59 protein-coding genes and 2 tRNA genes (1 of these 61 running past the window's edge) are annotated in these 57,671 nt (G+C 37.1%); 10 read left to right on the top strand and 51 right to left on the bottom strand.

Annotated features, from left to right (window positions below; genetic code table 11):
• The 7 genes from spoVID to hemA form a co-directional block, all read right to left on the bottom strand.
• Positions 1–180, bottom strand: the start of a protein-coding gene (gene spoVID / locus KGF86_RS04365; protein ID WP_211741241.1) for a stage VI sporulation protein D. 843 nt of this gene lie to the left of the window's left edge; 180 of the gene's 1,023 nt are visible here — the first part of the coding sequence; the start codon lies at positions 178–180; its stop codon lies off the left edge, out of view.
• A gap of 248 nt (positions 181–428) precedes the next feature.
• Entirely contained in the window at positions 429–1,715 is a 1,287-nt protein-coding gene (hemL, locus tag KGF86_RS04360; RefSeq protein ID WP_211741240.1) for a glutamate-1-semialdehyde 2,1-aminomutase, read from the bottom strand.
• Positions 1,716–1,729: 14 nt separating this feature from the next.
• Positions 1,730–2,716 carry a porphobilinogen synthase gene (gene hemB / locus KGF86_RS04355; RefSeq protein WP_211741239.1) on the bottom strand — a complete coding sequence of 329 codons (987 nt, stop codon included), beginning with the start codon at positions 2,714–2,716 and terminating at the stop codon, positions 1,730–1,732.
• A gap of 5 nt (positions 2,717–2,721) precedes the next feature.
• Positions 2,722–3,477 carry a uroporphyrinogen-III synthase gene (locus KGF86_RS04350; RefSeq protein WP_211741238.1) on the bottom strand — a complete coding sequence of 252 codons (756 nt, stop codon included), beginning with the start codon at positions 3,475–3,477 and terminating at the stop codon, positions 2,722–2,724.
• Positions 3,477–4,406, bottom strand: coding sequence for a hydroxymethylbilane synthase (gene hemC, locus KGF86_RS04345; RefSeq protein WP_186870274.1), 930 nt, complete (start codon positions 4,404–4,406; stop codon positions 3,477–3,479). The genes KGF86_RS04350 and hemC overlap by 1 nt, the downstream gene beginning before the upstream one ends.
• Before the next feature lie 14 nt (positions 4,407–4,420).
• Complete coding sequence (locus tag KGF86_RS04340; RefSeq protein WP_211741237.1) at positions 4,421–5,239, bottom strand: cytochrome C assembly family protein; 819 nt, start codon at positions 5,237–5,239, stop codon at positions 4,421–4,423.
• A 12-nt stretch (positions 5,240–5,251) separates the two neighbouring features.
• A complete protein-coding gene (gene hemA, locus KGF86_RS04335) occupies positions 5,252–6,622 on the bottom strand; it encodes a glutamyl-tRNA reductase (RefSeq protein ID WP_186870272.1) in 1,371 nt (456 codons plus the stop codon).
• Positions 6,623–6,850: 228 nt separating this feature from the next.
• Here hemA and KGF86_RS04330 point away from each other — a divergent pair, with 228 nt between their 5' ends.
• On the top strand, positions 6,851–7,330 hold the full coding sequence (locus tag KGF86_RS04330) for a LiaI-LiaF-like domain-containing protein (RefSeq protein WP_186870271.1): 480 nt from the start codon (positions 6,851–6,853) through the stop codon (positions 7,328–7,330).
• Positions 7,331–7,372: 42 nt separating this feature from the next.
• On the opposite strand, the gene KGF86_RS04325 is transcribed toward KGF86_RS04330, so the two are convergent.
• From KGF86_RS04325 to KGF86_RS04265, 13 genes are all read right to left on the bottom strand, one after another.
• A complete protein-coding gene (locus KGF86_RS04325; RefSeq protein ID WP_186870342.1) occupies positions 7,373–8,095 on the bottom strand; it encodes an amino acid ABC transporter ATP-binding protein in 723 nt (240 codons plus the stop codon).
• A 29-nt stretch (positions 8,096–8,124) separates the two neighbouring features.
• A complete protein-coding gene (locus KGF86_RS04320) occupies positions 8,125–8,787 on the bottom strand; it encodes an amino acid ABC transporter permease (RefSeq protein ID WP_186870270.1) in 663 nt (220 codons plus the stop codon).
• Between the two features lie 26 nt (positions 8,788–8,813).
• Positions 8,814–9,641, bottom strand: a complete 828-nt coding sequence (locus KGF86_RS04315; RefSeq protein WP_211741236.1) for a transporter substrate-binding domain-containing protein — start codon at positions 9,639–9,641, stop codon at positions 8,814–8,816.
• A 413-nt stretch (positions 9,642–10,054) separates the two neighbouring features.
• Positions 10,055–10,636 (bottom strand): ribosome biogenesis GTP-binding protein YihA/YsxC, encoded by a 582-nt coding sequence (gene yihA, locus KGF86_RS04310; protein ID WP_186870268.1) that lies wholly within the window; start codon positions 10,634–10,636, stop codon positions 10,055–10,057.
• Entirely contained in the window at positions 10,617–12,953 is a 2,337-nt protein-coding gene (gene lon, locus KGF86_RS04305; RefSeq protein ID WP_211741235.1) for an endopeptidase La, read from the bottom strand. Before lon ends, yihA begins: the two co-directional genes overlap by 20 nt.
• Before the next feature lie 251 nt (positions 12,954–13,204).
• Positions 13,205–14,482, bottom strand: a complete 1,278-nt coding sequence (clpX, locus tag KGF86_RS04300) for an ATP-dependent protease ATP-binding subunit ClpX (protein WP_186870266.1) — start codon at positions 14,480–14,482, stop codon at positions 13,205–13,207.
• Positions 14,483–14,942: 460 nt separating this feature from the next.
• Entirely contained in the window at positions 14,943–16,232 is a 1,290-nt protein-coding gene (tig, locus tag KGF86_RS04295) for a trigger factor (protein WP_186870265.1), read from the bottom strand.
• Between the two features lie 155 nt (positions 16,233–16,387).
• A complete protein-coding gene (locus KGF86_RS04290; protein ID WP_186870264.1) occupies positions 16,388–17,371 on the bottom strand; it encodes a tetratricopeptide repeat protein in 984 nt (327 codons plus the stop codon).
• Between the two features lie 246 nt (positions 17,372–17,617).
• Positions 17,618–17,899 (bottom strand): hypothetical protein, encoded by a 282-nt coding sequence (locus KGF86_RS04285; RefSeq protein ID WP_246521323.1) that lies wholly within the window; start codon positions 17,897–17,899, stop codon positions 17,618–17,620.
• Between the two features lie 486 nt (positions 17,900–18,385).
• Complete coding sequence (gene panD, locus KGF86_RS04280) at positions 18,386–18,775, bottom strand: aspartate 1-decarboxylase (RefSeq protein WP_211741234.1); 390 nt, start codon at positions 18,773–18,775, stop codon at positions 18,386–18,388.
• Between the two features lie 3 nt (positions 18,776–18,778).
• Positions 18,779–19,627 (bottom strand): pantoate--beta-alanine ligase, encoded by an 849-nt coding sequence (gene panC, locus KGF86_RS04275; RefSeq protein WP_211741233.1) that lies wholly within the window; start codon positions 19,625–19,627, stop codon positions 18,779–18,781.
• Positions 19,614–20,474, bottom strand: coding sequence for a 3-methyl-2-oxobutanoate hydroxymethyltransferase (panB, locus tag KGF86_RS04270; protein WP_186870260.1), 861 nt, complete (start codon positions 20,472–20,474; stop codon positions 19,614–19,616). Before panB ends, panC begins: the two co-directional genes overlap by 14 nt.
• The gene (locus KGF86_RS04265; protein ID WP_186870259.1) at positions 20,471–21,316 is read right to left on the bottom strand and encodes a Rossmann-like and DUF2520 domain-containing protein; all 846 of its coding nucleotides are present in this window, start codon (positions 21,314–21,316) and stop codon (positions 20,471–20,473) included. Before KGF86_RS04265 ends, panB begins: the two co-directional genes overlap by 4 nt.
• Before the next feature lie 112 nt (positions 21,317–21,428).
• On the opposite strand from KGF86_RS04265, the gene KGF86_RS04260 reads away from it, so the two are divergent.
• Positions 21,429–22,028 carry a TetR/AcrR family transcriptional regulator gene (locus tag KGF86_RS04260; RefSeq protein WP_186870258.1) on the top strand — a complete coding sequence of 200 codons (600 nt, stop codon included), beginning with the start codon at positions 21,429–21,431 and terminating at the stop codon, positions 22,026–22,028.
• 126 nt (positions 22,029–22,154) lie between these two features.
• The gene (locus KGF86_RS04255) at positions 22,155–22,637 is read left to right on the top strand and encodes a CBO0543 family protein (RefSeq protein ID WP_186870257.1); all 483 of its coding nucleotides are present in this window, start codon (positions 22,155–22,157) and stop codon (positions 22,635–22,637) included.
• Positions 22,638–22,785: 148 nt separating this feature from the next.
• On the opposite strand, the gene KGF86_RS04250 is transcribed toward KGF86_RS04255, so the two are convergent.
• Entirely contained in the window at positions 22,786–23,295 is a 510-nt protein-coding gene (locus KGF86_RS04250) for a type 1 glutamine amidotransferase domain-containing protein (protein ID WP_222619048.1), read from the bottom strand.
• A 179-nt stretch (positions 23,296–23,474) separates the two neighbouring features.
• On the opposite strand from KGF86_RS04250, the gene KGF86_RS04245 reads away from it, so the two are divergent.
• Positions 23,475–24,479, top strand: a complete 1,005-nt coding sequence (locus tag KGF86_RS04245) for an LLM class flavin-dependent oxidoreductase (protein ID WP_211741232.1) — start codon at positions 23,475–23,477, stop codon at positions 24,477–24,479.
• Between the two features lie 208 nt (positions 24,480–24,687).
• On the opposite strand, the gene KGF86_RS04240 is transcribed toward KGF86_RS04245, so the two are convergent.
• The 8 genes from KGF86_RS04240 to KGF86_RS04205 form a co-directional block, all read right to left on the bottom strand.
• Positions 24,688–24,764 (bottom strand) — tRNA-Arg (locus tag KGF86_RS04240).
• A gap of 7 nt (positions 24,765–24,771) precedes the next feature.
• A tRNA-Gly gene (locus tag KGF86_RS04235) sits at positions 24,772–24,845 on the bottom strand.
• A gap of 292 nt (positions 24,846–25,137) precedes the next feature.
• Entirely contained in the window at positions 25,138–25,650 is a 513-nt protein-coding gene (locus KGF86_RS04230; protein WP_186870255.1) for a metallophosphoesterase, read from the bottom strand.
• Positions 25,651–25,663: 13 nt separating this feature from the next.
• Positions 25,664–26,260, bottom strand: coding sequence for an XTP/dITP diphosphatase (locus KGF86_RS04225; protein WP_211741231.1), 597 nt, complete (start codon positions 26,258–26,260; stop codon positions 25,664–25,666).
• An 11-nt stretch (positions 26,261–26,271) separates the two neighbouring features.
• Positions 26,272–27,021, bottom strand: coding sequence for a ribonuclease PH (gene rph / locus KGF86_RS04220; RefSeq protein WP_211741230.1), 750 nt, complete (start codon positions 27,019–27,021; stop codon positions 26,272–26,274).
• 211 nt (positions 27,022–27,232) lie between these two features.
• A complete protein-coding gene (locus tag KGF86_RS04215; RefSeq protein ID WP_186870252.1) occupies positions 27,233–28,300 on the bottom strand; it encodes a GerMN domain-containing protein in 1,068 nt (355 codons plus the stop codon).
• A 467-nt stretch (positions 28,301–28,767) separates the two neighbouring features.
• Positions 28,768–29,580 carry a glutamate racemase gene (gene racE / locus KGF86_RS04210; protein WP_211741229.1) on the bottom strand — a complete coding sequence of 271 codons (813 nt, stop codon included), beginning with the start codon at positions 29,578–29,580 and terminating at the stop codon, positions 28,768–28,770.
• 32 nt (positions 29,581–29,612) lie between these two features.
• Entirely contained in the window at positions 29,613–30,065 is a 453-nt protein-coding gene (locus KGF86_RS04205; RefSeq protein WP_246521321.1) for a MarR family winged helix-turn-helix transcriptional regulator, read from the bottom strand.
• Between the two features lie 233 nt (positions 30,066–30,298).
• Here KGF86_RS04205 and KGF86_RS04200 point away from each other — a divergent pair, with 233 nt between their 5' ends.
• Entirely contained in the window at positions 30,299–30,523 is a 225-nt protein-coding gene (locus KGF86_RS04200) for a helix-turn-helix domain-containing protein (RefSeq protein ID WP_010099041.1), read from the top strand.
• A 19-nt stretch (positions 30,524–30,542) separates the two neighbouring features.
• On the opposite strand, the gene KGF86_RS04195 is transcribed toward KGF86_RS04200, so the two are convergent.
• The 4 genes from KGF86_RS04195 to KGF86_RS04180 form a co-directional block, all read right to left on the bottom strand.
• The gene (locus KGF86_RS04195) at positions 30,543–31,013 is read right to left on the bottom strand and encodes an acyl-CoA thioesterase (RefSeq protein ID WP_211741228.1); all 471 of its coding nucleotides are present in this window, start codon (positions 31,011–31,013) and stop codon (positions 30,543–30,545) included.
• A 73-nt stretch (positions 31,014–31,086) separates the two neighbouring features.
• Complete coding sequence (gene sdhB / locus KGF86_RS04190; RefSeq protein ID WP_186870248.1) at positions 31,087–31,851, bottom strand: succinate dehydrogenase iron-sulfur subunit; 765 nt, start codon at positions 31,849–31,851, stop codon at positions 31,087–31,089.
• A 36-nt stretch (positions 31,852–31,887) separates the two neighbouring features.
• Positions 31,888–33,639: a succinate dehydrogenase flavoprotein subunit gene (sdhA, locus tag KGF86_RS04185; RefSeq protein WP_186870247.1), complete on the bottom strand. Its 1,752-nt coding sequence runs from the start codon at positions 33,637–33,639 to the stop codon at positions 31,888–31,890.
• Between the two features lie 28 nt (positions 33,640–33,667).
• Positions 33,668–34,285 carry a succinate dehydrogenase cytochrome b558 subunit gene (locus KGF86_RS04180; RefSeq protein WP_186870246.1) on the bottom strand — a complete coding sequence of 206 codons (618 nt, stop codon included), beginning with the start codon at positions 34,283–34,285 and terminating at the stop codon, positions 33,668–33,670.
• Positions 34,286–34,565: 280 nt separating this feature from the next.
• Here KGF86_RS04180 and KGF86_RS04175 point away from each other — a divergent pair, with 280 nt between their 5' ends.
• Positions 34,566–35,003 (top strand): YslB family protein, encoded by a 438-nt coding sequence (locus tag KGF86_RS04175; protein WP_186870245.1) that lies wholly within the window; start codon positions 34,566–34,568, stop codon positions 35,001–35,003.
• 79 nt (positions 35,004–35,082) lie between these two features.
• On the opposite strand, the gene uvrC is transcribed toward KGF86_RS04175, so the two are convergent.
• The 12 genes from uvrC to zapA form a co-directional block, all read right to left on the bottom strand.
• Positions 35,083–36,888, bottom strand: coding sequence for an excinuclease ABC subunit UvrC (gene uvrC / locus KGF86_RS04170; RefSeq protein ID WP_211741227.1), 1,806 nt, complete (start codon positions 36,886–36,888; stop codon positions 35,083–35,085).
• A 96-nt stretch (positions 36,889–36,984) separates the two neighbouring features.
• Positions 36,985–37,299, bottom strand: coding sequence for a thioredoxin (gene trxA, locus KGF86_RS04165; RefSeq protein ID WP_186870244.1), 315 nt, complete (start codon positions 37,297–37,299; stop codon positions 36,985–36,987).
• A 337-nt stretch (positions 37,300–37,636) separates the two neighbouring features.
• On the bottom strand, positions 37,637–38,611 hold the full coding sequence (locus KGF86_RS04160) for an electron transfer flavoprotein subunit alpha/FixB family protein (RefSeq protein WP_186870243.1): 975 nt from the start codon (positions 38,609–38,611) through the stop codon (positions 37,637–37,639).
• Between the two features lie 21 nt (positions 38,612–38,632).
• A complete protein-coding gene (locus tag KGF86_RS04155) occupies positions 38,633–39,406 on the bottom strand; it encodes an electron transfer flavoprotein subunit beta/FixA family protein (RefSeq protein ID WP_186870242.1) in 774 nt (257 codons plus the stop codon).
• Between the two features lie 21 nt (positions 39,407–39,427).
• Entirely contained in the window at positions 39,428–40,201 is a 774-nt protein-coding gene (locus KGF86_RS04150; RefSeq protein WP_186870241.1) for an enoyl-CoA hydratase, read from the bottom strand.
• 144 nt (positions 40,202–40,345) lie between these two features.
• Positions 40,346–40,930 carry a fatty acid metabolism transcriptional regulator FadR gene (gene fadR / locus KGF86_RS04145; RefSeq protein WP_186870240.1) on the bottom strand — a complete coding sequence of 195 codons (585 nt, stop codon included), beginning with the start codon at positions 40,928–40,930 and terminating at the stop codon, positions 40,346–40,348.
• 133 nt (positions 40,931–41,063) lie between these two features.
• On the bottom strand, positions 41,064–42,761 hold the full coding sequence (locus tag KGF86_RS04140) for a long-chain-fatty-acid--CoA ligase (RefSeq protein ID WP_211741226.1): 1,698 nt from the start codon (positions 42,759–42,761) through the stop codon (positions 41,064–41,066).
• Positions 42,762–42,983: 222 nt separating this feature from the next.
• Positions 42,984–43,397 carry a DUF350 domain-containing protein gene (locus tag KGF86_RS04135; protein WP_186870238.1) on the bottom strand — a complete coding sequence of 138 codons (414 nt, stop codon included), beginning with the start codon at positions 43,395–43,397 and terminating at the stop codon, positions 42,984–42,986.
• A gap of 21 nt (positions 43,398–43,418) precedes the next feature.
• Positions 43,419–45,761, bottom strand: a complete 2,343-nt coding sequence (locus KGF86_RS04130) for an endonuclease MutS2 (RefSeq protein WP_211741225.1) — start codon at positions 45,759–45,761, stop codon at positions 43,419–43,421.
• Between the two features lie 35 nt (positions 45,762–45,796).
• Positions 45,797–47,515, bottom strand: coding sequence for a DNA polymerase/3'-5' exonuclease PolX (gene polX, locus KGF86_RS04125; RefSeq protein WP_211741224.1), 1,719 nt, complete (start codon positions 47,513–47,515; stop codon positions 45,797–45,799).
• Positions 47,516–47,674: 159 nt separating this feature from the next.
• Entirely contained in the window at positions 47,675–48,226 is a 552-nt protein-coding gene (locus KGF86_RS04120) for a CvpA family protein (RefSeq protein WP_211741223.1), read from the bottom strand.
• Between the two features lie 7 nt (positions 48,227–48,233).
• Positions 48,234–48,497 carry a cell division protein ZapA gene (gene zapA / locus KGF86_RS04115; protein ID WP_211741222.1) on the bottom strand — a complete coding sequence of 88 codons (264 nt, stop codon included), beginning with the start codon at positions 48,495–48,497 and terminating at the stop codon, positions 48,234–48,236.
• A gap of 159 nt (positions 48,498–48,656) precedes the next feature.
• Here zapA and rnhC point away from each other — a divergent pair, with 159 nt between their 5' ends.
• Complete coding sequence (rnhC, locus tag KGF86_RS04110) at positions 48,657–49,598, top strand: ribonuclease HIII (RefSeq protein ID WP_211741221.1); 942 nt, start codon at positions 48,657–48,659, stop codon at positions 49,596–49,598.
• 351 nt (positions 49,599–49,949) lie between these two features.
• Here rnhC and KGF86_RS04105 read toward each other — a convergent pair whose 3' ends face one another.
• From KGF86_RS04105 to KGF86_RS04085, 5 genes are all read right to left on the bottom strand, one after another.
• Positions 49,950–50,843, bottom strand: a complete 894-nt coding sequence (locus KGF86_RS04105; protein ID WP_246521319.1) for a GNAT family N-acetyltransferase — start codon at positions 50,841–50,843, stop codon at positions 49,950–49,952.
• The gene (locus tag KGF86_RS04100) at positions 50,840–51,694 is read right to left on the bottom strand and encodes a GNAT family N-acetyltransferase (RefSeq protein WP_343221420.1); all 855 of its coding nucleotides are present in this window, start codon (positions 51,692–51,694) and stop codon (positions 50,840–50,842) included. The genes KGF86_RS04105 and KGF86_RS04100 overlap by 4 nt, the downstream gene beginning before the upstream one ends.
• Positions 51,695–51,736: 42 nt before the next feature.
• Complete coding sequence (locus KGF86_RS04095; RefSeq protein WP_211741220.1) at positions 51,737–52,186, bottom strand: NUDIX hydrolase; 450 nt, start codon at positions 52,184–52,186, stop codon at positions 51,737–51,739.
• Between the two features lie 261 nt (positions 52,187–52,447).
• Positions 52,448–52,612, bottom strand: a complete 165-nt coding sequence (locus KGF86_RS04090; RefSeq protein ID WP_211741219.1) for a hypothetical protein — start codon at positions 52,610–52,612, stop codon at positions 52,448–52,450.
• A gap of 144 nt (positions 52,613–52,756) precedes the next feature.
• The gene (locus KGF86_RS04085) at positions 52,757–53,560 is read right to left on the bottom strand and encodes a hypothetical protein (RefSeq protein ID WP_211741218.1); all 804 of its coding nucleotides are present in this window, start codon (positions 53,558–53,560) and stop codon (positions 52,757–52,759) included.
• A gap of 318 nt (positions 53,561–53,878) precedes the next feature.
• Here KGF86_RS04085 and KGF86_RS04080 point away from each other — a divergent pair, with 318 nt between their 5' ends.
• Positions 53,879–54,532 carry a hypothetical protein gene (locus KGF86_RS04080; protein ID WP_211741217.1) on the top strand — a complete coding sequence of 218 codons (654 nt, stop codon included), beginning with the start codon at positions 53,879–53,881 and terminating at the stop codon, positions 54,530–54,532.
• Positions 54,533–54,691: 159 nt separating this feature from the next.
• Here the strand turns inward: KGF86_RS04080 and KGF86_RS04075 are convergent, their stop codons facing one another.
• Positions 54,692–54,943, bottom strand: coding sequence for a hypothetical protein (locus tag KGF86_RS04075; protein WP_211741216.1), 252 nt, complete (start codon positions 54,941–54,943; stop codon positions 54,692–54,694).
• Positions 54,944–55,740: 797 nt separating this feature from the next.
• Here KGF86_RS04075 and KGF86_RS04065 point away from each other — a divergent pair.
• Together KGF86_RS04065 and KGF86_RS04060 are read left to right on the top strand one after the other, a co-directional pair.
• Complete coding sequence (locus KGF86_RS04065; RefSeq protein ID WP_136381506.1) at positions 55,741–55,971, top strand: hypothetical protein; 231 nt, start codon at positions 55,741–55,743, stop codon at positions 55,969–55,971.
• A 428-nt stretch (positions 55,972–56,399) separates the two neighbouring features.
• Positions 56,400–57,494, top strand: coding sequence for a glycerol dehydrogenase (locus KGF86_RS04060; protein ID WP_136381505.1), 1,095 nt, complete (start codon positions 56,400–56,402; stop codon positions 57,492–57,494).
• The last annotated feature ends 177 nt before the right edge of the window (positions 57,495–57,671 follow it).

Raw genomic sequence — 57,671 nt, 5'->3', positions numbered from 1 at the left:
AGCTTTCTGATAAGAACCTTGTAATTCAATTACACCTCTAATGGAAATAAAATCAGCAAATTCTTGTATAGAAATTTCCGGTTCCAAGGAAATCCCCATAATTTCAGCAACTTCCTGACCCTTTTCAAAGTACAATGACTCATTCAAGTCAAAACGAAATAAATTCTGTTCGTTTACCAAGTGGTTTCCTCCCTTCAAAACATACATTCCATATGCCTTATCTCTTAATTATCTATATGAGTCAAGACCTTAGGATATGCTAAGTAGAGGAAATCTCTTAGTGGAAAAACGTATTTTTGATTTGTGAATATGGAGTGGGTTATAGATTAACTAGGTGGATTATTAGGAAAGGCTAGAGATACAATAAAAAACGAACTAATCTGCCATTCATGTTAACAGAATTGCATTAGTTCGTTTTTTTAGATTAGTTATGCAAGCTGTGAAAATGCTTTTCTAGCTGCTTGAATTGTTCTTTGGATATCTTCTTCAGTATGTGCAGTAGATAAGAATAAACCTTCGAATTGTGATGGTGGTAAGAAGACGCCTTCCTCTATCATAATTCGATAATACTGATTAAAATGATCTAAATTCGATTTGGATGCAGTAGCAAAGCTAGTCACTGGTTCTTTTGCAAAGAAAACGCCAACCATAGATCCTGCTCGATTTATCTGCAAGGGAATATGATAATCATTCGCAGCTTGCTGATAGCCTTCTACTAATAAATCTACTTTCTTATTCATTTCTTCATAAGATTCTTTCGTTAAAGCACTTAGCGTTTCATATCCTGCAGTCATAGCTAATGGGTTCCCAGATAATGTTCCTGCTTGATATATCGGCCCTGCAGGTGCTACTTGTTGCATAATTTCGCGCTTACCACCATAGGCTCCAACTGGTAATCCTCCACCAATTACTTTACCTAAGCATGTCAAATCCGGTGTCACGTCAAAATGTCCCTGTGCACAATGGTAACTTACACGGAAACCTGTCATAACCTCATCAAAAATTAACAGTGATCCATGATCTTCTGTTATCTTTCTGAGAAATTGTAAGAATTCATTAGTAGGAGGAACAACACCCATATTACCACATACTGGTTCCGCAATAACCGCTGCAATGTTATGACCATATTTCTCAAAAGCAGTACGCACACCCTCTTGATCATTATAAGCAACAGTAATCGTATTTTGTGCAATTGTTTTCGGTACACCAGGGCTGTCTGGAAGACCTAAAGTAGCAACACCAGACCCTGCTTTAATTAATAATGAGTCACCATGGCCATGATAGCTACCCTCAAATTTCAAGATAAGATCTCTACCAGTAAATCCACGAGCTAGTCGTAATGCGCTCATCGTCGCTTCTGTCCCAGAGTTTACCATACGAACTACTTCAATGGAAGGTACTCGGTCAATTACTAACTTTGCTAGTTTATTCTCCAGTACCGTAGGGGCACCAAAGCTTGTTCCATTTTCAATAACTTCATGTAGCTTACTAACAACTCGTTCATCTGCATGCCCTAAGATAAGCGGTCCCCAACTCAACACGTAATCAATATACTCATTACCATCAATATCTTTGATTTTAGACCCTTTTCCACTTTCCATAAAAATTGGGTCCATCCCTACCGATTTAAATGCTCTAACCGGTGAGTTAACACCACCGGGCATCAAATTAACCGCTTCTTGATACGCATCAATTGATTGATTGAATTGTTTCATCATAACCACCTCGTTTAATTTTCTTCCTTCAACCACTTCGCCACATCTTTAGCAAAATAGGTAATAATTAAGTCTGCACCCGCACGTTTCATCGACGTTAATTTTTCCATTACTAAACTCTTTTCTTCAATCCAACCATTTAAAGCTGCTGCTTTTACCATGGAATATTCGCCACTTACATTATAAGCAACAACTGGCAAGTTAAAATGATTGCGGACATCACGAACAATATCTAAGTAGGATAGTGCTGGTTTTACAATTAAGAAGTCTGCACCCTCTACCACATCCGATTCCGCTTCTCTTAATGCCTCTAGGCGGTTGGCAGGATCCATTTGATAGGATTTACGGTCACCAAATTGTGGTGTACTGTCTGCTGCATCACGGAAAGGACCATAAAAGGCAGAAGCGTACTTCACTGCATAGGACATAATAGGTATGTTGGTAAACCCTGCTTCATCTAAGGCTTGTCTAATTACTTTGACAAATCCATCCATCATATTAGAAGGTGCAATTATGTCAGCACCAGCTTCCGCTTGCGATACCGCAGTTCGGGCAAGTAATTGTAAGGATTCGTCATTATCTACATCATGGTCATGAATCACTCCACAATGGCCATGAGATGTGTATTCACAGAGACAGGTATCGGCAACTATAAGAATTTCTGGATATGCGCGCTTTATCAATCTTGTTGCCTCTTGGACAATTCCAGTTTCAATAAAAGCACCTGTACCAACTTCATCCTTATCATTTGGGACACCAAATAGAATGATTGATTTAATACCAAGCTCGACAACCTCTTTCACTTCATCTAATAGAAGATCCATGGATACTTGATAGACGCCAGGCATAGAAGGTACTTCATTTTTCACATTACTACCTTCTACAACAAACATTGGATAAATAAAATCTTCTACATGGAGATGGGTTTCTCTAACCATTGCTCTCATCGAATTAGATGACCGTAAACGGCGATGACGTTTAAATTCAGTATTACTATTCATGTAACTCAATCCTCTCTTTTATTCATTAACATTACTTCGATCATAGACTCAATCGTATAGGTTTCTGGAGTAATCATATTCTTAAAGCCAAGCTGTCTCGCCCTTGCTTCTGTTGTCTTTCCAATACAAACAATTTTCGTATATTCTGGTAACGTCATAGTAGAAAACGTTGTAAAAGCTTCGACCGTAGATGGACTTGTAAATGTAATAAAATCAAATGATACTTTCTCTAGCACCTGTCTTAATTTAGTTTCAACATCAAAATTATAATTTGTATCATAGACGACCAAGGATTGGTGTTGAACACCAGCCTTAGATAAACCCTTCGCAACAACATCTCTAGATCTATTACCTTGAACTAATAAGACCTGTTTTATTTCCTGATATTTTTCTAGAAACTCTATTACTAGATTTTCACCATCGTAAATAGACGGGACAAAATCGGGCTTATATCCATAGTTAGCTAGAACTGTTGCAGTTTTTTTTCCTACAACAGCAATTTTCACATTATCCAGTGTTACGTCCTCTTCCTCTAGGATAGAAAAAAAACAATCCACACCATTTACACTCGTGAAAAAAATCCATTCTAACGTATCCATATTCTGTAATCTTTGTACGATATCTACTGCGCTTCTACTGGTAATCTTTAATAAAGGTACCTCATATACATTAGCCCCATTATCAAGGAGTTGATTGGTAAATTTTTTTGCCAAACTCGCTTCCCTGGTAACCAATACATTCTTCCCTGCTAATGGAAGCATTACTGATCTAACTCCTCTTTTACGCGTTCAATAATATCTTTTGCACCTAGTCGTAACAACTTCTCCGCCGCTTCTTTTCCAACCTGTACCGGGTCTGTACCTCGTACGACTTCTTTAAGAATGGTTTTACCATCTGGTGTACCAACAAGGGCGTTTAGGACGACATCTTCATTTTCTAAATGAGCGAATCCGCCGATGGGAATTTGGCAGCCACCTTCTAATAAATTCAAATAAGTCCTTTCAGCAGTCACGGTTTTAACGGTATAAGCATCATTTATTTTTGCTAGTATATCATTTAATTCTTGGTCATCTTCACGGCTTTCAATAGCAAGTGCCCCTTGACCTACCGCAGGCACACAAACGTCTGGTTCTAAGTACTCTGTAATCAGATCCTCATTTAAGCCGACACGCTTTAATCCAGAGACTGCTAAGATAATGGCATCGTAATCTTCTTCTTGTAATTTACGAATTCTCGTTTCTATATTTCCACGAATCCATTTAATTTCAAGATCCGGTCTTTCAGCAAGGATTTGCGCAGCACGGCGAAGACTACTCGTACCAACTACTGCTCCTTCTGGTAACTCTCTTAATGGAACTTGATTTTTCGATATAAGGGCATCCCGGTGATCTTCCCTAACTGGAATAGCTGAGATAATTAAGCCTTCTGGTAATGCAGCAGGCATATCTTTCATACTGTGAACTGCAAAATCAATCTCCTTATCATAGAGAGCTTTTTCTATTTCCTTGACGAATAATCCTTTACCACCAACTTTAGACAGTGTGACGTCCAGGATTTTATCTCCTTTGGTTACAATCTTTTTAACCTCAAACTCGTTTTCCACTCCTGCCTTTTTCAGCTCGTTAATCACCCAATTCGTCTGAGTTAGGGCAAGGTTGCTCTGTCTAGATCCAACGATAATTTTACGCATAGTAATCCTCCTAGTTAAATGTGAAAATTTGAGAGCCTAGTAAATAAAAAGAAGTTAATAATCAATATAAAAAATGCAAAAGCATTGTAGGTAGCAAGAGATTTTCCAGCCATTCGCCGTACAACTCGTAGTAGTAAATACGTGATATAGATACCCAAAACTAGTATCGACCCTATTGTTTTTAAATCAAACCAATAAAATTCAACATCCTCGGTATATGCCCACGCAAATCCTAAAATGATACCAATTAATAATAATGGGACACCAATGGTGATCGTACGAAACGTATAACGCTCTAGTCGGTTTAAGTCCCCTAATTTCCATACCCATTTTATCGCTTTCTTTTCTTTTAAGAAATGATATTGCACAATATACATAAGAGAAAATATAAACGAAATGGTAAAGAAACCGTATGAGAGAATTGCCAAGGAAATATGTGCAATTAATATTTCATCAACAAGCTGTATCCCACTCTCTGTCACCTGGTTTTTCGCGACAAGCGATATATGCATCAGTAAGACAAAAAATCCAAACAAATTAATAAAAAACACCATGAAATACGTTTTAAATAAGCGATTCATTAGTACAGAAAAGGTCACTAATACCCATGCGTAAAAATATAAGCTATCGGTTAACGTTGCAATAGGAAATCGATTCTCTGTTATAACAGTAGATAATAAAAAAACGGTTTGAAAGAGCCAAACCATACAAAGTAACCAGAAGGCAGATACATTTGCCTTCCGGTTTTGCTGTACAAAATCAATAAAATAACATATCAGACTTAATGCATAAACACATAGTATTCCTTCATAGATCCAACGTACCTCTACCATACGACAAACCCTTTACTGCGTTACTTCCGCAAATTTACTCGCTAATGGAATCTCTTTCTTTAATGATTGAAGTAATTCATCATTTTTAACTGCTTGTTTAGCGAACTCTTCTTTCACTTCTTCTTCAATACCAAAGATATCAACAAATAGCTGTAACGCCTCACTTGCATTATCTGTGCCTGCTAGTTCTTTTGCTTGTGTAATCGGATCCTTAAGTAATTGATTAATAATACTTTTCGTGTGCTTACTTAATACCTTCTTCTCTCGGTCAGTTAAGTCAGGCATCTTTCGCTCAATACTTTTCATTGTTTCAGCTTGAATGCAAAGTGCTTTTTTCCTTAATGCAGATATTACTGGAACAACACCTAATGTTTTCATCCATTCTTTAAAGGTAATGATTTCTTTCTCTAGTTGTAATTCAATTTGCTCTGCAGCTTTCTTACGCGTTTCTAGATTCTCATCCACGATATGTTGTAAATCATCAATATCATATAAAAATACATTATCTAATTTCCCTAATTCAGGATCCAAATCTCTAGGAACAGCAATATCTACTAAAAATAAAGGTCGTCCTTTACGTTTCTTTTGAATTGGTTCTAGCATGTCATGTGTCATGACAAACGAATCTGATCCAGTAGAACTGATTAATATATCGGTATTTTCTAAGACTGCACTTAAGTTATCCAGCTGTTCTGCTTGTGCATGAAACTGTTCTGCTAGCATATTTGCCTTTTCCAAAGTTCGGTTTACTACCGTTATTTTCGTAGCTCCAGATCCTTGTAAGTTTTTAGCAGCAAGTTCGCCCATCTCTCCAGCACCAACAATTACGACATGTTTATCTTGCAACGTTCCAAAGATTTTCTTGGCTAATTCGACAGCAGCATAGCTAACCGAGACGGCATTTTCACCGATGGCAGTTTCTTTTTGAGCTCGTTTAGCAAAGGTAATGGCTTGCTTAAATAACTCGTTAAAAATGGTTCCAGTAGCTTTTACTTCTTGTGAAGATAGGAAAGCCTGTTTAACTTGTCCAAGTATTTGCGTTTCCCCAAGCACCATAGAATCAAGTCCTGATGAAACTCTAAATAAATGCTCAAAAGCCCCATCATCCTCTGTTATTCTTAAAAAAGAGGCAAGCTCTTCTTTATCAACATGAAACCAATCAGCTAGAAACTGCTTTATATAATAACGCCCTGTATGTAGTTGATCTACTACAGCATAGATCTCTGTACGATTACAGGTTGATAAGATGACATTTTCTAATATACTTTTTCTTGTTTTTAATTCTTGCATAGCATCCTGAAGAGAGTTTTCTGAGAAAGTTAGTTTTTCTCTAATTTCGACAGGGGCTGTTTTGTAATTTAAACCAACTTTTAAAATATGCACCGTATCTCTCCTCCGAAAATATAGCGGTTCAAATTCAACCTAGATTTCATACTGTAACTAGTATATCACAGTACAAACGTTTCGTTTTTTGGTTTTGTGAACAGATTATGAAAGTATGTTTTAAAAATATATGCTATCATAAAGATAAACTCAGATGTACTCTAACACACCATACTATAAGAATCAAGAAATCAACATACAGTATATGAACACGCGAAAGGTGAGGAAATGAAAAATAAAAATACCCTAACAGCCTACTTGCTAATTGGCATTGGTTTATATTTTTTATTTAGACAATTAAAGTTGCCTATCTTTACTGACTTTTATTCTTGGCCTACCATATTAATTATTATTGGCCTTGCGATGCTAATCTATAGCTTTAAGGTAAAGGATTATAATTTACTATTTAGCGGAACGCTCTTATTAGGATTCGGAATACATTTCCATGGAATTAGACATTATAGCTTCTGGATTGACCATTGGGCCATGTACCCTCTCATTATAGGTATCGCCTTTTTGATTCGTTATATCAAAACAAAAAAGGGCTTACTACCGGGGCTTATTCTTACTTTACTATCTGGTGTTTTCATCTTTTCGGTTAATATTCCACCATGGTTTGATTGGATACATGATGTAGTGAATTTCGCACAAGTTTATTGGCCAATCGTGCTAGTTGTAATCGGGATATACTTATTAAAGAAAAAATAAAAAGGGTTTTCTTAGGTCGTTTCCTAAGAGAACCCTTTATTGTTATAAAATTGAACTTAAGAAAGCTCTCGTTCGTTCTTCCTTTGGTTGTTCAAAAATTCCATCCGGTTTTCCGTATTCTACAATTTTTCCGTCATGCATATACACAACCCAGTCCGCCACTTCTCTAGCAAACCCCATTTCATGTGTGACAACTACCATGGTCATTCCTTCATCAGCTAGCTCCTTCATAGTTGTCAGAACTTCACCCACTAATTCAGGGTCTAATGCAGAGGTTGGTTCATCAAATAACATCACATCTGGTTTCATTGCAAGGGATCGAGCGATTGCCACACGCTGTTTCTGTCCACCTGATAATGTTGAAGGATAGACATCATACTTGTCACCAAGTCCTACTTTATCAAGCAATACTTTTGCCTCTTCTATTGCTGTTTTCTTAGGAAGTTTTTTAACTAATACTGGGGCCTCGATGATGTTTTCTAATACCGTTTTATGTGGAAAGAGATTAAAATGCTGAAAAACCATCCCTACCCGTTGACGAATATGATTTAAGTCATGTGAATCTTTTTCAATCTGAACCTCTTCCAGGAATATCTTACCGTCATCCTTTAACTCAAGAAAATTGATGCAACGTAACAACGTACTTTTACCGGAGCCACTTGCACCAATTAATACGACAACATCACTTTCTTCTACCGTAAGATCAATATCTTTCAATACATGTAAATCACCGAATGATTTATTTAATTGTTCCACCCGAACCATTTTTCTCCTAGCCATTTCGTTTACCTCCCTTAATCACTTTTTGCTAATTTCTTTTCTACCCTATTTACTACAGCCGTTAGGATAAACACAATAAATAAATAATAGACGGCAGCAATGGAATAGAATGTTAGGAAATCAAAAGAGTTTGATCCTAAGGAACTTGAAACTCCAAATAGCTCCTGTGCTCCAATAAAGGAAACTAATGACGAATCTTTAATTCCAATGATAAATTGATTACCAAGGGAAGGAATCGCTCGACGAAATGCTTGTGGGAGAATGATTCTTCTCATTGTTTGCGGCTTGGTCATCCCTAAGGAACGCCCTGCTTCCATTTGACCTTTATCAATCGACTGAATAGTTCCGCGAATAATCTCAGCAATATATGCACCACTATGGATGGCTAGCCCTATAGCACCAGCCCAAAATGCATTAATCAAGATGAGTTCTGTAATGCCATAATACAGAACAAAAATCTGAACTATTAATGGCGTACCTCTTATCACCCAAATATACGCATCTGCAATCCATTGAAGTGGTCTAATGTTGGAGATTTTAAGAATGGCAAAAAATAAACCGATTACAAAAGCAATTACTAGCGATGCGATGGATAAATAGATGGTTATCTTCAGACCTTGAAGAAATAAAGGATAGCTATTTATAAATACTTGTAGAAAATGAGACAAGTGTTCCAACTCCTTATCATTTTACTCGATGGAAATTACTCTAATTCTTCTGGTTCTTGCGTAATGTCAACACCGACCCATTCTTCAGCTAATTTAGCTAGCTCTCCACTATCCTTTAATTCTTGAAGTGCACCATTAATAGCTTCTAACAAAGCATCATTCTCTTTGTTTACAGCGACAGCTTGCTCACTGACACCTAATTGCCCACGATTTTCAATCTCTAAACCATTCTGAATTGCCGATTGTCCCGTGATTTCATCCGTTATGACAGCATCGTGATGCCCGGATGCTAATGATTGCAATGCCACTACATCACTATCTACTTGTGGAATATTATCTGTATACTCTTGTGCTATTTCTACATAGGTTGAGCCTCTCGAAACAGATATTTCCTTCCCATTTAGGTCTGCAGCTGATTGTATGTCACTATCTGGTCTTGTATAAATAACTGGACCTGAATAATAATACGGTATGGAGAAGTTAACTTTTTCTAGTCGTTCATCTGTTATGGTATGACTCGCAACCGCAATATCGTAACGTCCTTCATTCACTCCTGTAACAATTCCGGAAAACTTAGCCTTTTGGACTACTGGTTCTAGACCAAGTTTTTCAGCAATTGCTTCTGCTACCGCAATATCATAACCAACCATTTCAGCACCTTCCATATAACTAAACGGCTTGAACTCACCTGAAGCAGCAAAAATTAGCTTACCTTCCTCTAACAATGCATATTCTGAACTTCGGTTTTGATCTTCATTATGTGCTTGATTATCTGATGTATCATCGGGGCTCTCCTCTGACCCACATGCAGCTAGTACAACTAATAAAAACGCGAAAAATAGTGTAATTTTCAGTTTTCTCATAGTATAACAAATTTCTCCCTCTCTTGTTATTTTGAAATGATTCACTCATTTCCCACTTCAAAAGTATAACAAGATATAAATTGAACATCGAATTGGAAATAATCATATTAATATTGATATAAGATGCACTAACTTTATTATAGGCATATAAGTACTCATCTCTTACAATTGCTTCATAATACTGTCTTGCAGTAGGAATTCATCAAAATGTCCAATATTTTGCAGGCTGCTGTGACGGAAAAAGATGGATGTAATTATATTTTGCGGTTGGTAAACTTCACACGGTTGCCCCTTGCATCTTAAAAAGAGCTGGGCACAAAATTAATTTTCTCCAAAAAAAACCGAATGATGAGCAATGACTCTGCTCGTGTATCATTCGGTTTTCCATCTATTTTCTTATTATTACGTTTACACTATAAATACTTCTTCAAAATTCCCCAAGCTTCATCTTTACCTTCACCAGTTTCCGCTGAGAAAGGCAACACGAGATCACCTTTGTCCACTTGTAGCGTATTAATGGTTCGTTTAATATGTTGTGCTCGTTTCCCTTTTGGAATTTTATCTAATTTCGTTGCAACAACCACTACAGGAAGATCAAAATGCTTTAAGAATTCATACATTTGGATATCGTCACGAGTTGGCTCATGGCGAATATCGGTTATAAGTAATACAGCCTTTAATGTCTCACGAGTCTGAAAATATTCTTCCATCATGACTCCCCATTTTTCACGTTCGGTTTTGGAAACCTTCGCATATCCATATCCAGGAACATCGACAAAATAAAAGGCGTCATTGATTCGATAGAAGTTCAATGTTTGTGTTTTACCTGGTTTTGATGATGTTCGCGCTAGGTTCTTGCGGTTGATTAACTTATTAATAAACGATGATTTCCCAACATTGGATCGGCCTGCTAGAGCAATTTCAGGTAGTTGATCGTTTGGATATTGTTTCTTACTAACGGCACTAATTACAATTTCAGCGTTTGTTACTTTCATTTTTCTCCTCCACTAGGGCATGCTTTAATACTTGGTCCAGATGATTTACTGGGATAAAGGTTAATTCATTTCTTACACTTTCTGGAATATCATCTAGATCCTTTTTATTATCTTCTGGGAAGATAATTGTCGTGATACCCGCACGATGTGCACTCAAGGTCTTCTCTTTTAGTCCACCAATCGGAAGCACACGTCCTCTTAATGTAATTTCCCCTGTCATGGCTACTTCTTTTTTTACGGCACGGTTCGATAGGGCAGACACTAGCGCCGTTGCCATTGTTATTCCTGCAGAAGGACCGTCCTTAGGTGTGGCACCTTCAGGAACATGAATGTGAATATCATACTTTTCATGAAAATCTTGTTGGATGCCAAGCTCCTCTGCTCTAGAGCGAATATAGCTAAATGCAGCTTGAGCAGATTCACGCATAACATCACCAAGCTTACCTGTCAGCGTTAATTTACCTTTTCCAGGATAATGTGATACTTCGATAGATAATGTATCACCACCAACCGTAGTATACGCAAGTCCGGTTGCTGCTCCAATTTGGTTTTCTTTTTCCATTTGACCATATCGGAAAATCGGTTTACCGAGCAACTCCTCTAAACTCTTTTCTGTTACAACCACTCGTTTTTTCTCGTTCGATACAATAAGTTTTGCTGCTTTACGGCATACCTTAGCAATCTGCCGCTCTAGTGTACGTACACCAGCTTCTCTTGTATATAGACGAATTAATTTGAGCAATGCTTCATCTCTAACTTGGAGATTGCTTTTTTTCAAGCCATTCTCTTTCAGTTGTTTAGGGAAAAGATGCTCTCTGGCAATATAAAGCTTCTCCATCTCTGTATAACCGGAAAGTGATATGAGCTCCATACGGTCTAATAATGGTCCAGGAATGTTATTAACATAGTTAGCTGTAGCAATAAATAAAACATTCGATAAATCGTATGTCTCTTCAATAAAATGGTCACTAAAGCTATTGTTCTGCTCTGGATCTAATACTTCGAGCATGGCAGAGGAAGGATCTCCTCTGAAGTCATTAGACATTTTATCAATCTCATCTAATAAAAATACTGGATTAATGGTCTTTGCTTTGCGCATTCCTTGGATGATTCGCCCTGGCATAGCACCAATGTATGTTCTTCTATGTCCTCTGATTTCCGCTTCATCTCGAACTCCACCTAGAGAGATTCGCACAAAGTTGCGATTTACCGATTTAGCGATGGATTTTGCTAAAGATGTTTTACCAACACCCGGTGGCCCAACAAGACAAAGAATAGGCCCTTTTATAGAATTAGTTAACTTTTGAACTGCCAAGTATTCTAATATCCGTTCTTTAACTTTATTAAGACCATAATGATCTTTATCCAATATTTCTTGTACACGTGGAATCTCAATTGTATCTTGAGACTTTTCCGTCCATGGCAATGCTAACAGCCAATCTAAATAGTTTCGAATCACAGAGCTCTCTGCAGATGACTGTGGAACCTTTTCATAACGTCCTAATTCTTTTAAAGCGACCTCCATGATTCGTTCAGGCATATTGGATTTCTCAATCTTTTCCCGTAAATCACTTACCTCACCAGATTTACCATCCTTATCACCGAGTTCTTGTTGAATTGCCTTTAGTTGTTCACGAAGATAGTATTCCTTTTGTGTTTTCTCCATGGAGGATTTTACACGCTGCCCAATTTTTTTCTCCAAATCTAAAACTTTCTTTTCGTTAGAAATTAAATTGATCAGATGCTGTAATCGTTCTTTCGTGTTAACCATCTCTAATAGCTCTTGTTTATCTTTTAATTTCAATGATAAGTGTGAGGTAATAATATCTGCTAATCTTCCTGGCTCTTCTATATCACTAACTGTAGCCAGAGTTTCTTTCGTAATTTTTCTAGAAACTTTTACATATTGCTCAAATTGCTTCCGAATATTTCGCATGAGAGCTTCTTCCTCTAACCAATCACCAGAAACCTCTTCTAATTCCTGAACTTCAACTGTAAACTCATTATCCTCATCTATGAATCGAATTATTTCTCCTCTATTTAAGCCTTCAACCAGCACACGAAATGTTCCATTAGGAAGCTTTAACATTTGCTTAATCTTCGCCAGTGTTCCAATACGATATATTTCATCAGGCTTAGGTTCATCGATACTTACTTTCTTTTGAGCAGCTAAGAAGATAATCTGTTCATCCACCATAGCTTTCTCTATTGCAGCAACAGACTTATCTCTACCTACATCAAGATGTAACACCATCGTTGGAAATACTAATAAACCACGTAACGGGAGGAGGGGAACCTGTTTTGTATCATTATTCATCTTAGTATGTACCTCCAAATAATAAATTGAATTAAATTTTATGTATATTAAAGTTTATAGAAGTGTATTAACTTTGTAAAACAAAAGAGCACGACTGTGACATTATTTAGCTTACCCTCAGAGTGTCTCGGTAATTCTTTTCCTTGTCATGAAAATAAAAAAGACTAACTAGGGACTTTCATTCCGCTTCAGATGGTTCATCTGGTTGGGACAAGAATCCTAGTCAGCCTCTTCTTACCTGAATGTAAAACTTACGCACTTTCTTTTGGAAGCTTCGTAATTCCTTCAGCTACAGTACCATCCGTGAAATATAGTCTTGGACTACCATTCTCATTGATTACTGTATCTTTCGTAATTACGCACTTCGTAATATCTTCTCTTGATGGAAGTTCAAACATCACATCTAGCATGATGGTTTCTAGAATAGAACGTAATCCACGAGCACCTGTGTTGCGTTCGATTGCCTTCTTAGCAATTTCAACTAGAGCATCTTCTTCAAATTCTAGTTCAACATTATCTATTTGGAATAGTTTTTCGTATTGCTTAACAAGTGCGTTCTTAGGCTTTGTTAAAATTTCAATTAATGCTTCCTCATCCAATGGTTCAAGGCTACCGATCACTGGAAGTCTTCCAATGAATTCAGGAATTAGACCATAACGATGTAAATCCTCCGGTAACACTTTAGAAAGGAGTTGGCCTTTATCTAATTCTTCTTGTTTTTCATTAGCGCCGAAACCAATAACTTTCTTACCAAGTCTTCTCTTAATCACTTGTTCAATTCCATCAAATGCTCCACCACAAATAAATAAGATATTCGTTGTGTCAATCTGGATAAACTCTTGATGCGGATGCTTACGACCTCCTTGAGGAGGCACACTAGCAACGGTTCCTTCTAGTATTTTTAGAAGTGCTTGCTGTACACCTTCCCCAGAAACATCTCTTGTAATAGAAGGATTTTCTGATTTACGAGCAACCTTGTCTATCTCATCAATGTATATGATACCTTTTTCGGCCTTTTCTATATCATAATCCGCAGCTTGGATTAGCTTTAGAAGAATGTTCTCAACATCTTCCCCAACATATCCTGCTTCTGTAAGAGAGGTCGCGTCCGCCATTGCAAATGGAACATTGAGAATACGAGCTAAAGTTTGAGCAAGTAGTGTTTTACCACTACCAGTAGGACCGATCATTGCAATATTACTTTTTGATAATTCAACATCATCGGTAGACTTTGGTGAATTGATACGTTTGTAGTGGTTATATACTGCTACAGATAGGTTCTTCTTCGCCTGTTTTTGTCCGATTACGTAATCATCTAAGATTTCACAAATCTCTTTAGGCTTCGGAACCTCTTTGAATTCCATTTCCTCTTCGGTACCTAATTCTTCTTCTACAATTTCAGTACATAGTTCAATACATTCATCACATATATAAACACCAGGACCAGCAACTAACTTTCGTACTTGTTCTTGACTCTTACCACAAAATGAACATTTTAGCTGTCCCTTTTCTTCATTAAATTTGAACATTAATTTTTCACCCCTAAAATTTCTGGTCGATAACACAAAACGTTCAGTTATAATAGATATCATATCAGATGGCGTTTTGAAAACAAAATAATATACACTTTGCTCTGTTCTCTAAGTAGTATATACCATTTATTTTCTCTTTACGATGTTACAGATAACCTATTTTCGTGTGATTTATTTAGTATATGACACGATACCTAATAAAATTGATACTGATTCTTACACTGCTTTGTTTCTTATCATACTAAATTACACATAAAATTACTAAAGAAAACCATTCTCGAAAGCAAGAAAAGTACAAGGTACTCCATTTATCGAAGTCTATAGATGTGGTAAGTCTTACTTGTTGCTTGCTTACGAAGCTAGGATCCTTTGAATATACATCCTTTTCTGTTTAAAAAAACAAGGTACGAATTTTCGCACCTTGTTTTTTGTTGTATATTACCAGTCCATTATTATATTATGCAACTGTTTTACTATTATCCACTAAGAAATCAATTGCTTTACGGAATAATAGATCTTCTTTAATTGGTTCTGTGTTACCACCAAGCATTTGTGTTAGTTGCTCTGTGTCTACGCCATACATAGAAGCCATGTTTTCTAACTCAGCTTTTATATCTTCATCTGTAACATCAAGGTTTTCAGCTTTCACAATAGCTTCAAGAGTTAGATTAGTTTTGACACGTTTACCAGCATCTTCACGCATTTGCTCTTTTAAAGCATTCTCATCTTGACCAGAGAATTGGTAGTAAAGGTCTAATGTCATCCCTTGCATTTGTAGGCGTTGTTCAAATTCACGCATCATACGATCAAGTTCTGTTTCAACCATTACTTCTGGAACTTCTACTTCTGCATTTTCAGAAGCTTTGTTAATTAATTCTTCACGTTTTGCATTTTCAGCAGATTGCTTCTTCTCAGTTTCAAGCTCTTCACGTTTTTTCGCTTTAAGCTCTTCTAGAGTTTCCACTTCATCATCGACATCTTTAGCGAACTCGTCATCTAGCTCTGGAAGTTCTTTTGATTTAATTTCATGAATTGTTACTTTGAAAGTAGCTTCTTTACCAGCTAAATCTTCCGCATGGTAATCCTCTGGGAATGTTACTTGGATTTCAGTTTCCACGCCAGCCTCTTTACCAACTAGTTGTTCTTCAAATCCAGGAATAAATTGACCTGAACCAATTTCAAGAGAATGGTTTTCACCTTTTCCGCCATCGAAAGCTTCACCATCTAAGAAACCTTCAAAATCCATTACAACCGTGTCGCCTTCTTCAACAGTACCTTCTTCTTTTACCACTAGTTCAGCATGACGCTCTCTAAGTTGTTGTAATTCGTTATCTACATCTTCATCTGTAATAGTAGAATCTAATTCTTCTACTTCAAGACCTTTATACTCGCCAAGCTTAACTTCAGGCTTAACTGTTACATCAGCAGTAAATACTAATGTTTGACCTCTTTCGATTTGTTCAATATCAATGCTAGGTTGATCAATTGGCTCGATACCAGATTCTTCAACAGCTTTCGTATATGCTTCAGGTAATACGATATCCACTGCATCTTGGTATAATGCTTCTACACCAAAGCGCTTTTCAAAAATTGGGCGAGGCATTTTACCTTTACGGAACCCAGGAACTTGAACTGTTTTTACTACTTTCTTGAAGGCTTTATCTAAAGCAGTTTCAAACTCTTCTGCAGAAACTTCAAAAGTTAAAACTCCTTCATTTCCTTCTTTTTTTTCCCATTTTACTGACATATATTTTTCCCTCCAAAAATCTATTATTTCCATTAACTACTTAATTTCATTAATTAGATTCATTTAAGTATTTTTATAAACACTTTTCTAAAATTGCAACCATCTTATTATAACATAATTACTAAGCCTTTCAAGACATAAGCTAAAGTTTTGATTTATTCCTCAATGATAGATAAATATAACTGCTCACTGGTTAAGATATCATCTCGATACACCACTACCTTCCCCTTATCTTGCATAGATGGTAGTCCTTGTTGATTCATTATTTGATAGCCTATCATCTTCAAGCTCTCCGCCAGTAGTTCTGCGTCGGATTCGGGTGGTAGAATCGGGTATTGAACATAAAAATAACGATAGAGCAACTGATTTAAAAAGTGATATAAGGTTGGGTTCTCCTGCTCCACTTCATGTAGGTGGGCTAATGTCCCTTTAAAGGTAGGGTGCATTGCTATCTCTGGAACATCATGAGGTTTTACATTAATTTTCACGCCCTGTTTTTCTACATCAACTTGCTTTGTAACATGTTGTTCTTGTAGCCAACAGAAGATAGCAGTTTTCACCACTGGATGTACCTCATTTTGTCCTAATAATTGGATTACCCGATTATCTAGCTCAGCTTCCATAGAACGTAGCCTTGTTATTGTTTGCCACTGCTTTTCATGGTTCGAAAGGGAAACAGCTTCCAGTAGCTCTTCAATAAATATAGTTGACTGCTTTTCTACTATATCTGACTCCATTTTTTCACTCATATTATATAGCTCGGTAAATTGCTCTCGTAACATTGTAGGTAGATTTTCCGAAGCTAACTCCACTTCGATCAAATCCATTAATACATCATATTTATTCGTTTGGAACAATATCGTTAAATAAATATGTATATAGTGGAAATAGTGTTCATCTTGTTTATTCTCAATCATACTTTCGCACAATTCTTCAGCCTCTTGATAGTGACCCAACTCCATTAAGCACATTAATTTGCCAATAATCACTTCATGATCATGTATATTATATTGTAACAACTCATTCAATTTCGATAATGCATCATTATACCGTTTCTCTTGTAATGCTTGGAATCCCTCTTCCTTTAAGGTCATTCCGTATTTCGGAAAGATAATGATATTTTCGTCATCATGATTCATAGCCTTCCTCCCTTAATACTATTACGCTATTTTAAACCAATCTGATAAGAAGAATACGTAGCAGTAAACATGGTGTGCTTACACTTCTTTCTCTTTACCTAATACATGTAAAAAAAGAAACCTTCTAAGGTCTCCAGTAAATTTTTTGAAATATATCATGTTATATAATTGCATAATCCTAAAGGAAAAGCAATTTATCGAAAGGGAGAATTTTATACGTTTCATAACTTCCTTCAATACCAAAACCTATTTATATAGTTCCTTATATGCTATTACTTTTAATGCCTTTATCTCTTTATCTGTTAATTTCTGTTCCATTTCGTGGATAAGTTCATCCTTCGTAATGCGACCTTGTTCTGCCTTCGTTTGAATATCTTGTAGTCCCGATATACCCACTTTTTGCACTAAAAGTCTGGCAGCTTCCTCCTTCGTTGTAAATGGCAATGTACTTTCATCGACAGATTGAGCATCCTGTAGAAAAGCTCGTAATTCCGGATCACCTTCTATTGCTCTTTTTATCTTTTCCAATTCACCGCTATTCTCTAATTGTGCAGTTCAAGCTTCCATCAATTTATCTGATGCTAGATTTATGCCAACATAATAGACACCATATCCTATACCGATAAGGACCAACACGGTAATAAACAAGTACTTCAAAAACTTTAGCATCCCCTAGCCTCCCTTACCTTATCATACATGCATATTCTAATTTGATGCTAGCGTATCCGATTTATGACTACTTTTTACCACGTTATAGACACATAGCCGAATTCATTTCCTAGCTTAAAGTAAAGAGAAACAAAGGGAAAAGCATTTTCAACCTACTTGTCCATTATACTAAAATTCACCTACAAATAGAAAATAGCTACTTTTTACTTCTAAACGATCCGTTTATACGTAATGAACCTCTGTAGCAGAGTGGATGGCAATCACCTTAAAAATTCGAGCTAAGGCCCATTAGACCGTTAATCACAAATATTTCCAGGTTAGATTGAGATGGCTATATAGTACAGATTAACTTCTTGCTTGCCCTCCGTGTGTAATACTATCAGTCAATTCCATAATTTGATTATCTTCACTTAACAATACCACTTTTGGTTTATGATTAGCTGTTTCTTCAAGTGATAACTGAGCATAGCTCATTATAATTACGTTATCTCCAACTTGGACCAACCGGGCAGCTGCTCCATTTAAACAAACCATTCCCGAGCCCCGTTCTCCCTTAATAACATACGTTTCAAATCTACTTCCATTATTTATATCGACCACTTGGACTAGTTCATACTCTAATATCCCTGCAGCTTCCATTAAATGCTCATCGATTGTAATACTACCAACATAATTAAGATTCGCCTCAGTTACCGTAGCTCTATGTAGTTTTCCTTTTAACATGGTTACATTCATTTGTTATGCCTCTTCCCAAATAAAATTATCAATCAATCTTGTATTACCAATAAAAACAGCTACTGCACATAGAATGGATTCTTTTATATAATCTATACCCTGGATAGTGTTCGGATCAACAGCTTCAACATAATCTACCCGTGCAAGCGGTTCTTGTTCAATTTTTTTACGTACAGCAGATTTTATTACATGTGTATTTCTTTCACCATTCTCGATCAATCTTAATCCCTCATCAAGACCTTGAGACAAACATAATGCAGCTTTTCTCTCCACATCATTTAGGTAATTATTTCTAGAACTAAGCGCTAAACCATCCGACTCCCTAACAATGGGACAACCAACAATCCGAACCGGAAAACATAGATCTTCGGTCATTCTACGGATAACAGCAAGTTGCTGCGCATCTTTCATACCAAAGAATGCGCTGTCTGGTTGGACAATATGAAACAACTTTGCAACAACCGTGCAAACTCCACGAAAGTGCCCGGGCCTACTCCCCCCACAAAGTCCCTTTGATGTACCTTCCACATCAACATATGTGCTAAAACCAAAAGGATATAATTCATCTACCCCAGGGACAAATATAAGGTGAGCACCATTTGCTTCACATATCCTTTTGTCCATTTCAATATCTCTAGGATACTTATCCAAATCCTCAGATGGACCAAACTGTATTGGATTAACAAAGACGCTAACAACAACTCGATCATTCTCCTCAGCTGCACGCCTTATCAAACTCGCATGCCCCTCATGTAAATATCCCATAGTAGGTACAAAGCCAATCGTAAGATTTTCATTTTTCCATTGTTGTACAATCTGCCTTGTCTCTTTAATGGTCTTAGCGATATTCATTTTGTTCCTCCTCGAACTGTTTTTTTAGTTCATTTAACACTTCCTCATCCATATTATATATGTGCTCCTCTCCTGGGAAGATACCGTCCTTCACTTCTTGAGCATAGCGTTCAAAGCTTTCTTTCATTAAGTTACCTACAGCACCATACTTCTTCACGAACTTCGGAGATAAGTCACTAAACATCGCAAGCATATCCTGGTACACCAAGACTTGGCCATCACAACCAGCTCCAGCACCAATCCCAATTGTTGGTATAGTTAGTATGCTCGATATCCATTCAGCAAATGTTGCCGGTACACACTCTAGCACGAGTGCTACAGCACCAGCTTTTTCTACTGCTAATGCATCCTCCAATAGCTTAACTGCTGCATCGTGTTCACGTCCTTGTACCTTATACCCTCCAAGAACATTTACCGATTGCGGTGTCAATCCAAGATGCCCTATTACTGGAATAGATGCTTGATTAATTGCCTCTATCTGGGCACACACTTCCTTACCGCCTTCTAACTTGACAGCTTGTGCACCCGCTTCTTTAACTAATCTACCAGCATTTCTGACCGCTTCTTCTACAGATACTTGATAGGCCATAAATGGAAGATCCGCCACGACAAAAGCGTTTTCTGCACCTCTAGCTACAGCCTTTGTATGGTGTATCATATCTTCCATTGTGACAGGAAGCGTACTATCATATCCAAGCATTACCATCCCAAGGGAATCACCTACCAACAGACAGTTTATTCCTGCCTTATCCATGAGCTTCGCAGTAGTGTAATCATAAGCCGTAAGCATTGTAATTTTATCTCCATTACGTTTTTGCTGTTGTAATGTTAATACCGTATTCTTCATATCAGCATTTCCTCCTCTAACTTTGAATAGTCTCTTTCAGGATGCTTTTGTTTGGCTAACTCAAGCAATTCCTTGGAAAGTACTTCATATATTTGCCGATGAGGCCCCTGAAGGGTATGTAAATGTGATTTCACGGTAGTCTCATCACCTCTTTCAATAGGACCTGTTAACGAAGCAAGTAATCCCATTTGTACAACATTTTGTGCGTTTTGCTCAAAAAGCGTCCGCCATGCTTTTTGAGCAAAACTCTCGCTCAATCCACTAGCCAGAAATAAGTCTGTACCCATTTTTGTCAAACCAATGACCAAGTTACTACAGAACACTGCTGCCGCATGATAGAGAATTTTATTCTCAGGAGCAATATGTTCAATGGGGTTTGCTAATTTAGACAGTAATTTATGTATATGATTTCCACCCTTTGCCCCCTCTAAGGTGAAATGAACCCCCTGCATGCTTAAATAGGAGGTATTGATATCATGAATGGCACAAAGAGGATGTAGAGAAAATCCCAATGCCCTCCATTTTTCAATATCTTGAAATACAGAAGAACTTAATGTTCCACTACAATGGCATACTTCCTTTCCTTCAAGGGGAAATTGCCGTATCTGCTCCCACACTCCCGGCAAGGCAGAATCTGGAACCGTTAGAAAAAGCAAATCACTATTTTGAACAACTTCTTGTAGCGTTACACTTCTAGATCTTGTTATTAATGCCGCGTGATTAGAACTTGCTTTTGTTTTACTGTAATAACCGAAGATGGGAATATTATATTCAGAAAAATATTTACCGAGTGTAATGCCTACCTTGCCAGCTCCGATAAAACCTATTTGTGGCAATTGCATTTCCTCACCTCTTTAGCATATTGACTTAATGACACACGTGTCATATATTATGAAATAGATTTTATCACATAACAACAAAAGCGTCATCCATCATTTAGTTAGGAGTAATGCAATGGTAAGAACATCGAACATAGAAAGAAGAAGAAAAAAAGAAGCTACTATATTAAAGCATGCAAAAGACGTCTTCTGTCGTAACGGGTATATTAATGTAACCATGCAAGACATTATTGACGAGTGCTCTATAAGCAGGGGTGGCATCTATCTTTACTTCAGCTCAGTTGACGAAATATATATGGAGGTAGTAAAACGGAGAAATCATCGAAACTTTGAGGCAGTAAAAAGGGCAGTAGCGGAAAACACCCCTTTCTTCGAGCTTTGGAATTCATATTTAATAGTCCAAAAGCAACGTTTGCTTCATTTAGAAGATAGCATGCTACGTTCTACCTATGAGTTTTTATTTACGCATAAAAACGAAGAAAATCGGCATTTCCAACAGTCCTTACTTCATCACATTAAATCCACCATTTTAGAGATACTTTTATTGGGTGTTCGCCAAGGCGTATTACGAAATGAGAAAATTGATATGCTTGCTGAGAATTTCATGTTTGTTATTGAAGGATTAGGCATACTTTCTCTTGTCGGAGGCATAACAGAGGAGCATATATCTAAACAATTCTCACTTTTAGAATCCATGCTCCCGCTAAGGCGTTAACGATTAATGAATGATAAAGTTTAGAGAGAATTAGGTAGTATTAATCTACCTCAACTACTTTTTTCTAACTAAAAAGTACATAAAACTAAAATTTCTAGTCACCCTAAAGTAGAGGTGACTTTATTAATGAAAAATAAACTGGATAGAAATATCGAATTATCCGCATGGGGTATTACTGCTATATTACTACTTATTTTTGTTCCTAAAAAAAGAATCCGTGAAGCACAAATAGCATTCTTATTTAAGCATCTAATTACTTGGCTTTTCGGTTTACTAGTTGTAGAGAAAAAGCTCATCATATATCCTAAGCGTCTATTTTTTTCGAAGTCCATTAAATCTAGCTTTACATTTGAATACTTTGTCTACCCTGCCCTATGCACTTTATTTAATTTGTATTATCCAGAAAAACGCCCTGCTTTTATTAAGATGCTTTATTATTTCTTCCACACCTCTGTCATAGCAGGTTTTGAATTATTTGCTGTTAAGTATACGAATCTAATTAAGTACAAGAAGTGGACGTGGTACTGGAGTTTTATAACCGTCTGGTTAACGTACTATTTATCACACCTTTATCATAAATGGTTTTATCGTAATAAAGAAAGTGAATAAGGCTGATACTGGTACGAATAATACTCAATGAAAAATAACAAAAGAGCCACTCCCCTTACTCTAAGAGGTTTGACTCGATTCCTAGCCTAAACAATCAGGGACGGACACTTGTTGAACTAAGTTGCCCGTCCCTATATTTATAACTTTATTAAGCTAATCTTGCTAATATCTCACGAATAAATGCAGGTTCATCTGCAGGTGTACGTGATGTTACTAGGTTTTCACTTACTACTACTTCTTTATCGTGATAATTAGCGCCTGCTAACTTCACATCATCGCGAATTCCGATGTAGCTTGTTACTTCTTTTCCTTTTAGGATATCCGCACTAATCATAACTTGTGGACCATGACAAATCCCAGCAATTAACTTACCTGCTTCGTTAACTTCTTTTACAAAACGAACCACATCATCATTAACACGTAATGCTTCTGGTGCTCCTCCACCCGGGATCACAACCGCATCAAAATCTGCAGCCTTTACTTCAGATGCGCCAAGATCTGCTGTGTATGAAACGGTGCCTTTCTTGCCTTTACATTCCGCACCTTTTTCTAACCCAACAATCACTACCTCATGTCCAGATTCTTTTACTGCCTCATATGGATTTTTCATTTCTGAGTCTTCAAATCCATTTGCTAGAAGAAAAGCTACTTTCGCCATAATAATTCCTCCCGTATAAAGTTATGGTCATCTATATTGTATGGGAATACCATAGAGAGAAGCAAAAGATGTGCTTCATAAAGTACCGATCTCCTATGCAATTTATAGTTCATTCATTTGCCTTTCGCACCAAAATATACGAAAATGACATATAAACTTAAATACAAAGGAGTTACATCATGATTCCATTAAATATACTAGATTATTCACTAATTGATGAAGGTAATAACGCACGAGACGCACTGCTTCAAACAGTAGAATTAGCAAAACTTGCGGATAAATTGGGATATAACCGATATTGGGTACCTGAACAACATCATGCCTTCTCGATTGCCAGTAGTACTCCAGAAATGCTCATGATGTATCTCGCAAGCCGTACCAAACGTATCCGTATTGGTTCTGGCGGGGTAATGCTCCCCCACTATAGTCCATATAAAGTAGCAGAGAATTTTCGTATGCTGGAAGCAATCCATCCTAATCGCATTGATTTAGGCATTGGCAATTCCCCTGGTGGTAGACTCGTTAATCAGGTTTTAAATGAAGAAAAAGAAGAAAGATTATCTTATGAACAGCTTGTAAAAGATGTCTTGAAGTATTTAACAGATGATACTTCTAGCGAGCATCGTTTTCAAAACCTAATCGCTACACCTGTTACACCGACAAAACCAGAAATTTGGATGCTAGGTGCAGGTGGTCAAAGTACCAAAATAGCCGCCGAACATGGATTATCCTTAACCTATGCTCATTTTGTTAAGCCATTAGATAACGGGATAGACGTGATTGCCGACTACAAGAAGCATTTCCGACCTTCTGTATTTCAGAAGAAACCAAATTCTGCTATTGCCGTTTTCACCATTATTGCCGAAACGAAAGAAGAGGCGGAAGAGTTAGCCCTTGCTTTTGATGATTGGATGGTATCACTTGAAACTGCTAAAAACCCACTATATTTTCCATCTGTGGAAACAGCAAAAAAACAAGAATACAGCTCATTTGAGAAGAAAAAGATTGAACGTACAAGAAAAAAGGCAATCATCGGCGATGCCCAATATGTGAAAGAGGAACTGATTAAATTAAAAGCGTACTATCAAGTAGAAGAAGTAACCATTATTCCGAATCTCCCTGGTGCAGCGAATCGAATGAAGGGAATCGAATTGTTGGCGAAGGCGTTCGACCTTTTAGAGTAGGAAAAACTAACATACGGTGGACCACCGGGGGTTCAGCATAGATCGCTTCAACAGTATCATCCTCCAGTAAAATAAACTAGGAGGCTATAGAAATTTGCAGCGTTATTCTCGAGATAAAAAAAGAGATGCTGCCACAGTATTCAAATCTGTGTTAGCATCCCTTAACTATTAAAACCCTTGTCATATCAAGGGTTAAACTGTTATGTAATGGCGTCCCAGGAGAGATTCGAACTCCCGACCCACAGCTTAGAAGGCTGTTGCTCTATCCTGCTGAGCTACTGGGACATATTTATGGAGCGGGTGATGGGAATCGAACCCACGACATTAGCTTGGAAGGCTAGAGTTTTACCATTAAACTACACCCGCATTTAAGTGTATATATTTACTTTATTATTACTCACGCAAGTCATGCCCCTGCGTCTGCTAGTTTTTCAAGGAAGTATATTCCTCAGGGCAACTCGTAGTTTATTCGTTAGATGTTTCGCTCGTGGCTAGAGTTTTACCATTAAACTACACCCGCATATCAATATATGTTTCCTTTTGGGTCACAAAAATTATTATATGGAGTTTCAACCTAAAAGTCAATACTTAAATCCATTTTATCAATTTACAAAATATTCAACAGGAAGGGTGCTTGGAATACACCCCCTTCCCATTTCTAATCTAAAGCAGTTGTGTAAGATAATTCTTCTACAATTTTCCCTTCAACCGTTCGATACATTACAGCAATTCTATCTCTTTCTTCCCATTCTAGCACACAATACGTCTTCTCGGTTCGCATTCTTGGTAGTCGTATACTACCTGGATTTAGAAATAGCTTACCGCTAACTTTCTCCAAACCAGCGATATGAGAATGACCAAAACATATAATATCTGCATTGACCTCGTCTGCGCGGTAGGATAAGTTTAATAAATTCATTTTAACATTATGTAAATGCCCATGAACAACTAAGAATGTTAGTCCATTAATCTCTTTAATGATTTCATTCGGAAATTCACCGTATAAATCGCAGTTTCCTGATACGGTAAATACACCTTCCAATTCTTTCGCCCGCTCATTTAACTCAGAATCTCCACAATGAAAAATATATGGAGCATTCTCTCTTTCTCTAATCATTGCTATTTCCTTCGTTAATCCGTGGCTATCACTCATAATAACAACTTTTGGCATGATATCCTCTCCACTAACGTAGATTTTGTATCCAATCTTCTAATTGAACCATCGCATTTCTTCGGTGACTAATCTTGTTCTTCTCTCCAGGACCAAGCTCTGCCATAGTCTGATTATATCCGTCTGGTATAAAGATTGGATCATACCCAAAACCATGACTTCCTTTTTCTTCAAATGCAATAGTACCTTCACAATATCCTTTTTTAAAAATAGTAGTCTCACCAGGTATTGAAACGGATAGCACACATACGAAACGTGCAGTACGCTCCTCTGTAGGAACGTCTTTTAAATTTTCTAATACCTTCACGATATTTTTCTTATCATCCTTAGGCTCACCAGCATACCGAGCAGAAAAAATTCCTGGTTCACCGTCAAGTGCATCAATTACTAATCCAGAATCATCAGCCATAACCGGTATTTGTAGGATATTCGCAATACCTTCAGACTTCAGTGCACTATTTTCTTCAAAGGTAGAACCCGTTTCTTCAATATCTGGAAGTTCTTGTACTAAATCCAATAATGAAGTCGCTTTTATTCCATACCGTTCAAATAGAACTTTAAATTCTTTCGCCTTACCTTCATTTTTAGTTGCAATAATGATCTCCTTCATTCCATACCACCTCACTTTACTGTTTCACCGATGCGTTCTGATAATGCTCCAATTGCATTCTTCTGTACGGCAAAAATTTCACTTAATCCCTCATTTGCTAATGCTAACAAGGTTTGTAATTGCGCCATTGAAAAAGTAGCCTCTTCACCAGTTCCCTGAATTTCTACAAACTCACCAGAGCCAGTCATAACGATATTCATATCCACATTAGCCATAGAATCTTCTTCATAGTTCAAATCTAATATTTCCGTTCCATCTGGTAATACACCAACCGATGTAGCAGCAAGAAAGTCTGTTACAGGCATTTTCGTTAATGTATTCGTTTGTAAAAGCTTCCCAAAAGCAAGAACCATTGCAACAAAAGCTCCTGTTATAGAGGCTGTTCTTGTACCACCATCTGCTTGAATGACATCACAATCAATCCAAACCGTTCTTTCACCAATTTGATCCAAATCAACTACTGAGCGAAGTGCACGCCCAATTAGCCTCTGAATCTCCATCGTTCTTCCTGAAACCTTTCCTTTAGAAGATTCACGAATATTTCTATCTTGGGTAGCACGTGGTAGCATCGCATATTCTGCCGTAATCCACCCTTTTCCTTGACCACGCATGAAAGGAGGAACCCTGTCTTCAATCGTAGCATTACAAATAACTTTTGTATCGCCTACTTGAATAAATACAGAGCCTTCTGGATGCTTAATAAAATCTGTTGTAATCATAATTGGTCGTAAGCTATTAACATTTCTTTGATCTGTTCTCATATTATTTTCCTCCTTATCAAACCTTAGCTTATCATATTTTACTGGAAAGATTCACCTTATACAATTGTTTTAGAAGATACTTGTAATCCTTTACTCCTTCCCCTCTAAATGCTAATCGACAAAAAGTAAAAAATCATAGCATGACAACTATGATCCATATCACCTACAAAAAAAGGAGACAGATATAAATCCGTTCTCCTCCTAAACAATTCTATAATTTTTCTGATGGGATGATTGATTCCCTTGTAACTGGCTCTGTATACACTTCGCCACTTTCATTTGCAATTTGCTCGACGTTTTCTACTTTTATGTTTACTGCCTCAATTGATTCTTGCTCTGTTAATGTACGAACCAACGTTTCCATCACAGTATCTGCAATGACACCATTTTCCATATCCTTCAACACATCTTGGCTAAATACTAGATCCAGTACACCACTATTTAATTTAGGATCATCGATTAATATGGTTTCGTCATTGAATACATGCATCAAATTCGTCTCATAAGCTGGTCCATCAATTAAAGCCTGGACAATTGCTTGATGTAGATTACCATCCTTTACTTCCACATATTGGGTTACTGGTACGAAATATTGATTATTTTCATGTTCCGTTGGGAAGTACATCGTTAAAGCCTTACTATTAATTAAGTCTACGGTATCGGATTCCACAATATTAATTCCGTTTGCTCGAGTATAGCCATTAGCAACTGGTGTACCACTTACTGGCATAGCCTTTAAGTCTTGACCACCTACACGAAGTTTCACACGTTCCACATTATCAAACTGTGTTAGCGTAAATGTCATTGCTTCTAAGATTTGTTTTTCCTCTGAAGCAGCATATTCTGTAAAATCCTCTGATAAATCTACTGTTATCGTACCTTCAGAAATATCAACACCTAGAATTTCTGTACCAGCTGGAAGTACTGCTTGGAATCCATTTGGTAATAGCGCTGTTACAGGTCCATCCTTAACCAAGTATTCTAATACTTGAGCTGCCACTTCCTTGGATTCTGGTACTGGTAGTTCAAGTGATTGAGGTGCTACCAATCCATTCGAATCTAGTAAAAATAGTTGACGTTCCACTGTTTGAGCTGTACTATCACTTTCCCCATTAGCACTTTCTTCCTTGTCTGTGGCTGGATCCTCTTTACCATCAACTTCTTCCGCATTTGGTGGTGGATCCATATCTTGTAATGATTGTTCGCCTTGGAAACATCCAGTTAATAGTAATAGTGTACAAAAAGTAGTGATTAACATTAGCATAAATCGCTTTCTCATGTCATTCCCTCCTACGATAGTTTGTACTACTATATATACGAGCCCTTCATTCATTTTAGACCTGATGAATGAAATTTGTAGATGATGAGTAAAAAACATATAAAAAAGCCTGGGACAAAAAGATGATCATTAAAAAACCGAATGATGAGCAACCGACCTCGCTCCGGAAATATACTTCGCTTTCACTTTCAGCACAGGGGCGACATCTGCTCGATAAAACCATCGCAGTGTCTACCTTGCCGCCGGGCGGCTGGTGAGCCTCCTCGTGCTACTTCTTTAGAGGTCTCACCTATGCCTTTCCTCCCGCTGGAGTCTACGTATATTTCCGGAGCTAGTATCGTGTATCATTCGGTTTTGCATTTAATTCTTTTCGTTTTGTCCCAGGCTCTTGCCTGTCTCCATTTACCGGCTATTCATGACGATACCTAATTTTCTTAAAAACGCTACCTACAAAAGAACAACGCTAACTAGATAACAGCTTTCTCAATTGAAACAGACCTTAGATTATCAATAGAACTATTAAAAATTCGCTTCGTTAATGTGGTAAACATATCCACATCCCCAGTGGTGTAAAATTGATGGTAGCAAGGAGCTAGCCCCTCATTTAACAACTGATTCACTTCCAATATTGTACTGGTTTCTCTTGCCGTCTCTTCACTAGACGAAATCAACGTAACCTGAGGCCCAACCACTTCCTGGATCACATCTTTCAATAATGGATAATGCGTACAACCTAATATAAGTGTATCCATGGCTTTAAAGTCTCTTAAAGCAAATAACGATTCCTCCACTGTTTTCATCGCAACATTACCAGAAAGCATTCCCTGTTCAACTAGTGGAACAAAAGCCGGGCATGCAAGCGCTGAAATATTGAGATTAGGTTTTATCATATTAAGTGCTATACTATATGCTTTACTACGAACCGTACCCTCTGTACCAATAATGCCTACATGATTGTTAATAGTAGACTTAATCGCAGCACGCGCTCCAGGCTGAATAACGCCGACTACAGGGATAGTGAGCTGTTCTTGTAATTCTGACAGTGTGTATGCTGTAGCGGTATTACATGCGATTACTAACATTTTGATATCTTTCGTTAATAAGAATTCAACCATTTCCCAGGTGAAACTTCTAATTTCTTCTGGAGTCCTTGGACCATATGGACATCGCAACGTATCGCCTAGATAAATTAGTTTTTCCCTCGGCAATTGCCTCATTAATTCATGTACTACTGTTAAACCACCGACTCCTGAGTCGATGACACCAATCGGTTTATCCAATTATATCCGCCTCTTCTAGATGTAGTTTCGTTTTATTTTTCATTAATACTTTTCATCTGAGCATGTAACAGATTGAGGAGTTCTATCAGTGTCGTTGTTTGTTCCTCGGTAAAGTTCTCTAAGACATTATTTAAATATTCCTGACGCTTTAAGATAACCTCTTCAATAATGCGATGTCCCTTTTCTAATACATGTATCCGTACTACTCGACGATCATTCATATCTCGTACTCGTTCTACTAATTCATTTTTTTCCATTCGATCAACTAAATCAGTAGTCGTACTAAAAGCCAAGCCATTTTTCGCTGATAATTCTCCAATGGTCATGTCGCCTTCTTCCTTCAACCATTGAAGCGCGATAAATTGAGGATTTGTTATTGGATAGTTATTAAGTATTTTACGCCCGTTTTGTTTTATTGCACCCGAAATATGTCGGAGTTTTTTCTCTAATTTCGCTATCTGTTCCGGTGTACTATTGTTTTTCAAGACTTTACCTCCTGAACTTCCATTCAATATATAGTCATATTTTATCATAAAAGCTCGAAAAACTAATAAATTATTTTCAAAAACTATACTTCTAAAGAAAAAAAGGTGTATATTAATATATTTTTCCCAAGCGAGAAATGTGCGCACCGTTTATGGTTCATCACATAAGCTATTAGTGACTAAATAATTTCCCTTCGTCATGCAGCTCTATGACAGCAAGGAGGGGTTAACATTTGAAGGACAACGAGTACAAACCGAAGCAGTTATTAACTAAACGAGAAAAAGAAGTATTCGAACTCTTAGTTCAGGACAAAACAACTAAAGAAATTGCCCAGGAATTGTTTATATCTGAAAAAACTGTCCGTAACCATATTTCAAATGCTATGCAAAAATTAGGAGTCAAGGGGCGTTCACAGGCAGTTGTAGAGCTTATCCGTATGGGCGAATTAAAGCTCTAAAAGAAACCGACTTTCCTTTTTAGGAAGTCGGTTTTATATGTTCATTGGTTACCATCATTAATTTATCTTTTATTTCTTCTCCAAGCTTAATCGGTCTGCCACTTTCCGGATTAATATAGACTATTCTCCCTCTTCCAGTTAAACATACCTCTTCCTTTTGATTGACACCCATGTAATGGATATCAAAGGAGGTAGTACCGACGTGTGCTGCTTTTACATAGATTCTAAGACTATCCTGAAAATACAATTGCTTATGATAATCACACTGCAAATCAGCCACAATTGGAATCCCCTCTGTGCTAGACGCATTATCAAACAATCCAACAGATTTTAAATACTCGATACGCGCCTCTTCAAAATATATAAATGGGCTAACATTATTCACATGCCCGAACATATCTGTTTCTGAAAAACGAATACGAATCGGAATAGAAAAAAAGAATTCTGCTTTCCAAGCTTCAAAATCCTCAATATATGAAATTTTCCCCATAGCTAACTTCCCCTCCATTGATAAAAAAGACCCCTACCATGTTATTCGGTAAGGGTCTTGTTGTAAAAGCATATTAATGTGCGTTGTCACTGCCAAAGAAGTTCTTGAACGATTGGACAGTAGCTGCACGGTTCATCGCTGCAATAGAAGTGGTCAATGGAATACCTTTCGGACAAACTTGGACACAGTTTTGTGCATTACCACAACCAACTAGTCCTCCCTCTTCCATTAATCCTTCTAATCTTTCACTTGCATTCATCTCACCTGTTGGATGTGAGTTAAATAAACGAGCTTGAGAGATTGCTGCTGGTCCGATAAAGTTAGATTTGTCATTAACATTTGGACAAGCTTCTAAGCAGACACCACAAGTCATACATTTTGATAGTTCATAAGCCCATTGACGTTTTTTCTCTGGCATACGAGGTCCAGGACCTAAATCGTACGTACCATCAATTGGGATCCAAGCTTTAACCTGTTTTAATGCATCAAACATACGCTCACGGTCAATAACTAGATCACGAACTACTGGGAATGTAGACATCGGCTCAAGACGAATAGGCTGCTCTAGTTCATCCACTAAAGCTGCACATGATTGTCTTGGCACACCATTTATTACCATGGAACATGCACCACAAACCTCTTCTAAACAGTTCATATCCCATGCTACTGGTGTTGTTTTTTCCCCATTAGCATTTACAGGATTTTTACGAATTTCCATTAACCCAGAGATAATGTTCATATTTTTACGATATGGCACATTAAATGTTTCATTATATGGAGCAGAATCTGGGCTATCTTGACGCGTAATAATAAATGTAACAGTCTTTTGTTCAGCCATTTTCAGTTTACTCCCTTCACTATTTTGTATTCCGTCTTAGTGCTTTTTCGTATAATCACGTTTACGTGGTGGAATCAACGATACATCGACATCTTCATATGAGAATACTGGTGCATTTTCTTTTGCATCAAATTCTGCAATTGTTGTCTTTAACCATTCCTCATCATTACGTTCTGGGAATTCCGGTTTATAATGTGCACCACGACTTTCATTACGATTATAAGCACCAATTGTAATAACACGTGCTAAGTGAAGCATATTTTTAAGCTGGCGAGTAAACATTACACCTTGGTTATTCCAACGAGAGGTATCGTTGATATTAATATTATCCCAACGCTCTAGTAGTTCTTGAATCTTTTCATCGGTTTTAAGTAGTTTCGCATTTTCACGTACAACCGTAACATTATCTGTCATCCATTCACCTAGTTCTTGGTGAATTTGGTATGCATTTTCTTCGCCACTCATGTTCATGAGAGCTTCAAATTTTTCTTCTTCCTCTTTAACACGATTTTCAAATAGACTCGTGTCCAGATCTTCTACATGTTTAGAAAGACCATCTATATATTCAATAGCTTTTGGTCCAGCTACCATACCGCCATAGATAGCGGATAACAAGGAGTTTGCACCTAAGCGGTTTGCACCGTGCTGTGAATAATCACATTCTCCAGCAGCGAAGATACCTGGAATACTAGTCATTTGATTATAGTCCACCCATAGTCCACCCATAGAATAGTGAACCGCCGGGAAAATTTTCATCGGAACTTTACGTGGATCTTCACCTACGAATTTCTCGTAAATTTCAATAATACCACCAAGTTTAACGTCTAGTTCTTTCGGATCTTTATGTGACAAGTCAAGATAAACCATGTTCTCGCCATTGATTCCAAGTTTCTGATTCACACATACATCAAAGATTTCACGTGTCGCGATGTCACGTGGAACTAGGTTTCCATAAGCAGGATATTTCTCCTCTAGGAAGTACCAAGGCTCACCATCTTTGTATGTCCATACACGTCCACCTTCACCACGAGCTGATTCACTCATTAAACGAAGCTTATCATCTCCTGGAATTGCAGTAGGGTGGATCTGAATGAATTCACCGTTGGCATATTTTGCACCTTGCTGGTACAAGATACTAGCAGCAGATCCAGTGTTAATCATAGAATTAGTAGATTTACCAAAGATGATTCCTGGTCCCCCAGTAGCCATAATGGTCGCATCAGATGGGAACGATTTGATTTCATGCGTCTTCATGTTTTGCGCTACAATACCACGTCCAACACCTTCATCATCCAGTACAGCACCAAGGAATTCCCAACCTTCATACTTCGTTACTAGTCCCTCTACTTCATAACGACGAACTTGTTCATCTAATGCATATAATAATTGCTGACCTGTTGTTGCCCCAGCAAAAGCAGTACGGTGATGTTGTGTACCTCCAAAACGACGGAAATCAAGAAGACCCTCAGGAGTACGGTTAAACATTACACCCATACGGTCAAGCATATTGATAATTCCGGGTGCCGCTTCACACATTGCTTTTACTGGTGGTTGATTGGCCAAGAAGTCTCCTCCATAAACCGTATCATCAAAGTGTATTAATGGAGAGTCTCCTTCCCCTTTTGTGTTTACTGCACCATTAATACCACCTTGGGCACAAACAGAGTGAGAACGTTTTACTGGTACAATGGAAAATAAGTCAACGCTTACACCAGCTTCAGCAGCTTTAATTGTTGCCATAAGGCCAGCTAAGCCTCCGCCAACTACAGCGATTTTACGGTTACTCATTATGAAACCTCACTCCCTCTCTCTTTTCTTACACTCCATAAGCAAAAGTAATTAGTGTTCTGATACCAATATAACTTACTACTAAAAAGACAATTAGAGTAGCATATGTAACAATTTTTTGTGATCTTGGTGATTGTGCAATTCCCCAAGAAACAAAGAAGCCCCATAATCCATTAGAGAAATGGAATACAGCAGAAAGAACACCAATAACATAAAACCAGAACATAACTGGATTAGTTAAAATCCCTTCCATTAAGCTGTAATCTAAATCAGCACCTAGAGCCACTTGCACACGAGTTTCAAATACATGCCATGCAATAAATACTAACGTAATAATACCTGTTACACGTTGCAAGTAGAATAGCCAGTTACGGAAAAAGCCATAACGTCTGACATTGTTCTTTGCAACAAAAACAATATAAACCCCTAAAATTGCATGGAATAAGATTGGTAAGTAAATAACAAAGATTTCTAATGCTAGTACAAATGGAAGATTGTGCATAAAGCTTGCAGCTTTATTAAAGCTTTCTTCCCCATATACAGCAAAGTGATTAACTACTAAGTGGTTAATCAAAAATAACCCGATAGGAACTACACCTAATAATGAGTGTAACCTTCTGTAGAAATACTCCCTATGTTCCGCCATGTAATACCCCCCTTAGTTCTTCTGATGTTTGATTTAGTTAATAGTCTGACATTTTAGATAAAATAGAATAAAACTATTTTCACTAAAATGTAGAATTTGCAACATGTTTATTGTACGACTATCTCCAATTAGCGTCAAGAAAAGGTAACCCAATTTTTCGGTAAATTTAAATCGCTTACATCTTAATAGTAAGTCTTGCGAAATAATGAAAATGCATAGATAATAAGAGTATACTTATAATGTAATATGTGACTTTTTACATACAGGAAGGAATCTAGCTATGCAGAAAAAACAAGAGAAACTTCCAGTAGAAATATTGGATAAGATTCAATCGACTGGTGCTGGATATGACGTCGTACGATACATAGGCTTACCAGAAGTATTTGGATCCGAGGCAGATGCCCTACTTTATTTTATGGGGAAAGGCCTAGCAAGAAAATTTAATTTCCAATCCATGGGGGATGTCATCTATTTCTTCGAGAAAATGGGTTGGGGGCGGCTTGAGTTATTTAAGGAGAAAAATAACAAATTAGAATTTCATCTCCTAGCCGATTCCGTTGTTCAGCGTTTGAAAATGCCAATAAATACAGAATTTCGATTAGAAGCTGGATTTCTAGCAGAGGCAATTTCTATACTAAAAAATGTTGAGTGTGAATGTGTTGAAGAAGTAAGAGCAAAAATTCATCAAGTTGAATTTACCGTTCTATTTGTCGATTAAACGATGTCTATGACGCCTGAGTGAAGTCAGCTCTATTTGGTACGAAAAGAAGAGGACGCATAGACTTATCCATTTTGCTTTAGGATTCGTCTTTTGCATCCTCTTCTTTTTTCTCCTCATTTAAATGCGTTAAAACAATCTCTGCAATGTTGTGTGGTATTCCTAGCTTCGTAATCTCTTCTACCTTTGCATTGCGTATTTCTTTTACCGATTTAAAATGGGATAATAATAGCTTTCTTCTTTTTTCTCCAACGCCTGGAATCTTATCTAATTCGGATTGGAAAAGATTCTTTCCTCTTAATTGCCTATGGAACGTAATGGCAAAACGGTGAACCTCATCTTGAATGCGTTGAATCAAATAGAACTCTTGAGATTGTCTAGATAACGGGACTACAGCAGGCGAAAACCCGTACAGCAATTCACTAGTTCTATGTTTATCGTCTTTAGCAAGCCCACATAATGGGATATCTAATCCTAATTCATTTTCTAACACATCTAATGCTGCACTCATTTGCCCTTTACCACCATCTACGATCACTAAATCCGGCAATGGTAGTGACTCTTTTAAAACGCGTGTATACCTTCGTCTAATCACTTCGCGCATCGTTTCATAGTCATCTGGGCCTTGCACATCTTTAATCTTATATTTTCGATAATCCTTCCTGCTCGGCTTTCCATCCACAAACACAACCATTGCCGAAACCGGATCTGTACCTTGAATATTGGAATTATCAAACGCTTCTATACGATGTGGAATTTCAATATTCAATGCTTGTCCAAGCTTCTCTACTGCTAAAATAGTTCTTTCTTCATCTCGTTCAATAATAGAGAATTTCTCTGATAAAGAAGCCTTAGCATTTTCCATCGCCAATTCGACTAACTCTTTTTTTCTACCTCGATATGGCGTGTGTACATCTATCTCTAAAAGTTCTTCTAAAACCTTGGTATCTGTACCAATAGGAACGAAAATCTGCTTTGGTTTCGGATGATTTTCATGGAGATAGAATCTACCAATGAAACTAAGAAACGTATCCTCTGCCTCATCAAAGAAAGGAAAAACGGAAACATCTCGTTCTATTAACTTTCCTTGACGGATAAAGAACACTTGGATACACATCCATCCTTTGTCATAGCTATAACCAAATACATCCCGGTCTAATCTATCATTTAATGTCATCTTCTGCTGTTCCATAACAACTTCAATATGCTGGATTTGATCACGTAGTTCCTTTGCCCGTTCAAAGTTTAATTGTTCACTAGCAGCTTGCATTTTTTGTGTAAGTGTTTGTTTTATATGCTTGAATCCACCTTGGAGAAATGATTGAATCTCTTGTACAATATCTTTATAAAAGCTCTCATTAGGTGGTTCATTACCACACGCAAGACACTGATCCATATGGTAATACAAGCAAGGTTTTCCCGGAGGATTATTACATTTTCGCAATGGATACAATCGATCTAATAGTTTTTTCGTTTCTCTAGCAGCAATTACGTTCGGATAAGGGCCAAAATACTTTCCTTTATCTTTTTTAACTTTACGTGTTATGACTAACCTAGGATGTCTCTCTGCGGTTATTTTTAAATAGGGATAAGACTTATCATCCTTCAGCATAACATTATATTTCGGATCATATTTCTTTATTAAATTCATTTCTAAAATAAGGGCTTCTATTTCTGAAGACGTGATGATATATTCAAAATCCTCAATTTCCTGTACTAACCGCTGTGTCTTTTGGTCATGTGCACCAGTGAAATAAGAACGGACACGGCTTTTCAGTAGTTTGGACTTACCTACATAGATTACTGTATTATGTCTATCCTTCATTAAATAGCAACCGGGCTTTGCTGGTAATACTGCTAGTTTTTCTTGGATATTCTGGTTCATTATCGTCATTCCTTAAAGGTTATAATGGCGGTAGAAAACAATCCCCTGTCACATGCTGCAACAAGGGATTGTTTATCTTTCATAATCAGTATAGACTTAAGCGTGTTTATTGATTAATTCCACTAAAGCTTCTTTAGGTTGGAATCCAATTACTTGGTCAACTACATTACCATCTTTGAATAATAATAATGTTGGAATACTCATAACACCAAATTTACTTGCTGTTTCTTGGTTTTCGTCTACATCAAGTTTAACGATTTGCACTTTTTCTGACATTTCTCCATCTATTTCTTCTAGAACTGGAGCTATCATTTTACAAGGACCACACCATGGTGCCCAGAAATCAGCTAATACTAAACCTTTAGAGGTTTCATCTGCAAAGTTTTGATCAGATACATTTTTAATAGCCACTCTAATTCCTCCTTTTACTTCAATTCAACAAAAGTATACCATTAAATTTACAAACCTTACTAACAGTTTGCTTAATCTTAGGTTTCTTATCCTAATAAAAATACAATATCATTCGAGATGATGTAACCAATAATTCTATTTGATTTAGTTATTTAAACAAGCACACAGCCCCGAATACACGCTATTCTTCAAGTAGGGTTAGGGAAGCACCTTAAAGATGCTCTGTAGGTCTCGATTACCCTCTACCAGAAATCAGCTTGTACTCCGGGCTGTCTAATACAGCTAAAATTCGATCGTATAATGACTTAGAGACTGGTACAGTTTAACAATTAATTAGTTAAGCTTTTAACTTTTTAATTTCTTCTGTAAGCAGTGGTACGATTTCGAATAAGTCTCCCACAATTCCATAGTCAGCTACATTAAAGATGTTTGCTTCTGGGTCTTTGTTGATGGCAACGATTACTTTCGAGTTGGACATTCCAGCTAGATGTTGGATCGCTCCAGAGATACCTACCGCAATGTATAGGTCTGGGGTTACTACTTTACCCGTTTGACCAATTTGTAACGAATAATCACAGTAGTCTGCATCACAAGCTCCACGGGATGCACCTACTGCACCACCTAATACTTCAGCAAGCTCATATAATGGTTTAAAACCATCAGCACTTTTCACACCACGTCCACCAGCAACAACAACCTTCGCTTCAGACAAATCAACACCATCTGTAGCTTTTCGTAATACTTCTTTAATTACAGTACGTAAGTCCGTAATATCAACGGCTTTATCTTGCACTTCACCAGTTCGTGATTCATCTCGTTCTAAAGCTTGAATATTGTTCGGTCTGATAGTAACAAATACAATACCCTCAGTAACAACTTTTTTCTCAAAAGCTTTACCAGAGTAAATCGGTCTAGTGAAAACAACCTCATCACCATCATGGGTTATATCAACAGCATCTGATACTAACCCCGATTCCAATTTACTTGCAATTTTAGGAGTTAAATCTTTTCCAATAGCAGTATGTCCCATTACAATACCGTATGGTTCTTCATCCTTAATGATTGATAATACCGCCTGACCATAGCCATCAGAAGTATAGGAGGCTAGCTTTTCATCTTTAACGGTTACTACTCTATCCGCCCCATAATATATCATTTCTTGTGCAAGCGATTCTAATTCATCACTTCCACAGAGTACACCAACGATTTCTGCATCGTTATTTATTTTTTTCGCTGCAGCGATTGCTTCGAAAGTAACATTACGTAGCACGCCATCTCTCGATTCACCTATAACTAGTAATTTTTCACTCATCCTAATTGCTCCTTTCCGTCATTAAAGTACTTTCGCTTCGTTTCTTAGCAGCGAAACAAGCTCCTTTACTTGCTCCTCTAACTCGCCTTCTAATACTCTTCCAGCCTCTTTTTCTGGTGGTAAGAATATATCTATCGTCTTTGTTTTAGGCTCTAGTTCATCCTCATCTAAATCTAAATCGTCGATTTCTAATTCTTCTAACGGCTTCTTCTTCGCTTTCATAATACCTGGTAAAGAAGGATATCTTGGTTCATTTAAGCCTTGTTGACATGTAACTAATAATGGTAAAGATGTTTCGATTTTCTCAACATCTCCCTCCACATCTTTATCGATGCTCACTGTGTTCCCATCAATAGTAAGGCTAGTAATGGTCGTTACATAGTTAATGCCTAAACGCTCAGCTAGTCTAGGACCTACTTGCCCACTTGCCTCATCAATTGCAACATTACCAGCTAATATTAAATCAACTTCTTTATCTTCAAAGAACGCTTCCAATATCTTTGTAGTGGTAAATTGATCTCCATCTTCTAAGTCATCTTCTGTATTAATTAGTACTGCCTTATCAGCTCCCATAGCTAGAGCAGTACGTAGTTGTTTTTCTGAATCTTCATCACCTATTGTCACAACTGTGACTTCCCCACCATGCTCATCACGTTGTTTGATTGCTTCTTCTACTGCATATTCATCATATGGGTTAATGATAAATTCTGCACCATCATCCTCGATTTGACCATTTGTCACGACGATTTTTTCTTCTGTGTCAAAGGTCTTTTTTACTAACACATAAATATTCATCTGAGTTCCTCCTCTTGTTTACTATTTATCTATAAAGTTAGGCTTTCGTTTTTCAATGAAAGCTTGAACCCCTTCTTTTGCATCTTCTGATCCAAATATCTTGCCAAATGCTTCTGCTTCCGCTTTGACACCATTTGCAAATCGCTCTGTCTTTGCATATGGAATTAACTGCATTATTCTAGTAATCGTTGGCTTGCTCTTTGAAGCGATTTTTTCTGCTAGTTCTGTTGCAGCATCTAATAATTGTTCTTCATCGACAACACGATTAACTAATCCAAATTGATAAGCCTCGTGAGCCGTGATTGGTTCACCAGTTAAAATCATTTCATATGCTTTTGCTGTCCCAACATATTGTGGAAGGCGTTGTGTTCCAGCAAAACCAGGTATTATTCCTAGGGACAGCTCTGGCAGGCCTAACTTTGCATTGTTCGTAGCAATTCTGATATGGCATGCCATCGCAAGTTCCATCCCGCCACCTAAAGCCGCACCATGAATTACTGCAATTACAGGGACTGAAAAGTTCTCTATTCGGTCAAATAGTTGTTGACCGAATTCAGAAAGCGATTGATAGTCTGAGGCTTCCTGTAAAGAAGTAAACTCTTTAATATCAGCCCCTGCTGAAAAGAATCGGCCTTCACCTTTCAAAAGAATAGCCTTCACTTTCTCATCTGACTCAATTACATCCAACTTCTCAGAAAGCGCATTCAAAAGTTTGCTAGATAATGCATTAGCAGGTGGACTTTGAATGGTTAATGTCGCAACATGCCCATGCAATTCGTAATGAATAGTTCCCATAATAGCACCCCTTTTTTCATGTTATTTACACTTACGACGCGGCCCGAATCTCTTACAGTGAATATTCAGACCGCTTATAGCTCTTATAAATAGTATCTCTCATCTGAAGATAATAAGATAGTTTAAAATATCAAGCCTATGTACTTATTTCACGGAAACCCCTTTTGTAATTAATTCATGAACATATGGCGCTAGCCCTATTAAATCATATTTTTCCTCGTTCATTACCCAGTTTGTAACCGTTTCATCTAAAGTCCCAAAGATCATCTGTCTAATTAACGGTATTTTGATATCGCTACGGAATAGCTTCTCCTCTACGCCTTCTTTTACGATTTCATCAATCACTACGAGATATGGCTTTAATATCCGGTTAATTTGCTGACGTAAAGATAAATTGGACTGTCTAAGTTCTAACTGGGTTACGATAGCGAGATGGTGATTGGCTGCAAGTTGACTAAAATGCATTTCTATTAACGTTAACAACTTTTCACTAGCATTTTCTCTTTCGTTTGTCGCTGTAACTATCTGTTCGATAAATTGTCCCATTTTTTCTTCAAAAACAGAGACTAAAATATCCTCTTTGTTCTTGAAATATAAGTAAATAGTTCCGTCAGCTACTCCTGCTTTTTTAGCAATTTTAGAAACTTGTGAAGCGTGGTAGCCGTTTTCTGCGATTACATCGACAGCTGCATCAATTATTAACTTATACTTCGGTTTATTGTTTTTCATGACTTTTCTCCTTCAAACATAAAACAAAATGAATAAAATATGAATGAATCATCATTCATATTTTATTCTAAAGGGAGAATCTTATTCTGTCAATATATGCTTGTACACTTTTCCGAAATACTTGAGCAAGTGCTCAAGTAGTACTAACTTGTTGCTCTGCCTTACTTTTCTCTTCATCTACTAATTGTCTTCTCAGGATTTTTCCAACCGCTGTTTTAGGTAATTCATCACGAAAATCATAGATTCTAGGAACTTTATATGCTGCTAATCTTTCCCTACAGAATGTATTAAGCTCCTCTTCTGTCACATGAAACCCTTCTTTTAAAACCACATACGCTTTTACTGTTTCCCCGCGGTATGGATCTGGTACACCAGCTACTACTACCTCTTGAATTGCTTCATGCTCATAAAGCACTTCTTCTACCTCTCTAGGATAGATATTATAACCCCCAGCAATGATCATGTCCTTCTTCCGATCCACAATAAAAAAGTATCCGTTCTCATCCATATAGCCAAGATCACCTGTTAATAGCCAACCATCCTTTAAGGTATTCTCTGTATCATCTGGCCTATTCCAATATCCCATCATGATTTGTGGACCTTTGACTGCAAGCTCCCCAATCTCGCCAGCCTCAACCTCTTCATACGTTTCCATATTTAGGATTTTAGCATCTGTATCCGGCCATGGCACACCAATACTGCCACTGACTCTTTTTTCATAAATGAAATTGGCGTGTGTAACTGGAGATGATTCCGTTAAACCATAGCCTTCCACCAATTTCCCACCAGTTACCTTCTCAAACTTCTCCTGCACCTCAACTGGTAATGGAGCAGAACCACTAATACAGGCATTTACCGATGACAGATCATATTTATTTAAGTCAGGATGGTTTAATAAACCAATATAAATTGTAGGTGCTCCTGGAAAAACAGTTGGTTTTTGCTTATGAATAGTCTTTAATACATCCCCCGCGTCAAACTTCGGTAATAAGATCATTTTCGAAGCAGTGAATATGGATATATTCATTACCGCTGTCATCCCGTAAACATGGAAGAAAGGAAGAACTCCGAGAATAATATCTTCTCCTTTTTTCATCTCATAAATCCAAGCTTCACACATTTTAGCGTTTGCCACAAGATTTCGATGTGACAGCATCACACCTTTTGGATATCCAGTAGTCCCACCAGTGTATTGGAGTATGGCTACATCCTCAACCGGATCTACGAATACTTCCTCGTATTCCACCTGCGCCTTATCCATTATTTCAGTCCACACATGTGTATCCGCAGATTCTTCTACTTTTACCACCATATTATATTGCCTCTTTTGAATAAATGGATAGATTAGGTTTTTAGGAAATGGTAAATAGTCCTTTATCCCCGTGACGATCATATGCTCCAGTTGGGTAGCCTTCTTCACATTAGTTACTCTTGGAACTAAGATATCAAGGCAAACAATTATCTTCGATCCAGAATCAGTTAACTGGTATTCCAGTTCCCTCTCCGTATACAGCGGATTGGTTTGCACTACAATCGCACCAGCCATTAATGAGCCATAATAGGCGATAACAGATTGTGGTGAGTTAGGTAACATGATAGCGATACGAGCTCCCTTTTCAACGCCCAAACCTTGTAGGTAGTTAGCAAACTTACTAGCCTGCTCATACAATTCCGCAAACGTTAGTTCCTTCCCCATAAAATAAAGCGCTTTCTTTTCTCCGTATTGAGAAGCCGTATCCTTTAAAAAATCCTGTAAAGGCCTCTCATCATAAGAAAGAGAAGTCGGTATTTCGTTAGGGTAGAGATCATGCCATCTCTTTTCTTCCCCCATAAAACTAACCTCCTTTTACATTTAGTTAGTTCTATTATACCGACTAATTTATATTTTTTGAAATTTTATTTTTACTTTTTTGATAATTTTTTCTTTCTACATTAAAAAATACTAAAATTAAAATCAAATACAAGGTATAAAACTCCAACGATAACAAAGACGGCTGCCACTCCGATACATACTTTTGCCAATGTCTCCATAATGTTCTCCCTCTACAAATGTTTAGATAATAATAATACTTGCACCAATCACATACGATAGCCCGATGGATATAATCATTGATATAAGTCCTACTGCTTTATTTCCTTTTCCAATTTCTTCATCAATACTAATCGTTGGTGTAAGGAATTCAAAAATAAAGTAAGCTATTAGCAGTAAAAAGAAGCCCGCCGAACCCCAGGCAATACTAGTCAATAATGTATCATTATGCTCAATCGAGTACCGGAAGATATTTGTAATACCAAAAATTTTCCCACCAGTAGCCATAGCTACAGCAATATTTCCTTTGCGAATTTCTTCCCAGTTCTTATATTTCGTAACAAGTTCAAACACCGCTAAAAAAACTACTGTACAAAGAATGACCACACTAAAACTAGCTGCTGTATCTACTAATACATTCTCCCAAAAGCTACTCATGTCAAAATCCCCCTCACTATCTTATCGAAATTCGATTACGGTTACACCGCTTCCACCTTCACCAGCTGCACCAGGTCTTGTAGATGCAATACTTGGATGATTTTTCACAAAATCCTGTACACCTTTTCGAAGGGCTCCTGTTCCTTTACCATGGATAATAGACACCTTTGGATAACCTGCTAGGGTGGCATCGTCTATATACTTCTCTAATTTCAACAAGGCATCCTCAAATCGTTCTCCACGTAAGTCTAATTCTAATGGCACATGGTAATTCGATCCTTTTACAGTTGCTAACGGTTTTTGATACGTTGTTTGTTTTGGTTTACCAATTAATTGCAAATCACTTCGTTTTACTTTTACTTTCATAATACCAACTTGAACAAGGTATTCAGAATCACTTATTTTTTCGAGAACTGAACCGTTTTGATTTAAGGTTAAAAGCTTAATTTCATCCCCGGGACTCAACACTTCATTGGAAGCTTTTGATTCCTTTTTACCATCTTGTTTAGAAGATAATTTGGGCTGTGCTTCTTCTAGCATCTTTCTTGCTTCAATCCACTCATGTTCCTTCAACTTAGCATCTGTTTTCATCTTGCGGATTTCACTCACAATAATTTCTGCTTCTTCACGAGCTTTACGAATTGCCTTTTCCGCTTTCTCCTCTGCCTTTTTATATAAGGCCTCACGTTTTGTTTCGAATTGATTCCATTCCGCTTCCATTTGCTTTCTTAGACGTTCACTTTCAAGCAAAATTTCATGTGCTTCCTCATATTCCTTTTCTGCTTGAATTTTCGATTTTTCTAGCGATGCTATCATATTCTCTACGTTTTTAGAATCTACACCGATATGACTTTTAGCACGATCAATAATAGTTGGAGCTAACCCAAGTCTTTTAGAAATTTCAAATGCATTACTGCGACCTGGTACGCCTATTAATAAACGATATGTAGGCTGCAAGGTTTGTACATCAAATTCCATGGAAGCGTTAATTACTTGTTCACGATTGTAACCATATGCTTTCAGCTCAGGGTAGTGTGTAGTCGCAATTACCCTTGCATTTCTTGATACAACTTCATCTAATATAGACATAGCTAGTGCAGCACCTTCTTGGGGATCTGTCCCAGCTCCTAATTCATCAAATAAGACGAGTGTACGATTATCAACATGGTTTAATATATCCACAATGTTCTTCATATGGGATGAGAATGTACTTAAGTTCTGTTCAATGGATTGTTCATCACCAATGTCTGCAAAAACATGTTCAAATACAGCCATTTCACAACCATCTAAAGCTGGTACTTGCAACCCAGATTGAGCCATTAAGGTGCATAAGCCTACCATTTTCAAGGTAACCGTCTTACCACCCGTATTCGGACCCGTTATAACAATGGATGTATACTCTTTTCCTATTTCTATATCATTGGCAACCACTTCATCTGGCGCAATTAGCGGATGACGAGCTTGCTGCATCTTAATATATCCTTGATTATTCATTGTTGGTCTAGAGGCTTTCATTTCTCGTGCCAGATTAGCTCGAGCAAACATATAATCCACTTGAGCAAGTATCCGTACATTTTCCGATAAGGATACTTCTTCCTCTGCAATATGTTGACTCAATTCACGTAAAATACGATCAATTTCCTGTTTTTCATTAGCGCGCAGCTCTTGTAATTGGTTATTTAAATCAACAACTGCTTTTGGTTCCATGAACAGTGTCTGACCAGAAGCTGATTGATCATGAACGATTCCACCAACTGCTCCGCGATATTCATGTTTAACTGGTAATACATATCGCTCATTTCGAATCGTGATAATGGCATCCGATAGCATATTACTTTTCGTTCTCGTATAGCTTTCTAATTTTTCCCGAACTCTGCTTTCATGTGTACGAATAGAAGAACGGATCCCCCTTAACTTCTCTGTAGCACTATCCATCACTTGTCCATGATCATCGATACATCGCTTAATCTCTAGCTCGAGATTTCTTAATGGTGATATACCTTCCACTAATTCTTTTAAAATAGGTAAATCTTCATCTAATCCTATAATAAAATCCTTTACCTGCCGTCCACCATATATTGTATTTGCAACATCTAAACATTCAGAAGTACTTAATACCCCACCTATTACACTACGTTTAAGACTAGGACGTATATCAAAAATTCCGCCAAGGGGTACAGGCACATTTAATCGGATGACCTGACTAGCTTCATCTGTTTCTTCCTGTAATGAATTAACTTGTTCCAAATCAGTTGATGGCTTAAGTCTAGCTGCCAAATCCTTTCCCAAACTCGTTTGGGCTTGTTGGACTAGGCGATCAATGACTTTTTGAAAATCTAATACTCGTAAAATACGTTCGTTCATTTACTTGCTCCTTTACCGAGATGTCGTTTAGGCTTTTATTTATTACGGTTAAAGTACGCCATTAGTTTCTCTTTTGACCAAGAATTTAACACGGTATCCTTCTTTATCCAGCCCTTCCTTGCAACACCGACACCATATTTCATATGTTCTAGCATTGTATAATTATGGGCATCTGTATTAATAGCAATTTTCACACCAGCGTCCTGTGCCGCCCGAGCCCATTCCGCCGAAATATCCAATCGATTCGGATTTGCATTTATTTCTAGTGCTGTATTCGTTTCTTTTGCTCGTTCTATTAACTTATCCAAATTAACCTTATATCCATCTCTTCTTCCGATTAACCTACCAGTAGGATGAGCAATTAACGATACATAAGGGTTCTCTAAAGCCGTAAACAATCTCTTCATAATAAGCTCTTCCGATTGGCTAAAACTAGAATGAATAGCAGCAATCACGTAATCCATCTCTTTTAGAAAATCATTAGAAAAATCAAGGGAGCCATCTGTTAAAATGTCCATTTCTACCCCTGCAAAGATATGGATGTCTGTATATTTTTCATTAAGCTTAGCAATTTCTTCACGTTGGCTTCTAAGACGATCTTCGTTTAATCCATTAGCAACCCGCAAATTTTTGGAATGATCGGTTATCGCAATATAATCGTAGCCATAACTTCTAGCTTGATTTACCATTTCTTCAAGCGTTTGAGCACCATCACTCCATGTTGTATGCATGTGAAGATCCCCGCGAATATCGTGTAATTCTACTAAATCAATCGGCTCTTGAAATGCAGCCACTTCACCTGTATCTTCCCTTATCTCAGGTGGGATATAGTGTAGGCCAAAGTGTTGGAAAAACTCCTGTTCTGTAGAAAAGGTTAAAATTTCATTCGTCTCCTCCACTTCGATACCATATTCATTTATTTTCTCGCCTCTTGATTTTGCCAGCTGTCGCATGGCCACATTATGATCCTTGGAACCGGTGAAATGATGAAGTGTCGTTGCAAACTCGTTATCCGCTACTAAACGAAAATCCACATTTACATCATAGACATCATCTAATGTTACCGAAATCTTTGTATCCCCTTTAGCAATCACTTCTTTTAAATCTGGTATTTGAAGTAACGCTTCACGCACCCGCTCGATATCGTCGGTAGCGATAATAAAATCTAAATCCTTAATCGTTTCTTTCATTCTTCTTAACGAACCGGCTCTTGAAAATTGTTGTATCGCTGGAATTAATCGTAAATATTCTTCAATTCGCTCTGCAATAGGAAGCATATATGCAATAGGTAGGCGTTCAGGTCGCTTACCAATCTCATTTAAAGCAGCAAGTATTTTCTCAGCCGATTTTTTACCAAAACCAGCTAATCCTTCTACCTTTCCAGACTCAATGGCTGCTTTCAATGTTTCCGCATCCACAACATCGAGCTCTTGATAGAGTTTAGCAAGCTTCTTTCCACCTAGACCAGGTACATTCAAGAGCGGAATTAGGCCCTCAGGTACTTCTCTTTTGAGCTCTTCTAACGTCTCTGACCTACCTTGTTCAAGGTATTCAGCGATTACCGTACTTGTACCCTTCCCAATTCCTTTTATTTCTGTGAAATCCTTAATATCTGCTAAAGAGCGATCATCTCTTTCTAATGCCTGTGCCGCTTTTCTAAAAGCGGAGGTTTTAAAAGGATTCTCCCCTTTTAATTCTAAATATATAGCAATTGTTTCTAATAAATTTATTACGTCTTTTTTATTAATAGCCATCTTTATCACCTAATTTAAATTTTGTTTCAACTACGATACATCTTTCGTTCAATTCGTAAAAAAAGCCGATTAAAAAACATGGCTAATTCATAACGAATCATCTATATTGTACCTAGCATACAATGATAATCCTAGTATTATGAATTAGCCTTTTCTTTATCAATTAATCATTGCGACAATATGGTTAAACCATAAATCTTTAATCTTTTCCGAGAAGTATGGTGTATGTTCTACAATAAATAATGCTACATTTGAATTATTTACGTATTCTTGTATAGTTCCAACAGGGGTCAATACAATGATATATAAGATTACAAATAGAATTAAATATACCTCTAAAAATCCAAGAATTGCTCCAAATATCTTGTTAATGGAATTCAATATTGGTAATGAAGCAATAACATCAATCATCGATGCTAAAATTTGCAACCCAATTTTAGCTGCAAAGAAAATAATCGCAAAGGAAATTGCATTATAAAACGCATTTTCGATTGGTAACGCGGCTAAGAAATCAGCCCATAAACTATCATTCGTAAGCGTAGGGTATGGAATAAATTGTTCTAAATGCTTGGACAGGTCGTCATAAAATGAGGCAGCTACAATAAAGGCAATTATAAAACCTAGCAAATGCACCGCCTGAAGTATCAGTCCCCTTTTCAAACCTACAAGGAAACCGAAAAGTAATAACACTATAAGTACTAAATCTATCATATGTAATTTATCCTCTTTCTTTTTTAATTGAACCTAGCAATGATGCATAGTCTTCTTTTAATGATAGGTAATCATTCATAGAATTAATAGCTGTCAACACAGCAAGACTAGCAGTATCGAGCTGTGGGTTCATTTCATGAATTTCTCTCATTTTTTGATCCACTAAACTAGCCACTAACCGAACATGACTAGCATCTTCATCACCAACAATTGTATATGATCTATTTCTTATTTCAACGGTTACACGTGTTTTATCTTGTTTTTGGGTCACTAGGTTACCCTCCTACCTTATTTAACGATTCTAGCAATTTCTATATTTTATCTTAACATGAAGACAGACAATTAGGAAACTGTTCCTACATGAATTTTATGGATTTCTTTCTCGTAAAATCTTTGTTATAGTCATTATGAAAAGAAAGGATGAACTTTCATGTCACAAAATGTTTTACTACTTACAAATGAAGTAATGGAAAAGATGAAGCAATATTATCATAAATCATTAACCACTACTCCACAAGGGGCTGTTTTTCGTGCAAAAACTTCCAATGTGGTGATTACAGCATATAAATCTGGGAAGGTACTTTTTCAAGGGAAACATGCAAATGAAGAAATGGATAAATGGTCAGATCAATCGAATGTCGTAGAAAGTAAGAATCCAAAACACAGCAAGTCCTCTTCCAACACCCTATATACACCACCTGATACACTATTTACCGCATCCCATATTGGTTCTGATGAAGCAGGGACAGGGGATTACTTTGGACCGATTACAGTTGCTAGTGCTTTTATTAGCTCTTCTCAGATTTCTTTACTAAAAGAGATTGGGGTAAAAGATTCAAAAAATCTTACCGATGAGAAAATAATCCAGTTAGCAAAGGAAATCGCAAAAATGCGAATTCCTTATTCGTTACTAATCCTACATAATCAAAAGTATAACAGCCTCCAAAAAAAGGGATGGTCGCAAGGTAAGATGAAAGCTATGCTTCATCATCATGCCATTCGTAATCTATTAACAAAAATTGTAAGTACACCCTATGAAGGTATCCTGATTGACCAATTTTGCGAACCTATTGTATATAAAAAGCATATCGCTTCAGAACAAGGGCAGCTACCTAACAAGACCTATTTCATGACCAAAGCTGAAAGCTATTCCATAGCTGTTGCGGCTGCATCCATCATTGCTAGGGCAAGCTTTGTAAAGGAAATGGACAAGCTTTCTGAGCAAGTCGGTATTGAACTAAGAAAAGGTGCATCAAAACTAGTTGACCAAACCATCGCTCGGATAATACGTGAGCAAGGAGAAGATGTGCTACAAACATGCGCGAAGGTACATTTTGCTAACACGCAAAAGGCAAGGCAGTATTTGTCATAAGAAATATCCTTTGAGGCTGGGACATAACGAAAGGAATTACCTGTAAAACCGAATGATACACGATACTTGCTCATTATTCGGTTTTTCCTAGATATATTTTTTTGTCTCAGCCCTTTCTTCTAATGTTCTGTCCAAATTTTAAACCGAAACATCACCATTTGGTTACTTTCATCCCCTTCCCTAAGTAACAATAAGACTCCTTTTAATACCCCTTCTTGCGATTGATAGTCCACTTTATTCCTAAATTCACATGGAAACCTTCACTTGGGTGACAAAAAAAGGATAGAATTTTTTCATCCTATCCTTTCATTGTCTATCCCGTTACGATATTAAAACGGAATTGGCCAGACCCTATTTCATGTCCTTCTTAAACGTATTAAGATTATGTTGTAGTCTGAAACCGGCCTTTTGATATAAGTTTACAGCCGTTTTATTTTCTGCACTAACAGTTAGTCGAATAGATGGAATTGTTTCAAATGTGAATAACCACTTCAAACTACCAGCTATCAACTGACTACCAATCCCTTTACCCCTTTTCGACTGATGAACACCAACAAATTCAATGCTTCCATCGCTAAATTCCGGTTCTGCTTCAACATATACATAACCACATAATTCCTCATCTTCTACTGAGATAAATACTTTATTATGCTCATCAAGTCGTTCGATAATTTGTTGACCACTATAATATGTACCTGGGAATAGTTGATCATGTAAGGTTACCATTTCATCATAGTATTCACCGGTTAATTCCATTAAATTAGTATCTTGTAACCTATGAACATCGTTACGATCATAAATCAATATCGCCTGTTCACTTCCCTTTGAAAAACCATTTCGGATAGCAAACTCGTGAACCAGTTTATTTTCTTTATTAGGAAACAATAGGAACGTATTGATGCCGTCTAGCTTGTTTTCAAGTAACTTCTCCCACAACTGATCTACTATACCCTTTTGTTCCTCTTTAACAAAAGGTCCCCAAACCTCCCCTACACCACTATCAAAATCAGGATCAATACCTACAACTCCAAGTAAATCACCTTCATGTTGCGCTGCAACAAAACTTTTAGTATAAGGGATTTCCTCCTTCATATATTTAGCAATTTCTATGCTATCTTTACCACAAAATCCAATATGGGAAGATTCTAAATTATTTAGCTCAGCAATAAACCTTGCTACTTTTTCTACATCTTCCAGTTCTATAAAGGCTGTTTTCACCATAATGTTCTCCTTTGTTTTGTTCATTTACTTGCTGTGGGAATTACGACTGCCTGACATGCTTTTTCATAGAATTCAATTGGGCCAGCCCCACCAATAATTGCATAGGCATAGCCTAACTCCTTCATGTCTCGTAAACAATGATGGAGCAATCGATATCCTATCCCCTTTGCGCGATTGGACTGGATAACTCCCATTGGACCAAAATATCCCTTTTTACGTTTATAAACATCAAAAGCAGCAAACCCGATAATTGCTTTGCTATCATCAACGGCAATATAAACGTTAGGCTCATTATGATAAAATGCATCACCTATTGTTTCTGCCCATTCCTCGGAAAAATGCTGCTTTACAAATGACACAAGCTGTTTTTCATCAGCAGGTGTTGCCTTTTTGATTCCTAGCGAGTCCAATGGTGGGAATGTATAAAATTCAAGATTAGTAGCCATATCTCGTGAAGTTGTGCCATGTGTCATGATGGTCTGTTTACATTCTTCATTGAGGACATCATCTAATGCCTTCGTTACAATCAATGCTTTAAGCACATGACCTTCATTTAAGAAAATCTGATTGTAGCCCTTCATATAGTCTATCGCTCTCTGTAAAACATTGGCCGTATCCTGACTAATTAACGTAGTAAAAAAGTCATTTTTTATCGGTTTTATTTCGGTTTCTTCTTCTTTCACGCTACATTCCTTAAAATCGAGATTTAGTTTTATCCATAACTCTCCTAATGCTCCACCTTTTTCTTGCACGCAAGATACAAATATATGTATAGGCTTTACAATTCTGTCCTTAGAAAGCATAGCTTCTTCTTCAGCCTGTTCCAATATTCGCTTCAGTCTACTTGAGAGGTAAACTTTCTTCTCCACTAACACGGGGCATCCCCTCCCTTAGAAGTCATTATTGGTTCATGTACATCACTGCTTAGGCAGATACGAATAAATAAGCTTTTTGACGAGTGGATTTAAACTATCAGGTAATTCATTAAGCTTAAAGAACTTAGCATCAACTGTTTCCACTCCGTCTACCTTTAATTCTCCACCCGTTATATCCTTACAAATATATACAACGGTTACAGGATAAAACTCATCTCCATTTGGAAGCTTGACAAAATGTTCCTTTCCAGAGATAACATTCACTAATTCTAGTTTACCTAATTGGATTCCAGTCTCCTCTAATACCTCTCTTCTACCAGCCCCTTCTGTAGACTCCCCTAATTCTAAGAATCCACCTGGAACTCCCCAGCGACCATCATGTCTTTTTTGCAGTAATATTTCCCCTTTATTATTCAGCACACCTACAGCTGTACCAACTAAAATTAATGGTTGACGACCGACAAATGCTCTTAGTTCTTCAATATAACCCAATATTCATCCTCCTAAATTCGATATTCTCTGTGGCTTACCCTACTAACGCGTTACTATCACTATATTTCAAATTTTCCATACATTTCATTCTAACATAATCTTCAGATGTTTTCACACCAAATATTCCATATTGAAGAAGTTAAAAAAAGACGGGGTTGTCCATTAAACTGGCATGCAAGCATGCCAGTTTTTTCTGAGTAAAAACTTTAACTAATAGGGTAGAGGTAGCTTTTGAAAAGATGAGATGTAGAGAACACTTTTTTACCCTAATTCAATAATTAATTTCTTAGCTCTCTCTATAAATTCAGCTTCAGTAATTTTATTATTCAACCTATCTAAAATTAAAGTCTCTTGTTTCTCTGATACTTCCAACTCCTCTAGTGCCAGAGTTGCCTTCGCATATTCCATAGCTTTATCCCTACTCATGCAAATCCCCCTTTAATTTTATTATTCGTGTTTTATAACTTGGCCAAATATACATGGCAAAAATCGTTAGTGTTTTCCATCAAATATCCGGTTCTGTAGCTGCAATTTCTCCTGGTATTTTTACTGTAAATCCGAACGATGACTTTATCTTTCCAATCCATTGAAACGTTGTTTCTTCTTTTTCTTACTCTTAAGGGGCATTTCTTGTGTTTTTTTACGGTCTTCTAGCATGCCTCTCTCTGCTTGATTAATACCACTCACCAAAGCGTTAAATAAGCTTATACCGCCTTCTCTTAACTGCATTTGCTCTTTAAATTCAGGCACCCTCTCAATTGGAATAACTTCCCCTTTTCCATAACTCCGATTAAACTCCATTACTTTAATTGCTGTTTTAAAGCTCATATAAGCCATTTCTGGCCGTTCAGGATATAAAGAAGCTACCCGACGAACAAAATCGTTTTTAAGGGCATTCTCGGCTTTCTGAAGCACCCCTCGTTCATATTGGATATATTGACGATTATTTTTACTTTTTTCTAGTAGTGCTGGGCGCTCCATTTCATGTTGAGATTTAACTTCGTTAAATTCCTTCTCATTACTAAATCCTAGCTTTTCACAATAGTAATTTAGCTTTTGTTTGTGAGAAATAATTTGATCCTTAGCTTGTGAAATGGTTTGCTCGAGTCTATCCTTAACGGTTTTATTTTCCTTTAATCTCATTGGGTTTAGCCAATTAATATTTTCAATTTTCTTCTCGGATTCCTGAATTTGTTTTTCAAGGGAGTTGATCCAACTGAAATGTTGAGAAGCTTCCTCAATAGCCTTATCTTTCCAACGAATATAGTTATCATTGTTATTCAAGCGTTCTGTCCATTTATCTAACTGCTTATAGCGCTTATCGATATTTTCCAAAGTAGGTTCGACCTTCAGAACTTTTGTAGCGTTTTTCAAATCAATTTGTTCTGCAGATGTGCTAAATTGGTGTTGTGATAAAGCGAGATGCTAGTACAGGTAGATTTATGGACCAAAAAACAAGTGGACAAAGCCCATTTAAAGGTGTTAGAAAGGAAAATTAAATTGGTTTGGTAGTGGAATATCATAAATATAAGAAATTTATATTGTCTTATAAAAGTAATTTACAAATGAATAACGTAGCATGGGCTAGATGCTACGTAATACATTAAAAATGTGCTGGTTAAAACCTATTTAAATTAGATTATATCATAACCAGCACACCAAAATTAATAAAGATTTGGAGAGTGTTGCAAAATGAAAATTCGTTTACAAGATGTAAGTGTAATAATTAATGGGACATCTCGATACAATGGAAATCAATTTGACACAGTTCATGTAGAAACTTTACTTGTAATGGATGAACCAATTCCAGCAGAAGAAACTTGGTATGTTCCTACTGGATCTTCTGTACCTCCCGAAGTATTGAATTTTTTTAAAATCGCAGGATTAGATATGAATCCTAAAAAAGCGTCTAATATTCTTGAGGGAACTCAAGATATTCAAGAACAATCAGAGAAGGAAAATCTTCAGGAAGTCATGATAGATTCAGCTCGTTTCATGTTACGCGCTATTATGAAAAAGGCTCCTTTGACTCCAATTTCAGGATCACCAAATACGTATTTACTTTCTTATGATTATAAGTTATACCCAATTACCGAAACAAATGATTATGAATTTAAAGTACGTGTACCATTCGATGGATTAGAAGTTGCTCCAAACGGTGGTCGTGTTCAATTAACTATAATGACTCCAATCGCAGCAAAAATTGATCCAACTCTTACAAAGGGAATCGATGAGAATAAACGTGAAATTGCTGAACAAATTTCACCAGTCGCAAATGTAAATCGTAATATTGTTTCATTTGCTTATCAAATCGACCCCGACTTCACTGTACATTATAGGTACTAAAATTAACAATTAATGAACCCTCCTTCTATGATAAGAAGGGGGTTTTTCGATTACCAAACTCTAAATAAATTAATGTTCATTCAAAAGTACACTCTGTTAGAACAATACGGATCTTCCTAGTAAAAAGCGTCTACCCTTTGTTCAGCAATCGCACCCCTTTTATGTTCCAAAGTTTCCAAACATCAAACCAATTGCAAAGAGGATGAAAGCTACTGGAATAAGAACAAGAACGACGGCAGCAAGTGTTTTCCAAATACCTCGGTCACTGAACCACCAAAAAACTATTGATATAATATATGCAATTACCAATAATGGCATAGCACCAGTTTCAGTTCCGTAGATAAACGATTTATAAATCCAATAAGCAATGAGGAATACTAGAATGGAAACAATGCCTAAGTACTTTCTCAAAATACTCACTTCCCTTCATAATGATTTTAATAACAAATTAACTACCCTGCTTCTTTAGTTTAAGTGTACTCCTTCACAATAACCATTAGCGTTACCAAAGAATCTGACCCGTTTGCGAAATAAAAAATTTATAATTCCAAAAGGGGCTGACTCAAAAGGTCGTTAAAGACGACTTTATTGAGTCAGTTTTTTCTTTCATTCGGATAATCGCAGTCCAATGGCATCGACCTTCCAAACATTACTTGAGAAACTTGGTATCCAGAGCTACTTTTCTAGACCAAGAGTAAGCAACGATAACCCTTATTCTGAAGCTATGTTTCGTACAATGAAGTACCGACCTGAATTTCCTTATAAATTTGAAAACTTAGATAGGCGAGGAAACGGTACTGCTATATCATGAGGAACTAGACGAGAAACTCATTTCAGAGGATGTGTTGCAAATATTACCGAACCCAGTTTCATTTCACATATATATACAATGCAGAATCAGAGTGGGTTATTGGAATTGCCTTAGAAGCAGAAACCAATAATCCACTCTTTTTAGTTTGTCTAAAAGATGGGAGAAGGTTTATCAGCAAAGATTGTAATAGTTAATAAAAGTAATTAAAGGAGGTGATATGAAGTGTGGGAAAAAATAGTTATTCCAGTCATTGTTACGGTTGCAACTGAAATAATAAAGGGAGTTACCAAAAATGATTAATAAAATGGATTTAAAATAGTAATGAAATATGATAAAAGGTCAGAGGGGTTATCGTCTCTTTTTTCGTGCGCAATTTTACAGTAAAGGAGGTGAGCGCATGTCACCGATTAATTTTTTTAAAGCGGGAGTTATGTTTGGATTAACTATTTATGGATTAGCTAAAAAAGGGTTTAATATAGAAGGAAGAGAATCATTATTAGATTCAAGTTCTAGAGAGATTAATAATGCTATTCATTCCATAAATCGATTTATTAGGTCAAAAATTGCCTCAACCAATGATAGGATATTAAATAAAACATTTGGAAAAGCTCTAAAAGAGCTGGATTAATTGAGGATTTTGAACCAGAGGTTAATTTCGGGTTAGGATTAAAACGAAGAACAGATTTAGTATGTGAAACAGAGTCAGGTGAAATTAGAATGGAGTTCATGTGAAGCGGTCGCGAAGATTGTTCTTACCTAAATATGAGAGCCTTATCCTTTGGTGGATATGGCTAATTTTGGTAGTCATAATTTCACTAATTGATATGCTATTTCGATTCTTAAGTGATAAACAGGAACAGTCCACATGTCTCTATGGTCCAGATACTTTTCTATATAATAAGTGTAGCATAATGAATATTTTAAATTTATATGAACGTTTCCATGGTGAGATTGTTATATTAATATTCTTATGTTAATATTTAAATGTTCATACTTACTTAGATTTACTTCACGAAAATAGGTTTCAAAGTAGCTAGATCAAGGAGGAATCTCAATATGGAAAAAGTATTTGCAAGCCCATCACATTATGTACAAGGTAAAGGTGTTCTCAAAACTGGTTTATCTTACATTGCAAAATTAGGTAAAAAACCTCTGTTGCTTTGTGATGAACTTGTATGGAATATCGTAGGGCAGGAATTGAATTCAGATTTAGAGAAGTCTGGTTTTGCTGTTACGTATGTTCCTTTTAACGGGGAAGCGTCTGTGCAAGAAATTAGTCGAGTGTCTGAAATTGGTAGGGACAATGAGTGTGATGTTGTACTCGGGCTCGGTGGAGGTAAGACGATTGATGCTGCTAAAGCAATTAGTGATAAGCTGGGTATTCCTGTTGGTGTCTTACCGACTATAGCTTCAACAGATGCACCTACTTCTGCATTATCTGTTATTTATACAGAAGAAGGGGTATTCGAGCAATATTTATTTTACACAAAAAATCCAGATCTAGTGCTAGTAGATACAAATGTGATAAGTAAAGCACCAATTAGACTCCTGGCATCAGGGATTGCTGATGCTCTTGCTACATGGGTAGAGGGAAGAGCAGTTATACAGAAGAATGGTATGACAATGGCTGGCGGGAAACCATCACTTGCTGCGATAGCAATTGCCGAAAAATGTGAAAAGACATTATTTGAATACGGTCTGCAAGCGATAGAAGCTAATAGAGCAAAAGTTGTGACAGAAGCTTTGGAGGCTGTAGTTGAAGCAAATACTTTATTAAGTGGTATTGGATTCGAGAGCTGTGGGTTAGCTGCAGCCCATGCGATTCACAACGGCTTTACAGCTCTTCATGGACCCATTCATGAACTAACGCATGGTGAGAAGGTTGCCTATGGCACTTTAACTCAACTATTTTTAGAAAATAGACCGAAGGAAGAGCTTGATAAATATATTGATTTCTATCAAGCATTAAATTTACCAACGACTTTGGCAGATTTAAAGCTGGAAAACGTCACGTACGAGGAACTTCTTCTAGTAGGTAGGCAGGCTACGGTGGAGGGTGAAACCATTCATCAAATGCCATTTACAATAACAGCGGAGGATGTAACAAATGCATTATTTGCTGTTGATGCATACGTAACTTCAAGGAAATAATTTAGGATTCCAGATCAACACATATAATTACGGGTCTGGCTCCATAAGAAGGGGTTGTCCGAAAAGTCATTGAAAAATGACTTTTGAGGATAGCCCCTCGTTTTTTGTTTTTGGATATTACTTATAAAAGGGTTGTTGATTTCCGCTGCAGGTTACTCGCTTTCCGCGGGCGGTCCG

Source organism: Ornithinibacillus massiliensis, assembly GCF_018310345.1.
Classification (GTDB): domain Bacteria; phylum Bacillota; class Bacilli; order Bacillales; family Amphibacillaceae; genus Ornithinibacillus; species Ornithinibacillus massiliensis.
This window is presented reverse-complemented; position numbering and strand designations above follow the sequence as displayed.

Excerpts from the sequence above, each read along its gene's own strand:
- KGF86_RS04290 (WP_186870264.1), bottom strand. The coding sequence starts at position 17,371 with ATGAATCATGATGACGAAAATATCATTATCTTTCCGAAATACGGAATG.
- KGF86_RS04080 (WP_211741217.1), top strand. The coding sequence starts at position 53,879 with ATGAAAATTCGTTTACAAGATGTAAGTGTAATAATTAATGGGACATCT.
- KGF86_RS04120 (WP_211741223.1), bottom strand. The coding sequence starts at position 48,226 with ATGATAGATTTAGTACTTATAGTGTTATTACTTTTCGGTTTCCTTGTA.
- KGF86_RS04325 (WP_186870342.1), bottom strand. The coding sequence starts at position 8,095 with ATGGTTCGGGTGGAACAATTAAATAAATCATTCGGTGATTTACATGTA.
- KGF86_RS04315 (WP_211741236.1), bottom strand. The coding sequence starts at position 9,641 with ATGAGAAAACTGAAAATTACACTATTTTTCGCGTTTTTATTAGTTGTA.
- KGF86_RS04105 (WP_246521319.1), bottom strand. The coding sequence starts at position 50,843 with ATGAACAAAACAAAGGAGAACATTATGGTGAAAACAGCCTTTATAGAA.
- rph (WP_211741230.1), bottom strand. The coding sequence starts at position 27,021 with ATGAGAACAGATCAAAGAAATGTTAATAGCTTACGACCAATTATGATT.
- KGF86_RS04330 (WP_186870271.1), top strand. The coding sequence starts at position 6,851 with ATGAAAAATAAAAATACCCTAACAGCCTACTTGCTAATTGGCATTGGT.
- KGF86_RS04160 (WP_186870243.1), bottom strand. The coding sequence starts at position 38,611 with ATGAGTGAAAAATTACTAGTTATAGGTGAATCGAGAGATGGCGTGCTA.
- panC (WP_211741233.1), bottom strand. The coding sequence starts at position 19,627 with ATGAATATCGCTAAGACCATTAAAGAGACAAGGCAGATTGTACAACAA.
- fadR (WP_186870240.1), bottom strand. The coding sequence starts at position 40,930 with ATGAAAAACAATAAACCGAAGTATAAGTTAATAATTGATGCAGCTGTC.
- KGF86_RS04175 (WP_186870245.1), top strand. The coding sequence starts at position 34,566 with ATGCAGAAAAAACAAGAGAAACTTCCAGTAGAAATATTGGATAAGATT.
- hemB (WP_211741239.1), bottom strand. The coding sequence starts at position 2,716 with ATGAATAGTAATACTGAATTTAAACGTCATCGCCGTTTACGGTCATCT.
- KGF86_RS04195 (WP_211741228.1), bottom strand. The coding sequence starts at position 31,013 with ATGGGGAAAATTTCATATATTGAGGATTTTGAAGCTTGGAAAGCAGAA.
- KGF86_RS04150 (WP_186870241.1), bottom strand. The coding sequence starts at position 40,201 with ATGGGAACTATTCATTACGAATTGCATGGGCATGTTGCGACATTAACC.
- KGF86_RS04230 (WP_186870255.1), bottom strand. The coding sequence starts at position 25,650 with ATGCCAAAAGTTGTTATTATGAGTGATAGCCACGGATTAACGAAGGAA.
- KGF86_RS04130 (WP_211741225.1), bottom strand. The coding sequence starts at position 45,761 with ATGAACGAACGTATTTTACGAGTATTAGATTTTCAAAAAGTCATTGAT.
- yihA (WP_186870268.1), bottom strand. The coding sequence starts at position 10,636 with ATGAAAGTAACAAACGCTGAAATTGTAATTAGTGCCGTTAGTAAGAAA.
- KGF86_RS04140 (WP_211741226.1), bottom strand. The coding sequence starts at position 42,761 with ATGGGGGAAGAAAAGAGATGGCATGATCTCTACCCTAACGAAATACCG.
- tig (WP_186870265.1), bottom strand. The coding sequence starts at position 16,232 with ATGTCAGTAAAATGGGAAAAAAAAGAAGGAAATGAAGGAGTTTTAACT.
- KGF86_RS04245 (WP_211741232.1), top strand. The coding sequence starts at position 23,475 with ATGATTCCATTAAATATACTAGATTATTCACTAATTGATGAAGGTAAT.
- KGF86_RS04265 (WP_186870259.1), bottom strand. The coding sequence starts at position 21,316 with ATGCAATTGCCACAAATAGGTTTTATCGGAGCTGGCAAGGTAGGCATT.
- KGF86_RS04225 (WP_211741231.1), bottom strand. The coding sequence starts at position 26,260 with ATGAAGGAGATCATTATTGCAACTAAAAATGAAGGTAAGGCGAAAGAA.
- uvrC (WP_211741227.1), bottom strand. The coding sequence starts at position 36,888 with ATGAACCAGAATATCCAAGAAAAACTAGCAGTATTACCAGCAAAGCCC.
- polX (WP_211741224.1), bottom strand. The coding sequence starts at position 47,515 with ATGGCTATTAATAAAAAAGACGTAATAAATTTATTAGAAACAATTGCT.
- lon (WP_211741235.1), bottom strand. The coding sequence starts at position 12,953 with ATGAATAATGATACAAAACAGGTTCCCCTCCTCCCGTTACGTGGTTTA.
- panB (WP_186870260.1), bottom strand. The coding sequence starts at position 20,474 with ATGAAGAATACGGTATTAACATTACAACAGCAAAAACGTAATGGAGAT.
- KGF86_RS04155 (WP_186870242.1), bottom strand. The coding sequence starts at position 39,406 with ATGAATATTTATGTGTTAGTAAAAAAGACCTTTGACACAGAAGAAAAA.
- rnhC (WP_211741221.1), top strand. The coding sequence starts at position 48,657 with ATGTCACAAAATGTTTTACTACTTACAAATGAAGTAATGGAAAAGATG.
- hemL (WP_211741240.1), bottom strand. The coding sequence starts at position 1,715 with ATGAAACAATTCAATCAATCAATTGATGCGTATCAAGAAGCGGTTAAT.
- KGF86_RS04065 (WP_136381506.1), top strand. The coding sequence starts at position 55,741 with ATGTCACCGATTAATTTTTTTAAAGCGGGAGTTATGTTTGGATTAACT.
- KGF86_RS04215 (WP_186870252.1), bottom strand. The coding sequence starts at position 28,300 with ATGAGAAAGCGATTTATGCTAATGTTAATCACTACTTTTTGTACACTA.
- KGF86_RS04260 (WP_186870258.1), top strand. The coding sequence starts at position 21,429 with ATGGTAAGAACATCGAACATAGAAAGAAGAAGAAAAAAAGAAGCTACT.
- sdhA (WP_186870247.1), bottom strand. The coding sequence starts at position 33,639 with ATGAGTAACCGTAAAATCGCTGTAGTTGGCGGAGGCTTAGCTGGCCTT.
- KGF86_RS04340 (WP_211741237.1), bottom strand. The coding sequence starts at position 5,239 with ATGGTAGAGGTACGTTGGATCTATGAAGGAATACTATGTGTTTATGCA.
- hemC (WP_186870274.1), bottom strand. The coding sequence starts at position 4,406 with ATGCGTAAAATTATCGTTGGATCTAGACAGAGCAACCTTGCCCTAACT.
- KGF86_RS04090 (WP_211741219.1), bottom strand. The coding sequence starts at position 52,612 with ATGAGTAGGGATAAAGCTATGGAATATGCGAAGGCAACTCTGGCACTA.
- sdhB (WP_186870248.1), bottom strand. The coding sequence starts at position 31,851 with ATGGCTGAACAAAAGACTGTTACATTTATTATTACGCGTCAAGATAGC.
- KGF86_RS04250 (WP_222619048.1), bottom strand. The coding sequence starts at position 23,295 with ATGGCGAAAGTAGCTTTTCTTCTAGCAAATGGATTTGAAGACTCAGAA.
- KGF86_RS04255 (WP_186870257.1), top strand. The coding sequence starts at position 22,155 with ATGAAAAATAAACTGGATAGAAATATCGAATTATCCGCATGGGGTATT.
- clpX (WP_186870266.1), bottom strand. The coding sequence starts at position 14,482 with ATGTTCAAATTTAATGAAGAAAAGGGACAGCTAAAATGTTCATTTTGT.
- panD (WP_211741234.1), bottom strand. The coding sequence starts at position 18,775 with ATGAATGTAACCATGTTAAAAGGAAAACTACATAGAGCTACGGTAACT.
- KGF86_RS04135 (WP_186870238.1), bottom strand. The coding sequence starts at position 43,397 with ATGAGTAGCTTTTGGGAGAATGTATTAGTAGATACAGCAGCTAGTTTT.
- KGF86_RS04060 (WP_136381505.1), top strand. The coding sequence starts at position 56,400 with ATGGAAAAAGTATTTGCAAGCCCATCACATTATGTACAAGGTAAAGGT.
- KGF86_RS04180 (WP_186870246.1), bottom strand. The coding sequence starts at position 34,285 with ATGGCGGAACATAGGGAGTATTTCTACAGAAGGTTACACTCATTATTA.
- KGF86_RS04350 (WP_211741238.1), bottom strand. The coding sequence starts at position 3,477 with ATGCTTCCATTAGCAGGGAAGAATGTATTGGTTACCAGGGAAGCGAGT.